Below are 53,779 nucleotides of genomic sequence, written 5' to 3'. Positions count from 1 at the left end.
CGCCGGCCGTTGGCCAGCACGCGGCGGGCCACGCCGTACAGCCACAGGCGCGACCTGCCGCCCTCGGGCACGTCGTCCAGGCGGCGCCAGGCGACGGTGAAGGTCTCGGCGAGGGCGTCGGCGGCGTCGTCGTGCGAGTCCGTACGCCGCCGGACGTAGGCGAGGATGTCGGGATAGTGCGCGGCGTAGATCTCCTCGAAACGCTGCTTGCGATCACGGGGGGCCACGCTGCTGCCTCTCGTCCGGGGCTCCTTCACTCCATACGTGTCCGAACGCGCCCGGCTGTTTCACCCCGTACCGGGGAATTTCCCGCTGCCGGCCGGGCTCCGCCTCGCGCAGGGCGCTGACCAGGAGAAAAGCGCAGGAGTATATTCGGAACGAGGGCATGCTCGCCGGGCGTCCTGACCTGCGCTCCAGCGCGCCCATCCCACCTGGGCGCGCTGGGCACGTCCCCGGCCGCGCGGGCTACCCGCCGTTGAGCAGCGCCACGAGCTGCTCCTCCTCGTAGTCCAGGTGCGACTCCAGCTCCCCGGTGAGCTCGTTCACCTGGCTCAGCAGGGCCTCGGGGGCGATGTCGTCGGCCGCGAGCAGCTCCTGGAGCCGCTCCAGGAGCTGCTGGACGGTCACGTGCTCGGCCCGCAGCCGCTCCAGCGCCGGAGCCAGCTCCGGATGGCGGCCTTCCAGGGCGGGGAACATGAACCCGTCCTCGCGCGAATGGTGCACGTGCAGGCCCTGGCACAGGGTCAGGCAGTTGACCCGCAGCTGCGCGCCCACGCGCGGCCCCGAGGCGGCGACCTCCTTGCGGATCAGGGCCAGCTCCCTGCGGAAGGCGTCGTGGATGGTCTTGAGCGCGTCGCCCATGGGCCCTGCGGGCGGTCCGCCGTCGATCGGGAGGAGCGCGACCACCGGCAGGACGCGGCCGGACCTGGACTCGTACTCGGCCCATCCGGGGTCCTGCTCGACGGCGCGGGCGAACAGGCGATCGCGCTCCTCGCCCTCCAGCACGACCGCCTTCGCCTGCTGCGTGAAGGTGCCGACCTCCACGGTGACCTGGGGGTTGGCGCGCAGGTTGTGATACCAGGCCGGATGCGCGGGCGCGCCGCCGGCCGAGGCGATGACCAGGAGGCGGTCGCCGTCGGGCAGGTAGCCGAGCGGGGTGGTGTGAGGTGCGCCGGTCCTGGCGCCGACGGTGGTCAGCAGGAGCAGCCTGCCGCCCTCGAAGGGGCCTCCGACCTGCCCCTGGTTGGCGCGGAACTCGTCGATGATCTGCTGGTTGAAGTTCATGGGCATGCGTGTTTTCACTCCGGGCGGATTTAAGGTCGATGACATGGGAAACCCGCACGGCATGCCGGAGGAGAAGGCGGGCCGACTAAACCGCCGAAGGCATGGGACGACGCGCGGGCGCTACGTGCTCAGGCACGACCGATTGAGTAGGTCACGGCGTCATCCCCCTTGATTCGGCGCCTCCATGCCGCCGCCGTCCACCCGGCCGGCGTCACGCGACGCGACCGCCATTACACGCGCGTGCCCGGATCTTGTCAAGGCGGGGCCGGCGGGATGTCGAGACGCAGGCGAGAGTCGAACTCGCTCGGACGGCGTTGCAGGCCTCCCTCCGCACCGGGGGTCGAGGAGGAGCTGAACAGGACTTAGCGGTAGCGACGCCTGGTCGATGTCGATGACGGTATGTGGCGGTTGAGTTCCTGACGGACGAGCAGGCGGCGGCGTACGGGTGCTTCGTGGGAGAGCCGGCCCAGGCGGAGCTGGAGCGGTTCTTCCTTCTGTGCACGGGCGATCGCGAGCTGGTCGCGAAGCGGCGGGGCGATCACATGCGGCTGGGGTCGGCCTGCAGTTGTGCACGGTCCGGTTCCTGAGGACCTTCCTGACCACCGATCCGCTGGATGTGCCGGGGCGCCGAGACTCACTCGGCCGCCAACGCGCGCCTGATCGAAGCCCAGGCGAAGATCCCCGTCGTGGCGTGGTGGGGCGGCGGCCTGGTGGCCAGCTGGGGAAGGTGGCGAGCATGGACGCGGTGCCCTGGGAGCGGATCTCATCGGCCCATTCGAGAGCGTTGCACATGAACTCCGCCGGCTGCAGCAGGGTCCAGCGGATCGCACTGGACTCCAGGGCGCTTTCGATGCTGGTGGGCGACCAGCCGCTGAGGACTGTGGCCCGAGTGATGCCGTGGCGTGCGGCGAGGTCGATGATCTCGGGGCCGTTGGTCAGGTCGTGGTCGCCGCCAAAGGTGATCAGGTGGATCGCGTCGACCCCTTCGAAGGCTGCTCCGAGCGTGGCGGCATCGGTGAGGTCGCCCGCCACCACCTCGACACCGGTCGGGAGGTCGGCTTTGGCGGGGGTGCGGGAGAGTGCGCGGACGTGGTGTCCGGCTTCGTGGAGTTGCGCGACGAGGTGCCGCCCGACCTGGCCGGTCGCTCCGGTGACGAGGATGCGCATGTTCGTGGGTCCCTTCGTGCGGGTGTTGTCAGTCGGTGCTGGCGTGCAGGGCGCGAAGCCCGAGGACGAAGCCGAGGACGGCGGTCGTGCCGGCGGCGAGGAATCCGTAGCCGACGTCGGGGGTCGCGATCTGTCCGGCGAAGAGGTCGCGTTCGGCCTCGACGACGTGGGTGAGGGGGTTGAACTGCGCGAGGACGCGGATCCACTGCGGCCCCTCATCGAGGGGGAGCAGCATCCCGGAGAGGATCATCAGCGGGAAGGACCGTCTGGTGCACGGTGCTGAAGACGACGGTCATGTCGCTGCGGCGCCGATCCCGATGATGTGGTCCCAGAGGTTGTTGCGGTTCTGCGGGTCGAGGCCCGTCGTCGGCTCGTCCAGGAACATCAACGCTGGGAGGTGCGCCAGCCCGATCGCCAGGTCGAGGCGCCGTCGCTGGCCACCGCTCATCGCCTGCGTCTTGCGGCGCGCCAACTGTTCCGGACCGAGCGCCGAGAGCAGTTCGGCGGCTCGGGCGCGGGCCGCGGCCCGGTCGAGGCCGTAGATGCGGCCCTGGGTCACGACCTCGTCCAGGGCCCGTTGGGTGTGCCCGGCGCCGTTGCCCTGGCCGACGTAGCCGATGCGCTCGCGCACCAGCGGAGCCTGGGTCCGTACGTCGAAGCCGGCGACGCGCGCGGCGCCGCCCGTGGGTGGGAGCAGCGTCGAGAGCATCCGCATGAGCGTGCTCTTGCCCGCGCCGTTGGGCCGAGAACGGCGACCGTTTGCCCGTGCGCCACGGAGAGGTCGATGCCCGCGTCAGCCAGCGCACGCTCCGCCGCGACATCGACAGCCTCCAGGAGCTCGGGTATCCGATCACCGCCACACGGGGCACCGGCGGCGGCTACCAACTCAGCCCCGGCGCCTCGCTCCCGCCCCTGGTACTCAGCGAGGACGAGGCCGCCGCCATCGTCATGGGGCTTCAAGAGATCACCTCCGGCCCTTTCCCGACGTCAGCCGACGCCGCGCTGAGCGCCATGGCCAAGATCGTCCAGGTGCTTCCCGTGCGGATCCGACGCCGCATCGACAGCCTCCGCGCCGTTGCCGTCCCGGCGCGAAACCCCGAGGCACGCGTCGACATCACCGATGTCGCCTCGTTGACGACCCTCGCCCTGGCCTGCCGCGACACCGAGACGGTGAAGTTCGCTTACCGCACCCGCACCGGTCAGACCGCGGCCAGGACAGTCCACCCGCACCACATCGTCCGCGTCGAGAACCGCCTGTACCTCATCGCCTGGGACCTCGACCGGGCCGACTGGCGCACCTTCCGCGTCGACCGCATCGGTGATGCGAGCCGCACCGGCACGACGTTCGCTCCCCGCCCCCTGCCCGCCGACGATCCCGTCGAGTACGTGCGCGCCCGGATCAGGCCGATGCCCGCCAGGTATCCCGTCCGCGCCACGGTCGGGGCCCCCGCCGAACGGGTGCGGGAGGAGATCGCGCACTACGGGACGGTGGAACCCATCGACGACACCTCGTGCCGGGTGGAGATCGCCACCGACTCCCTGGACTGGGCCACCTTCTGCATTGGAGCGCTCGAGGCCCCCGTCGTGGTCCACGGCCCACCGGGAGCCATCGCCTACATGCGCGCCTGGGGACGACGCCTCACCGCCGGTACCCAAGAGCCCTCGTGACCCGCGCAACGGTATTCAGGGGCGCAGAATCGGGCGGTGCCCGGAGCAGCGGACACGGAGCAGCGGACACGGAGGAAACACGCACCGCCCCAGGCCCCCGGCCCACCCGCGGCCCCTGTGCGTCAACGCCCGGCGCCGGGCTGCACGGCCGGTGAGGGGTAGACGGTGAACACCCGCTGGCCGTCGAGCCACGCACTGAGCCGCCGCGCTTCGGCCGCCAACGCCTCGCGGGCCTGCGGGGAGACATCGTCATCAAGCAGGCGCAGCTCGACCACACCGCCGGGATCCTGCACCCATGCGCCGACGACGCGTCCGTCGACCCAGGCGGTGGTCCCGGCGTTGCCGGCACTGTCGAACAACTGGGGTGCGTGCGCACCGAGGTAGAAGGCGCGTGCCTTCCAGCCCATCACGGTCGGATCGAGCAACGGCAGGAGCGCGACCCACGGCTCGGCGGCGACGACCGGGGCGAGGTCGTCCGCGCGCAGCCACCCGACCGAGCCGTCCTCCAGGGACACCCGCTGCGCGCCGATGTCGTCCAGCGCGGTGCGGACTGCGGACTTGGTGGCGCCGAGCCACCAAGCGAGGTCGTCGACGGTGCCGGGGCCGTAGGACCACAGCCACCGGGACACTAACTCGGCATAGCCCTGCCGCGCCGCAAGCGCCTCGGGCACCTCGTCCCCCCACCACGCCTGTGTCGTCGTCCATGTCGGGCGGCTCGTGTACCAGGCTCCAGCGTTGGCCGCGCGCGACACCGCGCCGTCCAGGCTCAGCTGGGTGAGCACTCGCGGAGCGATCGCGATCCGTCCTCCCCAGGGCTTGTCCGGAGCCTGCTCGATGAAACCGGCGGCCTCGGGCACTTCCTCGCGTACCCGCTTCGACGTCCGCGGCACGCCGTCGGCCAGGCATGCCAGCACCGCCTCTTCCGCAGTCGCGAGCCATGCGGCTCCCTGCCCCTCACCGGCCGGCCCCCAGCGTTGGAGGTCCCTGACCAGTCGTTTGCGATGGGCCGCGGCCACCCGGGCCGAGGCACTTCCCCACACCGCCGGCACAAGATCGCGGGGGAACACGAACAGGGTCTCTCGCATCGACTGCTGTCGAATGAGGGAGCGTGTGTCGTGGAACGCCCGTTCGACGTCGTCGATGTCGAGCGCGTCGACCCGTGCCCAGCAGGACAGGTGCACGCTCGGCGGGTCGGTGGCGTGCAGACACACCACCGCGCGGGCGGCCTCCTCGGGAGAGGCCGCTTTGGCCGTGGGTGCGAGAGCGTGCCGCACGCCCAACCGGGCGCGGCGCTCCTCATCGGTTACCGAGCGCATGGGGCCATCCTGGCGCAGAGGGCCGACAGATCGAGGCGCACGCGGCAACGCATCGACGGTCCAGCCTCATGTCACGGTGCCGCCGCCGAACGCGGTGCTCGCCCGCTTCCGTGGGATGGCACACCCATTCGGCCTCCACGGGCCGGCCCAGGTCGGTGCGAGTGACGCCCCTGGCGATGAGCGCGTCCGTGGGAGCTGTACCCAGCTACCAATGCAAGCCCCCTTCGGCGTAGCGCCCAAGTCCGATCGATCCTCCCCGAGGGCCTACGTGGTCTGCACACCCCCGGCCCAGCGCGACCTGCTCGCCCGGGCCGAGGCCGACCCCCACGGCCTGTCTGGACAACCTCGACCGGCCCGGGCCCGGCGTGTCGGCGCCGGCTCTGGCCTCCCTGCTCCGCCGCAACTTGGCGTGGGCCCGGACGTTCACCGACCTGCACGGCACCGTCAGGATCCAGGTGGGTCCCGCCCTCGGCGGCGTGGTCGCGCCGGAGGGCGGCGCCACCCGCGCGCTCGCGGCCCGGTCCCTGCTCTGGATCGCGGTCAGGTGGCTGCCCACCTGGATCGAGATCGCCGACGGCCACCTCGGCGGGGCCGTCCCGGCGCACGCCACTGCCCCCGGATCCCCTCCGCCACCGCCCTCCATCGACGACCTCCGCGGCCAGTGACAGCCCGCATTCGCCACCGCTAATTGCTGCTCAGTTCCTCCTCGACCCCCGCACCGGCGAACTGCGCCAAGCCCGCCTCGACCCCCCACGATGGCCGCGCGGAACGTGCGCGAGGACGGAGTCGAACCGCCACAGCCGAAGCGTCCGGTTTACAGCCGGGTGGGCTCTCCAGGTGCCCAGCTCGCGCCTTGAGCAATCGTCGGCCCGGCAGGAATCGAACCTGCGACGCCCGGTGTGTGAGACCGGTGCTCTGACCATTCTGAGCTACAGGCCGGATATTGAATTGTCGGTGGCCCCAGCAGGATTCGAACCTGCAACGGACCCGGCTTCGTAGGCCGGCGCTCTCTCCATTGAGCTATGAGGCCGTGCTGCGTACCGCCGACGGGACTCGAACCCGCAGATTTCCAGATTGAAAGTCTGGTGACTTTTCCTTTCGTCTACGGCGGCTCAGTACGTCCGGCGGGATTCGAACCCGCACCGTCCGGTTCCTTAGACCGGTGCCTCTGCCATTGGGCCACGGACGCTCTGACGAGCCGCAGCGGGGACTCGAACCCCGTCCTGCTGGTTGGAAGCCAGCTGCCTTACCAGTTCGGCCTCTGCGGCGTGGACCGACGGGATCTCGAAACCCGAACTCCTGCTTGCAAGGCAGGTGTGATGCCTTTTCACCATCAGCCCAAGAATTGTTTGCCCGCGGAAACGACGGAGGCCGCCCGGGTGCGTCCCTGGCGGCCTCCGGATCCTCCTCCGCGAGGATTACCCCGAAGCCGGCCCGATGAGCGCGCAGCCGTACACACCGGTGCGGCGGAAGAGGTGCCGTTCCTGCTCGAGTGTGGTGGCTGCGTAGCGCATGACCGGCCTTTCCTGACGTTTCGGTGTGCGACGTGAACCACGGTAATCGGGGGCGTCATGGGAATGCCACTGATTTATTTCCGGCCCGGCGCCTCCCCTCCCCCGATTTGACGTTCACAGCACAGGGATGCTTTTACTGGGGCATGCGGATCGGAGAGCTCGCCGCGCTGCTGGGGGTGTCGACCCGGACGGTGCGCCACTACCACCAGCAAGGCGTGCTGCCCGAGCCGCGCCGCCGCGCCAACGGCTACCGCGAATACGGCATGCGCGACGCCCTCGCCCTGGCCCGCGTCCGCCGCCTGGTCGCACTCGGCCTGAGCCTGGAAGAGGCGCGTGACGTCATGGCCGACGACCGCTCCAAGGAGCTGCCGGAGATCCTGGCCGAGATCGACGCCGACCTGGCCAGGCAGGAGGAGGCGCTCCGGGTCAGACGCCGGCGCCTGGCCGAGGTGCTGCGGCAGGCCGAGGCCGGGACACTCGGCCCGGAGGACACCGCCTCACCCGACCTGCTGGCCTTCCTGAAGGCGGTGGACCTGCCCGAGTCGAAGGCGGCTGCGTGGGACCGCGACATGCTGATGCTGATGGACAGCGTGGCGGCGGCGCCCGAGCGGGAACACGCGTTCGCGATGCTGGAGGCGCTCGCCGCCGATCCCGAGGTCACGGCGCGCGGGCACGAGTTCTACCGCAGGCTCGACGAGCTCGCCGACGCCGAGCCCGACGACCCCAGGATCGCGCCCTTGGCCGCGATGCTGGCCGACTACAGCATGAGCCACCTGCTGGGCGATGACGGGTCCGGCGTGCCCGACGGGAGCGTGGAGACGATGGAGCCCTTCCTCGACGGGCTCGCCCCCGCCCAGGCGGAGGTCGTGCGCCAGGCGGTCCGCCGCATCGCCGCCCGCTGACCCGCTCGGCACGCGAGCCGGCGAATCGGGACGCGTGGCCGGTCGTCAGCACGCCGCCTGGCAGGTGGTGCCCGGCGGAGGGAGCCTCAGGGTCGTCAGATAACGGTTGACGTGGGCGGTGACGCAGCCGCTGTTGCCGTAGATGTAGAGCATGTGGCCGTGGCCTTCGTACCGGACGCCCGACGAGCCGGGCACGTGGCGCCCGGACACTCAACATGAGCCTCCGCGAGCTCTCCATGCGTACCGGCCTGACAATAAACGAACAGGACAGCTACATTTCGGCCCCGCCAGTTCAACGCGGCCGAGCAGGCATCGGTGACCGCGTGCACGCTGACCGCGATCTGGCAGTTGGTCACCTTCCCCGCTGTCCCGGTGTACTGGCAGGCCCTGGAGATGCTCGATGAACTGGCCGCCTGGCGACAGGTACCACCGCATGGTGGTGGCCGACTCCGGCTATGGCGATGTGACCGCGCTGCGGCTGGACCTGACCGAGCGCGGGCTGTCAGTACCGCAGCGCGCCTTCCAGCCTGCGCGAGCTGGCCCTGGCCGCCGGACGAAGCAGCCTGCGCCGGGTGAGCTGGCGGCAGGGCACCAAGCAGAGCAAGGGCAACCCAGCCGCCACACTGCGCACCCGCTTCCTGGTCCGTCGGGTACGGCCCGCCAACAGCGACATCCCCCGCAACAGTGATGGGCATCTGCCCGGCTGCTGGCTCCTGGCCGAATGGCCACCCGGAGAGCCCGAGCCCACCGACTACTGGCTGTCCACCCTGCCGGCCGGCATCCGGCTGCGGGACCTGGTCCGCCTGGCCAAGATCCGCTGGCGCATCGAGCACGACTACCGCGAGCTCAAGACCGGCCTGGGCCTGACGCACTTCGAGGGACGTTCCTGGAGCGGGTGGCATCGCCACGTGACCCTCGTCTCAGCCGCCCACCTGTTCCTCACTGAACTGCGGTTGACCAGCCCAAAAAGCTGCTGGCGCGGCCTGACCTTTTACAAGATCTTGCACATGCTCCAGGTGCTGTTAGCCACCTGGAGCGGTCGCTGCCCCACCTGCCATCAACGACCGCCATAACGAACTAACAAAGTACTACTACAGCAGTGATCAGTAACGGACGAACCACCGCCCAACGCCGCCAGGATCACCCGATCGCCACCGCCCCAGGCCGCGACGCATGAGAACCTGCCTAACGACGCGACCAAGCCTCAGGCCAGCGCCACGAGCGGGTTCGGCTCCCCGACAGGGAGATCCGCTCTCACGCCGATAGCCCTGGTCAGAGGCGCCACACATGAACGCAGCCGTCCCTGCCCGCCGTGATGGCAACGACGCGGCCGCCCAGGTCGGTCACGCGGACGGCTGTCACGTCATGGGCGTGCTCGGTGAACGGTCCGTGGAGGAGACGCCGCTCCTGTAGATTCCACACGCACACCAGGCCGTTCTCCGAGCCGGTCACTGCGATCGGACGGCCGTCCGCGACGCCGACGTCCATGCATGTGATGGGGTTCTCGTCTTCGTCCTCCTCGTCGCCGAGTTGCTCTCCCGCATCAATCGATTCTTCCCACGTCCCGGTGCCGGGGTTCCCCAGCATGACTTGGTTGTAGCCGGCCACCACGGCCAGGACGCGGCCACCACGGCCAGGACGCGGCCGTCCACCGTTGCCAGGGCCGCACCCTTGACGGCGATGCCGCTCTCCTCGAACTCCCGGAGGATGGTTTGCTCGTGGACGTCCCAGAGCACCACGTGGCCGTCCCCATCGGCGGAAAGCACGACCGGGCGGCCGTTCAACGCACTGGCCGTGAGGCAGCCGATGCCTTCTCGATGCGCGTCGAAAAGGACGGGCTCGACATCGATGGCGCCGCCAGTGTCCGGGCGCGACGCCTCCCACACGCGCAGGAGGCCGCCTTCTTGGTCGCCGGTGAGGAAGTACGGCCGCTTGCAGTAGACGATCCGGGTCTTGTCCGGGTGCAACCGCAGCCCGACCTGCTCCATCCGCTCGCCGATCGCCACGGCCAGCATGCGGGCCTGGCCTTCGCTGCGGCAATGACCACCACATCGTCGACATGGCGCTCGAACGGCACGAACGGAAACCTCCGCGCCATCCAGATGTCGAAGGCGTAGTGCAGGAACAGGTTGGCCAGCACGGGCGAGACCGCTGATCCTTGCGGGGTTCCGTGATCACGCTCGGCCGCGAGCCGTCGCTCGTCTACAGCGGGGCGGCCAGCCACCGTTGCACATACAAGACGATCCAGGGCTGATCGGTGTTGGCCCGCACCACTTTGACGATGAGCTCCCACGGAACGCTATCGCAGAACTTCTAGATGTCAGATCGATCACCCAGTCGTTCGACCAGCAGCGTTCCCGGCATCCGGCCACCGCATCCAGCGCCGACCGGCCCGGCCGATACCCGTAGGAGTCCGGATGGAACATCGGTTCCACCGCCGCCTTCAGCCGGGCGGCCACTCGTCCACGCGATTCCTCCCAGCAAGGCGGCGTCGGCCCGGGCGGAGCGCGCTGCGGCCGATGCCGCGCCGGAGGAGATCAGGCAGATCCACGCCGCGTTCGACGGCACCTACGGAAGTCCGCGCGTCACCGCCGAACTGCGGGCCCGGGGCCGCAGGCTCAACCACAAGCGGGTGGCTCGGGTGATGCGCCGCTTCGGCATCGTCGGGCTGCACTTGCGTAAGAAGGTGCACACCACGGTGCCCGAGCCGTCGCATCAGAAGGTGCCGGACCTGATCCGGCGGGACTTCACCGCGCCGGTCCCGAACCGGCGCTATGTCGGCGACATCACGTACTTGCCCGTCGGTGAGGGCCGGTTCCTGCATCTGGCGACCGTGCTGGGTCTGGGCTCGCGCCGGTTGGCGGGCTGGCCGATCGCCGATCACATGCGCACCGAGCTGGTGACCGACGCGCTGCGGACCGCCGCTGCGACGCGCGGCAGCCTGGCCGGAGCGATCTTCCATGCCGATCATGGGGCCCAGTACACCTCGGCCGAGTTCGCCAAGGTCTGCGCCGAACTCGGCGTGCGCCAATCCATGGGAGCCGTCGGCTCCAGCGCCGACAACGCCGCCGCGGAGGCATTCAACGCCAGTATCAAACGCGAGACGCTGCAGGGTGCCAAGGGTTGCTCCTCAGCGCGTGAGGCCCGCTTGGCGGTCTTCCGGTGGATCACCCGCTACAACACCCGCAGGAGGCACTCCGCTCTCGGCTACCTCAGCCCGATCGACTACGAACAGCGAACCACCGATAAGGTGCTGCTCGCTGCGTGACAGCCGGTGTCCACACTTCGGGGCGAGCTCCCGACCTCAGCGGTCAGATCGGTGGCCGCCTTGCGGGCCGTGCCGACCATCTTGACCAGGATGAGCACGCCGGGCCGGATCACCTTGGCCGCCATCAGATACTCGCGCGCGCCAGGTTGAACAGCAGCGTCGGCGAGTCGTGCTCCATTCCCCGGTCCAGCAGGAACTGCTCCAGCTCCTTCATCGCCTGGCAGCCCGCCGGGGTGGTCTGCCACTCCAGATACGTGGCGATCAGGCCCAGATGGTCCGAGCGGGTCTGATCGCGCTTGCCGTACAGCCGCAGCGCCGCCGGGATCACCCCGAGCCGCTCGGCCACCCGTGCCGCCGCCGCGGGCGGCGCTGCGGTCACGTCGTCGGGCACGAATCCGAGCCAGGGCAGGGTACACAGCTGGACCAGCATGCCCAGCCGATCTACCGGCCCCGTCCCTTCCCCGGATCGACGAAGGCCACATCCGCCGCCGTCGGCGTGAAATACCTGATCAACTCATCGCTGGTGATCTCCGGGTACGAGCGCAGCTGCTCCAGCTGCTCCTCGGAGAACATCTTCTCGGACAACGCACCACCTTTACCTGCCGTACCGGACGAACCGGAACGAACGTAGCGGCAGTGATCACCAACCCGTCAGATGCGGTCGTTAGTGCAGGTCAGAAGCTACTTCGTTGGAAATTTCTTCATTGCTACGGGGACCCCTCCGACGGCGCGGGCGCTCGTGGACGAGCCGGCCGTCTTCACGCCTTGACCATACTACGTTAAAAGAAGTATTGTCGCTGCACTCATCAAGATCACGTATTGATGGAGGCAGCTCATGATGTTAGGCGGCATTCTCGCGTCCGTCCTGCTGGCCGGCGCGATCACCGGGGCGCCACCACCGCACCGACCCGAGCCCGGCGTACCGTCCGGCGCCGTCACCCTGATCACCGGCGACCGCGTCGTGGTCTCCGGCGGTGGCGTACGCGTGGAGCCCGGGCCGGGTAGGCGGAGCGGATTCACCCGGCAGGTGATCGAGGGCCACCTGCACGTGATCCCGTTCGACGCCCGTCCCCTGATCGCCCAGGGCGTTCTGGACCCGCGGCTGTTCGACATCACGCAGCTGATGGCGTGGCGCTACGGCGACGCCGACCGGCCCGACATCCCCATGATCGTCCAGTCGGCGGAGGTGCCGGGGGCACGGCGGCTCGCCGGGCTCGGCATGTCCACCCTTCAGGTCCCCAAGAAGGACGCCGCCCAGACCTGGAAGGAGGTCACCGGCGGCCCCCGGGCGTTGGCGGCCGGCAAGGGCAAACTCTGGCTGGACGGCCTGCGCCCCTGGACGCTCGACAAGAGCGTCCAGCAAATCGGCGCCACCGAGGCCTGGAAGCAAGGGATGACCGGTCAGGGCGTCACGGTGGCCGTACTGGACTCCGGCTACGACCCCGACCATCCCGAACTCAAGGGCGTGGTCGCCCACGAGCGCAACTTCTCCGACGAGCCCGACATCCGTGACACCGTGGGGCACGGCACGCACGGCGCCTCCACCGTGGCCGGAGCCGGGGAGCAGTACCGGGGAGTCGCCCCCGGCGCCCGGCTCGCCATCGGCAAGGTCGGCGGCCGTAACGGCCCCTCGGACTCCGCGATCCTGGCGGGCATGCGGTGGGCCGCCACCGAGGTCAAGGCCAAGGTCGTCAACCTCAGCGTGGGCGGCCTCGACACCCCGGAGCTCGACCCCGTCGAACAGGCGGTGAATACGCTGTCCGAACAGACCGGCACGCTGTTCGTCGTCGCCGCGGGCAACGACGGCCGCCAGGCCCCGGTGTCCAGCCCCGGCAGCGCCGACGCCGCCCTGACCGTGGGCGCGGTCGACGACGAGGACCAGGTCGCCTCCTTCTCCTCCGAGGGCCCACGCGAGGGCGACCATGCGATCAAGCCTGACATCACGGCCCCGGGCGTGGACATCATGGCCGCCCAGGCGGGCGGCGGGCACGTGGCGTACAGCGGCACCTCGATGGCCGCTCCGCATGTGGCGGGAGCGGCGGCGATCCTGGCCCAGCGGCATCCCGACTGGACCGGCCGGCAGCTCAAGGCCGCCCTCATGGGGAGCGCGGCGGCCACGCCGGGCGCGACACCGTACGAACAGGGCACCGGCCGCGTGGACCTCCTGCGAACCCTGGCCCAGCAGGTCGTGGCCGAGCCCGCCGGCCTGTGGACCGCCTTCCCCTGGGACGGCGCAGGCGAGCGGGTCTCGACCAAGACGATCACGTACGCCAACTCCGGCGACACCCCCGTCACCCTGGAGCTCGTCACGCAGGGCGGTGAGGTGCTGAAGCTGTCCGCGCAGCGCCTCGAGGTGCCCGCCAACGGCACGGCGTCGGTCCCCCTGACGATCGACGCCACCGGAAAGGCCCCTGGCGACTACCCCGGCATCGTCACCGCCACCTCGGCTCAGGGCGAGATCCGCACGCCGGCCGGCGCGTACGTCGAGCCGGAGTCGTACGACGTGACCATCACCGCCATCGGCAGGGAACCCGGTGACTCCTTCGTCTTCGCCCAGCTCTACGACCCGGAGACCGGCGCAGTCCGACCGCCCTTGGTGTTCCAGAACGGCACGGCGAAGGTGCGCCTGCCCGAAGGCCGCTGGAACCTCTACGCCGACATCGCCGCAACCACCTCGCTGACGGTCATGCACACCACCTTGCGGATCGACGGCGGCGACCAGCAGATCACGCTGGACGCCCGCCAGGGCCGGCCGGCCGGCTTCGCCGTCGACGACCCCACGGCCGCGCCCAGGAACCTCACCCACTTCCAAGTGCGGTTCGGCAAGTGGTCGATGGGCTGGCGGGGCGGCTTCGATCCCACCAAGGAGTTCTACGCCGTGCCCGTGCGCGAGGCCGGGCTGAGCTACCAGCTCAGATCCATCTGGGACGCCACGGACGGCACCGTCTACGACCTGGTAGACACACGCGCCGACGGGCTTCCCGCCGACATGGGCCAGCGGACCCGGCGCGAGGAACTGGCGAAGGTGGAGGCGACGTTCCTCGCCGCCGGTGTCGCGGCGCAGGGGCGGCCGCACTTCGCCCCCAGGTTCGGCGCCGAGCGTAGCGGCTTCCAAGCGACGCTCCCGAAGGACGTGACGCTCCCCGGCACCGTGACCTACTACCGCACTCCCGGACTCGCCTGGGAGAGCACGTTCGACACGGGCACGTCCTCGATGTGGGACACGGGGAAGGTCGTCAAACGCGGCCTGACCAAGGAGGTGTGGAACGCCGCCGTCGCCGGCCCCTCGTTCGCCCGGCCGAACGGGACCCGTACAGGCGACATGCTCTCCTTCGACGCCGGCCATCTGTTCGCCGACGGCGCCGCGGGCAGGACCGGAGGGGACCATGCCGCGACCGGCACCGCGACCCTCGCCCGTGACGGGCGGACGATCGCCGAGACCCCGCTCGCCGGCTGCCTGAACGAGTCCTGCGCCCTCACCGCCACGCTGCCCGCACAGCGGGCCGAGTACACGCTCACCACCTCGATGCGCAGGCAGGTTCCGCACACGGCACTGTCGTCGAGCGTGGAGGCGGTCTGGACGTTCGCATCCGAGAGCGCGCCCGAACGGCGGGCACTGCCGCTGATCGCGGTCCGGTACCTCCCATCCGGTCTCGACGCGTTCAGCCGGGCCCGTGCCGGTAGCGTGACCAAGGTGCCGGTCCACGTGGAGCGCAACCCCGGCGCGGCCTCGGCCAAGGTCACCTCGCTCAAGCTGGAGATGTCCTCCGACGACGGCGCCACCTGGCATCCCGTGCCGAGCGTCCGCAGTGGGTCCGGCTGGACCGCGACCGTGCCCAACCCGCGGACGTCCGGATTCGTCTCCCTGAGGGCCACGGCGACGGACGTGTCCGGGACAACGGTCAAGCAGACCGTCATCCGCGCCTACGCCGTCAACTGACAGGCGCAGAAGGGCCCGCTCGCCGGGCCCTTCCCCGTCCCCGGCGAGATCGGGACGGTCACCTCGACGGCTTCGCCTCGAGCCAGGTGACCACCACAAGGATGATCACCGCGGCTACGAAGAATGCCGCGATGGTCACGATGGTGGCGTCCAAGATCGCCATGAACTGGCCGGCCAGGATCACGGTGAGGAGCCGGCCTGTCCTGCCTGGTCCGGTCGAGGCCAGTGCGGTGGAGGTGGTCATGGCGTACGAGCGTGCGCGTCGCTGGAGTGCCGCGCAGGGCGTACTCATCCTGGTAGCGGCACGACCTGGTACCAGAACGGGCGTTGGGCCAGGATGGGAAGGTGTCTTCGATGAGCCCCGGGGTGCAGCGCCGCAGCGAGCTGGCGACGTTTCTGCGCAGCCGGCGCGAGCACCTCACTCCCGACGACGTGGGTCTGCGCCGGGGATACGGCGGCGCACGCCCGGTCTGCGCCGCGAGGAGGTCGCACTGCTGGCCGGGGTGGGAGTGACTTGGTACACGTGGCTGGAGCAGGGCCGGCCGATCAACCCCAGCGTTCAGGTACTCGACGCGATCGCCCGTACGCTCCGCCTTGATCACGCCGAGCGCGAGCACCTGTACCGGCTCGCGGATGTGCCGGGCCTGCCGCGCGCCGAGGAGCATGGCTTGCTGGATCCCCAGGTTCAGCTCATCCTCGACACGCTCAATCCGCCGGCCGCGGCGGTGTACTGCAGCCGCTTCGACCTGCTCGCCTGGAACAGCACGTTCATCGGGCTGTTGCCTGCCTTTGTGGCGGCCGCCCCCGAGTCGCGCAATGCCATCTGGGAGCACTTCACCAGTCCATCATGCTGCAACCCGTACGTGGATCCCATGGCCGAGGTCAGGCCCCTGGTGGCCATGCTGCGTGCCGCCTTCGGCCGTCACCTGGCCGAACCCGCCTGGACGGAGTTCGTCCGCCGACTGTCGGCTCAAAGCCCCGCGTTCGCGCGCCTGTGGAGCACTCATGACGTTGCCCAGCCAGGCGCGCATGTCAAGGTCCTCCGCTACGAGGATGTCGGCGAGATACGGTTGTCTCGGCAACGGCTGGCGCACCTGGCCGCCCGACCGAATCGGCACTGTTTCCTGCCTGCTCACCTTCACACGGGTTCCGCGCCTGGGACCGAGACGGACACGGCACCGACCGGCTCACCTGCCGCGCCCGATTCCTCCTCGACCACTACGTCGGACCCGGCCTGGCCGCGCTGTAGTCCTCGAGCACACCTGACGTGATCAATATGCCTGAAAGACCCCGAATACTTGTGAGGCAAGGAGCCGCTCACACTACTGGCGCCGGCCGGTAGCGTGCATGGTCAGATGTGATAGCGCACGAGCTGATCACGTGCTGTGCCATTCGCGAAAACGCGAGGGTGTGGTGTTCCTGCGCCAGTGCACCGACGCGGAAGGGAGCCGCGACGTGATCGCTTCCAAGGGGCAGGGCGCCGATGCGCGCCACGGTGGTCGAGGGCGCCCACGGGGCTTTGAGTCTCTCGGCTCTCATCGAGGGCAGACCTTAGTTTAGCGCTGGTCGCGCACTTCGAGCGGGGGCTGGAGGCCGCCAGGATTGACCATGCTTCATTGAACGGAGTATTGTTGCCGGGCGTGCCAGAAAGATCCACATCGGCGCTGATCGTGATAGTCACGTCCACGGCCTCCGAGCGGGGCGCAGGGGACGGGCCGCAGCACGTCCAGGCGGGCGACTGTTGCGGCCGTGCTCGGCGCATGCTGGAAGGGTCGCTGGCGGCCGAAGGCCGCACGACCTGCCAGATCGGGCGGTAGCCGGCTCGTACGCGAGCCGCGGAAGATGCAGATCACGCATGCCGGCGGGAGCGCCACCGCGAGCGGTACAGGTGCCTCGGCGGTCGCGTGCGCGCGTGACGCGGAAAAACGGGGAGACCGACCATGAACACCATCGGAAAGATCACCTTGGCCCTGGCCGCGACGGCCCTACTAGGCGGCTGCGGGAGTGTCGGCGAGCCGGCGGGGAAGAGCGCTTCGCCTCCCTCGAAGCCGGCCTCGACGGCGCAGGAGAAGAGACGCCAGTTCGAATCCGTCAAGGCGGACTGCATGAAGCAGAAGGGCTTCACGTACATCGCCTATATGCCGCAGGAGGTTCCCGACACCGACGAGGAGCGCAAGCGCAGAGCCGGCGACTATGAGGCGTTGAAGGCCCAGCGGGCGAAGTACGGTTTCGGGGTCTTCGCGACATACGTCCACCCGAACGCCCCAGACGCCCCAGACAATATGCCCGACATGTCAGGGGCCGACCCCAACGGAGATATCTGGACGAAACTCTCCCCGGCGCAGCGCGGCAGTTACTTCAAGGCCGTGAGCGCCTGCGTCGTCGTCGCGACCGAGCAGGCCCTCGGCAAGAAGGTGACGTCCGACACGGACCTGTTCGAACAGCGCGCCGCCGCCGCGGAGAAGGCGTTTGAGCGCGAGATCGACGGCGACGCCGAACTGGTCGAGCTGGCATCGAGCATGGCCACGTGCCTGACGGACAAAGGGTACAAAGTCTCCGACACCACACCGTCGCAAATGTCGACGCGCGGCTGGGCCGAGTTCCTCGAGCAGGAGGACGAGATCGCCCGCAGGCAGCGCGAGGACGTTCCCGACGTGCCCTCGCCCCCCAAGAAGGGCGAGACCCGGCGGACCTTCGGGGCCAAGCTCACGCCCGCCGAGGCCAAGCCGTACCTGGACAAGGAGATCAAGGCCGCCCTGGACGATCTGGAGTGCGGCAAGGACTTCTATCGCGTCTACACCCCCAAATCGGAGGCCATCGATCAAAGGGTCACCGAGGAATTCGGCAGCTGACGCGGTCACGCTTTTGAGCCCCGACCGAAAGCAGTGGGTCTGTCCCCTGCGTTCCGCAGATGTGTCTGAGAAAAGCAGACGAACACGAGATCTGAGCTGGGAAAACGCATGAACGCACGCTGATGCGTCGTGTCGCGGCTCACCGGAGCCGAAGAAGCGCCGGAGGGGACCAACCGTCGGCTTCGTGGCCGCCCGCTCGGACAGCCTGATCAGGCTCGCGTACGTCCAGCATGCCGCCGAGGACCTCCTGCAGAGCACGTTGCCCAAAGACGGCCGGCCGCTGGCGCAGGATCCGCGGCAACCCGGAAAATGACGGAGACCTCGTCGTGGTCCGTCCAGCTCCCGACCCCCAGGAACGGCGGCAGCCCGCGGGCAGGCAGCGGCGCCGGTGGGTTGGTGACGGGGTCCGGCCAGCCGACGCAGGCCAGCGGCCACCACGATCGCTGCCCCCGCGGCGGGGATCTCCAGCCCGAGTACGGCCCGCATGGTCGTGGACTTGCCGGCGCCGTTCGGCCCCAGGAATCCGGTCACCAGTCCCGGTTTCACCGTGAAGGTCAGGTCGTCCACGGCCGGCGTGCGGCCGTACCGCATGGTCAGGCCCGTCACTTCGATCACGTCTCTCCCCCGTTCGCTTGCCGGGCTCGATCGGCTCGGTCCGATCCGCTGGGCCAGCCTCGCGGCCGGGAGGCCTGGCCTCCATGGGCGTCGGCCCACCGGCCGGGGTGGGAAAAATGTCCCCCTCGGCGGTGGGGCCGGCCCCACCGCCTTCTCCTCGCCGGCAGGGCAGACTGCACCTGTGATGGGGAGAGGACCCGCGATGCGCACCGCCGTTGCAGGCGCGCTGGCGTACGCCAAGAAGGGACTGAACGGCCTGGCGGCGCTGGCGCAGAACGCCGTCACCGGCCTGCTGGCGCTGGCGCTGCTCGGTCTGCTCCTGGCGAGCGCCGCCCTCGTGCCCCTGGCCGGGCTCGGGCTGGCGCCCCTCGGCCACGTGCTCGTGCTCGTCGGCCGCCTGGCCGGTTTCCAGCGCCGCTGGGCGGGCCGGGTGCTCGGCCGGGACAGGGCCATGGCGACCGCGCACGCGACCCGGCGGACCGGTCTGGCGTCGGTGCTGCGCGACCCCGGCACGCGGCGTGAGCTCGCCTGGCTGCCCGTACACGCGGTCACGGGACCCGCCCCCGTGGTGGCGGTGTGGGCGATGCTGGCCGCCCTGGACTATGTGTCCTTCCGGCTGACGCCGGTGGAGTTCAGCAGGCTGAACACGTTCTCCCTCAGCCTGTCCATGGTGGCCATCGCGGTGGTCATCCTCATGCTCATCCCCGTGTTCCGCACTGGCCAGGCCCGCCTGGCCCTGCTGCTGCTGGACGCGGGCCCCGCACCGGACGCCCGGATTCAGGAGCTGACCGCGTCACGGGCCGCGGTGGTCGACGCGCGTGAGGCCGAGCTGCGCCGCATCGAACGCGACCTGCACGACGGCGCGCAGGCCAAGCTGATCGCCATCCGCATGCACCTGGGGCTTGCCCGCGGCTGCCGGGACCCCGGTGAGATGCTGCGGATGATCGACGAGGCGCGGGAGGTCGCCGGTCAGGCGCTGACGGACCTGCGTGACCTGGTCCGCGGCATTCACCCTCCGGTGCTGGCCGACCGCGGGCTGGCCGGCGCCATCGAGGCGTCCGCGCTGCTGTGCCCGATGCCGGTCGAGGTCGACATCGTCCTGCCCGGCCGCCTGCAGCCGCCCGTCGAGTCCGCCGTCTACTTCGCCGCCGCCGAGGCCTTGGCCAACGTGGCCAAGCACAGCGGTGCCTCCTGCGCCTGGGTACGGCTTCGGCACGCCGCCGGTGTGCTGCGTCTGACCGTGGGCGACGACGGGCGCGGCGGAGTCCGCCGGGACAAGGGCACCGGCGTGCGAGGCATCGAGGACCGACTGTCCGCCTTCGACGGCTCGCTCACCGTGAGCAGTCCCCCCGGCGGCCCGACCGAACTGACCATGGAGCTCCCATGCGCGTTGTCATAGCCGAGGATCTCGCACTCTTGAGGGACGGGCTGGTCCGCCTGCTGTCGGCGAACGGCTTCACCGTGGTGGAGGCGGTGGACAACGGCCCCATGCTGCTGAACGCGCTGGTCCGGCACCGCCCGGACGTGTCGGTGATCGACGTACGGCTGCCGCCCGGCTTCACCGACGAAGGGCTGCGCGCCGCGCTGGAGGCGCGCAGCCGGATCCCGGGGCTGCCCGTGCTGATCCTGTCGCAGTACGTGGAGCAGCTGTACGCCAGGGAGCTGCTGTCCGACCGCTCCGGCGGGGTGGGATACCTGCTGAAGGACCGGGTGGGCGACGTCGACAGGTTCGTCGACGCGGTACGCCAGGTCGCCGGGGGCGGCACCGCGATGGACCCCGAGGTGGTCACGCAGCTGCTGACCCGCCGCAGCCGGGACGAGCCGCTGGCGGCGCTGACCCCCCGAGAGCGCGAGGTGCTCGCGCTGATGGCGGAGGGCATGTCCAACCTGGCCATCGCCGCCCGCTTCCAGGTGACCGACAAGGCCATCGCAAAGCACACGAACAACATCTTCGCCAAGCTCGGCCTTCCGCCGTCGGACGACCACAACCGCCGCGTCATGGCGGTCCTGGCCTACCTGCAGGCCACGCCCGCACCCTCGAGATCATCGAAGTAGCGTCCGCGCAGAGCCGGAGTCCCCCGCCCGCAGGCGGGGGACCAGTCAGACCACCGCCCCCGTCCCCTCACGGCTCCGCGCCGGCCGCCTGACCGGGGTGGTGGGCGGCCGGGCGTCGAACCTGGACAGCACCACGGCCGCCGGACCGGCCACGAACGCCGACGACAGCGTGCCCACGACGATCCCGGCCACCAGCGCCATGGCGAAGTCCCGCAGCGAGTCCCCGCCGAACGCCATCAGCGCCACCAGGATGAACAACGCGCCGAGCCCGGTGTTGACGGTACGCGGCAACGTCTGCAGGATCGCCCCGTCCACCGCCCTGGCGAACGGCTCCTTCGGATGGGCCGCCCACAGCTCCCTGACCCTGTCGAACACCACCACCTTGTCGTTGACCGAGTACCCGACGATCGTGAGCATCGCCGCGACGAAGATCCCGTCGACGGGCTTGCCCAGCCACGCGAACAGCCCCACCACCACCGTCACGTCCACCAGCAGCGCCAGCACCGCCGCCGCCCCGAACGTCCACCTGAACCTGACCGCCAGGTAGACCAGCTGCATGGCCACCGCCACGCCGAGCGCGACCAGGGCGTTGCGGCGCAGCTCCGCGCCCAGGCTGGGGCCGATGAACTCCTCGCGCCGCTTGCTCACCTCGCCCCCGTACGGCTCCAGCGCCTGCTCGATCCTGGCCGACTCCTCCAGGCCGAGCCCCGCCGCCCGTACGGTGACGCCGTCGCCGGTGGCCTGCACCACCGCCGACGGGAACCCGGCCCGCGCGACCGCCTGCCCGGCGACGTCGGCCGGGACCGGCCTGGAGGTGGCGAACTCCACGAGCCGCCCGCCGGTGAACTCCACGCCGACGTTCAGCCCGTGCACGGCCAGCCCTGCCACGGCCACCGCCGCGAGGCCGCCCGCGATCGCCAGCCACAGCCTCCTGGCATCCATGAGCGGGGGACGGCGATCCGCCAGCCAGGCCCGTACGGCTCCCCGCGAGCCCAGCCCGGACGCGCGCGGCCCGATCCGGTCGATCACGGCGTTGAGCAGGACGCGGGTGATCAGCATGGCCGACACCAGCGAAGCCAGCACACCGACAGCCAGCGTCACGCCGAAGCCCTTGACCGGCCCCGACGCCAGCCAGAACAGCAGCCCGGCGGCGATGAGGGTGGTGACGTTGGAGTCGGCGATCGCGCTCCAGGCGTTCTTGAAGCCCAGGTCGACCGAGCGCCGCAGGCCGCGCCGCGGCCCGTGCTCCTCCCTGGCCCGCTCGAAGACCAGCACGTTGGCGTCGATGGCCATGCCGATCGCCAGCACGAACCCGGCCAGCCCCGGCAGCGTGAACGTCGCGCCCATCGCCACCAGCGCCGCATACGAGATCAGCCCGTAGCAGGCCAGCGCCACCGCCGCGAGCAGCCCCGACACCCGGTAGACGGCGATGATGAACGCGGCGGTGAGCGCCAGCCCGACGACGGCCGCCTTGGCGCTGGCCTCGATGGCGGCCTCCCCGAGCGTCGGGCCGACCGTGCGCTGCTCGACCAGGCTCAGCGGGACGGGCAGCGCGCCGCCCTTGATCAGCACGGCCAGGTCGCGGGCCTCCTCGTGGGTGAACGAGCCGGTGATGTCGGCACTGGCGCCCGGGATGCCGGTGCGGCAGGCGATCGACGGGTCGAGCGGCGGCGAGGAGATGATCTCCTCATCGAGCACGATGGCGATCCTGCGTTTGGGATCGCCCTGTGGCTCGCACGCCGCCGCGCCGGTGAGCCGCTGCCAGGCGGCGGCGTCGCGGAAGTCGATGCGGACCCACCAGCCGGGGCCGCGCTGGGGGTCGCTCTGCTCGACGGCGTCGCTCACGCCGTCGCCGGTGATGGCGGCGGGGCCGAGCTTGAGGAGGCCGCCGTCCTCGTCTCGCACCGCCGAGGGGTCGCCTGCCTCGGCCGCGCCGGTCACGGGATGGAAGGCCAGCTGAGCGGTCCGGCCGATGACGTCGGCGGCCTGGCGGGGGTCGAGCACGCCGGGCAGCTCGACGATGATCCGCCGCTCGCCGGAGCGGACCAGGGTGGGGTCGACCACGCCGAGCGCGTCCGCCCGCTGGCGGAGCACGTCGAGGGCGCGGTCGGTGGCGGCCGAGTCGGCCTTGACGGTCGGCGAGTCCTTCGCCTCGAAGACGAGCTGGGTGCCGCCGCGCAGGTCCAGGCCCAGTCGCGGCGCGGTGGTCAGGGCAAGGGCTAATGAGATCGCGATGACGGCGAGCGCCGCCACCGCACGCCAGAACGGCGCACGGAACATGGAAGCCTCCACAGGCTCTGAAGTGCGGACAGGGAATCTCAGAACCCTGTGGAGGGCGGCCCGCGCGCCGGCGTCGCCGCCGGTCGCCGGTCGGCCGGGGCGTGCGCGCCCGGGCGCGCGACGACGGCGGTCCAGGCACGCGCCGGGTGCGGCAGGCCGGACGGCAGCACGGCCGGGCCGGCGGGGCCCGCCAGCCCCAGCAGGCCGTGCCGGGCGTGGAGCATGGAGTGGCGGTACGGCTCCTGGCCCACCCCTGGCTGCTCCTGCGCCCGCCAGGCCGACACCACCGGGACGGGCAGGTGTTCCACGGCCCGGGCGTGGGCGGTCGCGGGCATGAACCACGACAGCAGGAGGAGCAACGCGGCAGGCAGCCTGGTCCGCATGCCCCCTCCCTCCCCGATCGCCGTGCCCTCACCGTAGCGCGCCCGGGCCTTCGGGGAGGGCGGAGTTCTACCCGTTGCCCATCAAGCGGCTCTCCCACGCCCAGGAGGCGATCCCGACCCGGTTGCGCACGCCGAGCTTGGCCTGGACGGCGGAGACGTGGCCCTTGACCGTGCTGAGCGAGATGAACAGCTCGGCGGCGATCTCCTGGTTGGTACGGCCCCTGGCGATCGCCCGGACGACCTCGGTCTCCCGCTGCGACAGCGGCTGCGCGGGCACGCGGGCGGACGGCATGCCGGAGGCCGTCACGTGGCGCAGCAGCCGCAGCGTGATCGACGGCGAGATCAGGGCGTCCCCGGCGGCGGCCGCCCGTACGGCCTCCACCAGCAGGGCGGGTCCGGCGTCCTTCAGCACGAATCCGACGGCGCCGCCGCGCAGCGCGCCGTAGACGTACTCGTCGAGGTCGAAGGTGGTGACCACGACCACCCGGAGCGGGGCGGGCACGCCGGGACCGGCCAGGGCCCGGGTGACCTCGATGCCGTCCATGCCGGGCATCTGGACGTCGACCAGGCACACGTCCGGGCGCAGCCGCCGGGCGAGAGCGACCGCCTCGTCGCCGTCCGCGGCCTCGGCGACGACGCTGATGTCGGGCTGGTCCTCCAGAATGACGCGCAGGCTGGCGCGGACCATCGCCTGGTCGTCGGCCAGCAGGACGCTGATCGTCATCGGCGCTCCCGCGCGGGCAGGGGCAGGGTGGCATGCACGGACCAGCCGGATCCCGGACGGGGGCCGGCTTTCAGCGTGCCGCCCAGGGCCTCCAGGCGTTCGCGCATGCCGACCAGGCCGTAACCGCCGCGGCGGTGGTGCCGGGGCGGGACGCGCGGGGCGTCGTCAGTGACCTCGACGGTGACGGCGGCAGCCTCGCGGGCGACGGTGACCCGGACGGAGCGGGCGTCGGGGGCATGGCGGGAGACATTGGTCAGCGACTCCTGGACCACCCGGTAGACGGTGCTGGCCACCTCGGGCGGCCAGCCCTGCTCGTCCTCGCCGTCGGGCAGGCTGAGGCGCACTTCCGGGCCGTCGAAGCGCTCCACCAGGTCGGTGACGGTGTCGCGGTGAACCGTGGGCTGGGCGCCGTCGCGCAGCAGGCCGACGAGGCGGCGTGTGGCGGCCAGCGCGTCCGAGCCGGCGGTCTCGATGCCGGACAGGGAGTCGTTCAGCCGGTCCGGCTGCTTGCGGGCGAGGACCTGGGCGGCCTGGGCCTGGAGCACGATGCCGGTGACGTGGTGGGCGACCACGTCGTGCAGTTCCCTGGCGAGCTGGAGGCGCTCGTGGCGGCGTACGTCCTCGGTCATGGTGCGGCGGCGGGCGGCCAGCAGGCGGGACCTCAGCCCGGCCGCCACGGCCGCGAGCCATCCGGCGAGGTTCAGCATGGTCACGGGCGGGATCTCCATGGACGAGGCGGCGGCGAGCAGGCCGTCGACGGTGACCCGGCTCCCGGCCGTGAGCAGGCTGGCGGCGGCCACCACGAGCCCTCCGGCCGCGACGACGCCCGCCGCCAGGGCCGGGAGCTCCGCGACCGCCGAGCCGACCAGCACGGCCAGGGCGAAGGCCATGGCCGGGCCCGGCTCGGCCGGCAGATCGGCGAACGCGGAGACCAGCACGGCCGCCGACGCCACGGACAGGCCCGCGACCGCCGTCCACAGGCGGCTGCCCCGGCGTGCCACGGCCAGCCCGCACACCACCGCCCCGGCCGCGCATCCGAACTGCCAGTAGCCGCCGCCCCAGGTGCCCGCGATCCGGTCGGCCACGAGGGCCAGCAGCCCGGCGAACGCCACCCCGAGTGCGGCGTCGCCCGCGATGCCGGCGCGCCCGGTCAGTCGATCCCGGACATTCACGCCGACCAGGTTAGGAGGCCGGCACCCGCCGGATGAACCGGCCGAAAGTACGATCTGAGCCCCCGCTTTCGACCCGTGCCGCCCCGTCGCCGGGATCCGCCGCATGAGGGCCCATGCCACGAGAAGACGTCACCCCACCGCCTGCCGACGGCCCTTCCGGGCATCCCCTCGCGCCGCTGGGCCTCGGGATGGTACTGACCGACTACCTGGCCGCGACGGTCCTCGTCCTGCCGATCGCCCGCTTCTTGGAGCCTCGCCGGACGGCTGGTCCACGACGACGGTGCTGCTGTTCTCCGGCGGTGTCCTCGCCGTCCAGTGGGTGTGGTCCACGCTCTGGCTGCGGCGATACCGCCAGGGACCGCCCGAATGGCTCTGGCGCTGGGCCCGCCGCCCCGCCCCTGCGGGTGTCCTGACCGATCGGCAGGACGCTCCCGGAAAAGCGGTTGCTGTGCCGAAGCCGATCTCGAAAGGATCTCGTCCGTGACGACCACCGATGATCAGCGCTCCTCCGCCGTCCCCCGCCCGCTGGCGCTGGTGACCGGCGTCGGCCGCACCGTCGGCATCGGCGCGGGCATCGCCCGCCACCTCGCGTCAGCCGGCTGGAACGTCGCCTTCACGTTCTGGACCCCGTACGACCAGCGCATGACCTGGGGCGTCGAGGCCGGCGCGACCGACGCCATCGCCAGAGACCTCGCTGAGCGCGGCGCCGCCACCGCGGCCGTCGAAGCGGACCTCTCCGACCCCGACAGCCCCGCCGCCGTCTTCGACGAGGTCGAGCGCCGTCTCGGCGGGGTCACGGCCCTGGTGATGTGCCACTGCGAGTCGGTCGCCTCCGGTCTGCTCGACACCACCGTCGAGAGCTTCGACCGGCATTTCGCGGTCAACGCGCGCGCCACCTGGCTGCTGATCCGCGAGTACGGCCGGCGTTTCACCGGCGCCCACGGAACGGGACGCATCATCAGCCTCACCAGCGACCACACCGTCGGCAACCTCCCGTATGGAGCGAGCAAGGGCGCCCTGGACCGCATCACCCTGGCCGCCGCGCACGAGCTCGCCCACCTCGGCGTCACCGCCAACTCCATCAACCCGGGACCGGTGGACACCGGCTGGATGTCCGACGAGGTGCGGGAGCAGCTGCTCGGCCGGGTGCCGCTCGGCCGCCTCGGCACCCCGCAGGACGCCGCGCACCTCGTGGAGTTCCTGTGCTCACCCCGCGGCCAGTGGGTCAACGGCCAGCTGCTGATGAGCAACGGCGGCTTCGGCTAGGATCCCGCGTCGTGCTCGGCGCACAGGCAGCCGACGCCCTTTTCGATCCATTCCCGTCCGGCCCATTCCGGGTGCCGTGCGATCATCAGCGCGGAGATCTCCTCGACGATCGTCTCCTCGCTCATGGCCGAGTCGCGGCGGGCCCACGTCTCGTCGCGCAGCAGCTGCAGGTAGTCGCGTACGTCGGCCAGCAGCTGCGCGTCCCCGACGGCGCCGTGGCCGGGCACCACGACCCGCGGGCGCTCGTCGGCGAGCCGCCGCATGACGGCGAGCCAGCGCGTGCCCGAGACGTCAGTGTCGTGCGGCGGGAACCACGGGAAGATCGCGAACTGCCCGGCCTCCACCAGATCCCCGGTGAACAGGACACCCGCGTCCGGCACCTCGACCACCTGGTCGCCCTTGCTGTGCGCCCGCCCGGTGGCTCGCAACCGCACCACCCGGCCGCCCAGGTCGAGGTCGTGGGCCTGGTCGTAGACGAGGTCGGGCTGCCCCAGCTCGACCCCTTCGAGCCGGCGCGCGACCGGCTCGCCGAGCCCTCGGAACATCTCGACGTAGCCGGGGCCCTTCAGCCGCAGGTCCTCCGCCTGGTCCCGGTTGATCAGGTACGTCGCCTCGCCGGCGAACGTCCGGGCGCCGAACGCGTGCTCAGGATGGAAATGCGTCGTGGTCAAATACAACGTGCGGCCTTTGGCGTAGTCGGCCGCGAACGCCAAGACGGTTTCCGCGTTACGGGGCCCCATTCCCGTTTCGACGACGAGAACGGAATGCCGGCCGCCGATGACGCCGATGTTCGGCACCAGAGGCACGCCCGGATTCGGGATCACCACCATGTCGCGGGCGAGTTCCCGCACATCACTGAGGTCCACGACCGGGTCGGGCATCAGCTGTTCCGCCATCTCGACTCCTGGAAATTCACGACGACTGGGCATGTCGCATTCGACCGCGTGACGTCCGAGGCGTCCAACACCGATTCCGCGCCCTCGATACCGGACCGGTATCGTTGCCGCTGATGGACCTGCGCACGCTGCGTTATTTCGTGGCGGTCGCCGAAGAGCTCCACTTCGGCCGGGCCGCCGCGCGCCTGCACATGACACAACCGCCGTTGAGCAGGGCCATCAAGCAGCTGGAGACCGATCTCGGCTGCGAGCTGCTCCGCCGCTCGCCCACGGGCGTGGCCCTCACCCCGGCCGGAGCCGCGCTCCTTGACGAGGCGCGCACGCTGCTGGCGCGGGCCGAGCAGGCCCGGGCCCGGGTCGTCGCGGCCGCCGGCACGGCCACCCTCACCATCGGCACCCTGGCCGACAGCGCCGAACTGGCCGGAACCCGGCTGGCGGCCGCCTACCGGCACCACCACCCCGGGGTTGACGTCCGCGTCCGTGAGGCCGACTTCACCGACCCGACCGCCGGGCTGCGGGCCGGGCTCGTGGACGTCGCGCTGACCAGGTCGCCGTTCGACGACACCGGCCTCGTCACCCACGTCCTGCGCTCCGATCCGGTGGCGGCGGTGCTGCGGTCCGACGATCCACTGGCCGGGCGCGACAGCCTGCGCCTGCAGGACCTCGCCGACCGGCGATGGTTCCGGTTCCCCGAGGGCGTCGACCCGATATGGCGGGCGTTCTGGGCCGGTCCCAGCGGCCGAGATCACGACGGCCCGGTGGTGCGAACGGCCCACGAGTGCCAGCAGGCCGTCCTGTGGAACGGCAGCGTGGGTCTGATGCCGCACGGCCACCACCCCCTGCCCGAGGGGCTCACCGCCGTCCTCTTGGCCGACATGCCGCCGAGTCACCTCGTCGTGGCCTGGAGGGGCGCCGACCCCGGCCCCCTCATCCGCTCGTTCATCCGAATCGCCGTCTCCGTCCACCGGCCCGCCCGGGGCGCCTCGGCCGAGGCCGCAGCGCTGTAGGACGGACCGCCCGCGGTGCATCCGCCCCTCCCGTTCGGCTGCGGGCGACGGGCTTGCCGCGGGCCGGCAAGGGCTCAGCGGGGCGGGCCGGTGGTGAGCCAGAGGCGGAGCAGGTGGCGGCGGTGCTCCGGCTCAGGGTGATCCTCATAGGCGGTGCGGCTGTGCAGGACGACGTGGTTGTTGAGGAACTGCAGGTCGCCCTCTCGCAGGTCCATGGTCAGCGCGAAGCGCGGGTCGTCGGTCAGTCGGTCGAGGAGGTCCATCAGCTCCCGCTGCGCGGCGGTGAACGGCGGCACGCCGGCGCCCCGCTGCGCCGAGCGGAGGTAGTCGGGGCCGTAAGAGACCGACACGCGGCCGCCGGGGCGTGGGGTGCAGAGCGGCTTGGTGCAGAAGCTGTCGGGGCCGTCGCCGGTGCGCCGGTCGTGCCACCACGGCTGGTAGAGCAGCTCCGCCAGGTCCGGCCGGGTGCGTACGAGCTCGTTGTGGACCGCCACGGAGCTGACGATGGCGCTGAGCCCGCCGGACTTGGCCGGGTGCAGGCAGAGCAGGGCGACGATGTCGGTGGGGTCGCTGTGGTAGCCGAGCCGTCATCGCCTCGGTGGGCACGCCCTGGACCAGCACGAACCCGCGGCGGAACCCGCGAGTTAGTGAGCTGACTCACTATGGACAGACGCCTTACTGAACCGCTATGGTCTCCCTTGTAAGTCAGCTAACTAACTAACTTCTTGGGAGCAAGAACATGATCGTAGTAACGGGCGCCACCGGCAACGTCGGCGGCGAGCTGGTCCGGCTGCTCGCCGCCGCGGGCGAGCAGGTCACCGCGGTGTCCCGGCGGACCGCCCCGCTTCCCGACGGTGTCCGGCACGTATCCGGCGACCTGGCCGAGCCCGCGAGCCTGAAGGCGGCCCTCGACGGGGCCGACGCGCTGTTCCTGCTCGTCGCCGGGGAGGACCCCCGGGCCGTTCTGGAGGCGGCGAAGGCGGGCGGGATCCGGCGCGTCGTCCTGCTCTCCTCGCAGGGCGCCGGGACCCGCCCGGAGGCGTACGCCCACCCGGTCGCCTTCGAGGAGGCGGTGCGCGGGTCCCGGCTGGAGTGGACGATCCTGCGGCCGGGCGGCTTCGACTCCAACGCCCTGGCCTGGGCCGAGCCGATCCGCGTCCACCGGACGGCCGCGGCGCCGTTCGGCGACGTCGGGCTGCCGACCGTCGACCCGGCCGACATCGCCGAGGTCGCGGCCGCGGTGCTGCGGGAGGACGGGCACGCCGGCCGTACCTACGTGCTCACCGGGCCGCGGCCGGTCACCCCGCGCGAACGCGCGGCGGCGATCGGGGCCGCGCTGGGCACGGAGGTGCGGTTCGTGGAGCAGACCAAGGAGGAGGCCCGCGCGCAGATGCTGCGGTTCATGCCGGAGCCGGTCGTCGAGGGCACCCTGGCCATCCTCGGCACGCCGGCCCCCGCCGAGCGGCAGGTCAGCCCCGACGTGGAACGCGTTCTGGGGCGCGCGCCGCGCGCCTTCGCCGACTGGGCCGCCCGCAACGTCGCGGCCTTCCGCTGACCCGGCCCGCTGGAGACCTGACCATGCCCATCCAGAAGGTGCTCGACTCCACCATGTCCTACCGGGAGCTCGGCGTCGGCGCGCCGATCGTCTTCCTGCACGGCAACCCGACCTCATCCCACCTGTGGCGGCACGTCATGCCCGCCGTCGGCACCGGCCGCCGCCTCGCCCCCGACCTGATCGGCATGGGCGAGTCGGGCAAGCCCGCCATCGGTTACACCTTCGCCGACCACGCCCGCTACCTGGACGCCTGGTTCGACGCGCTCGGCCTCGAGGACGTGGTGCTCGTCGGCCACGACTGGGGCGGCGCGCTGGCCTTCGACTGGGCCGCCCGCCACCCGGGACGGGTACGCGGGATCGCCTTCACCGAGGCCGTCGTCAAGCCGATGAGCTGGGAGGAGTTCCCCGAAGGCGGCCGCGACCTGTTCCGCGCGATCAGGACGGAGGGCGTCGGCGAGTTTATGATCCTCGACGACGACGCCTTCCTTCGGCAGACCTTCCCCGCCACCGTCGCCGCGCCGCTCGCCGAGGAGGACCTGGCGGCGTACCTGCGGCCGTACCCGACCAGGGAGAGCCGCCTGCCGTTGCTGCGCTGGCCGCGCTCGATGCCGCTGGGCGGGGAGCCCGCCGACGTCGTGGCCAGGATGGAGGACTTCGGCCGGTGGGCCGCCACCAGTGTGGAGGTGCCCAAGCTGTTGATCGGCTTCCGCCCCGGCCCTGGCACGATGTGGGTGCCCGAGACCATCGCCTGGTGCGCCGCCACCATGGCGTCCCTCGAGATCACGGAGCACGACGCCATCGCCGGCCACCACACCCCGGAGGACCAGCCCTTGGCCATCGCGGCGGCCGTGACGGAGTGGATGGCCAAGCGCCGCTCGAGTTAGCCGGCCAGCTGGAAATGCCAGACGACCATCGACGGCTCCCCCGCGACGGCCGCCCGCGCCGCCTCGGGAACCATGTCGCACAGGACCCACGGCCACACGTCCCACGGCCCCAGGGTCTCGGTGGCCGCGGGCAGGGGCACGCCGTCGGACTCGAGCGGTGGTTCCTCGCAGCGGCGTACCTGCAGGCCCGCCGCCAGCGCGGCGCGGAGGTAGTCGCCGATCGGATGGTGATAGGTGGCGACCCGCGCCGGACGCCCGTCGGGCAGACGCACGGGCGGGACCACGCCGCGCGCCACCCCGCTCGGGTGCACGTCCGAGATGACCACGTGCCCGCCGGGCCGCAGCACCCGGGCGAACTCGGCCAGCACCGGGTCCAGCGCGGGCACATGCGTCAACGCCAAGGAGCACGTCACCAGATCCACTGCCTCGTCGGGCAGCGGCAGCCGGTTGAGATCGCCGAGGTGGAACTCGCCCTGCGGCACGCGCTCCCGGGCCCGGGCCAGCATGTCGGGCGAGCTGTCCACGCCGAGGACCCGGTGTCCGCGGCCGGACAGGTAGGCCGCGAGCCGTCCGGTGCCGCAGGCGGCGTCCAGGGCGTCGCCTGCGGGCAGCGCGTCGACGATGTCCCTGATGAAGGGCTCGTCGATGTCGAAGGCGGAGTTGGGGCCGTCGTACGTCTTCGACCAGATCTCGTAGCCCTCGACCGTGTCCACGCGGGCGACTTCCACGGCGGCGTTCGCCAGCGTGTCGTCGTCGAGGAGCTTGCGGATCTCGCTGAGGCGCGCCTCGACGAACTCGCGGTCGTGCTCGCCCCTGAAGGACCGCAACAGGGCGACGCCTTCCAGGCCGAGGACATAGGCCAGGGGATGCTCGTAGATCACCGCGCCACGCTAGCGACGCGCGTGACGCCGGCGCCAGCGAATTTCGCCCGCCTCGTCAGGCGGGTTGGCCCGTGGGCATGATCGTGACCTGCTGCAGGTTGGCGCGTGGCGGCAACGCGGCGAGGAAGCCGACCGTCTGGGCCACGTCCTGCGGGGTGAGCCACTCCATCGACTGCCTGGCGCCGGCCAGCCACTCCTGCGCACCCGGGTCGGTGACGTGGTCCTGCAGCTCGGTGCCGACGATGCCGGGCTCGATCGCCGACACGCGCACGTTCTTCCCGCCGAGCTCGGCCCGCAGGTGCCGGGACAGGTGAGTGACGTACGCCTTGGTGCCCGAGTAGACGGCGAAGGTGGGGAAGATGTTCTGCGCGGCGATGGAGGAGACGTTGACCAGGTCGGCCACGCCGCGCTCCGCCGCGGCCTCGACCAGCTGCGGGACGAACGCGGCGATCGCGTTCATCACGCCGGTGACGTTCAGGTCGATCTGGCGCCGCCACTGGTCGGTGGCGAGCTCCTCGATCGGCGCGGGCAGCATCACTCCGGCGTTGTTGAGCAACAGATCGGCCACGCCGAGCTCGGACCGCACCCGGTCGGCGGCGGCCTGGAGGGCGGCCGCGTCGGTCACATCGGCGACCAGGGCCAGTGCGGCGCCGCCGTTCTTCTCGATGCGGGCCACCAGGTCGTTCAGCCGGTCGGCGCGTCGTGCCAGGACCGCCACCTTGGCGCCCAGCGAGGCCAGGTGCTCGGCCGTGGCCTCGCCGATGCCGCTGGAGGCACCGGTGATCACAGCGACCCGGCCGGAGAGCGTTGCGTCGGACATCGTGTCCTCGCCTTTCATCAGTGAGATGGCTGAGTGCGGGCGGTTCGCCCGCCGCTTCTTCAGCACATCACCGGGAACGCCGGCCGTCGGGGCCAAAACCGACCCTGCCGAGGCAGGTACCGGCAGGGCCACCCTGGCGGTGCGGGCCCACCCGGGCCCCAGGCACACTGGAGGCATGGCAAGCAGTTCCGCGGTCTCCGATTTCCTGCGCCGGCGGCGCGCCCGCCTGACTCCCGAGGAGGCCGGCCTGCCTGCCGACGGGCGGGTCAGACGGGTTCCCGGGCTGCGGCGCGACGAGGTCGCCCGCCTGGCCGGGGTCAGCGTCGAGTACTACACGCGGCTGGAGCAGGGCCGCGCCGCCAACCCTTCACCCGAGGTCATCGACAACGTGGCCCGCGCCCTGCGTCTCGACGCCACAGAGCGTGAGCACCTGCTGGACCTGCTCGCCCGGCCGGCCCCCGCCCGGCGCGCCCCTGCCCCGCCGCAGCGCGTGCGGCCCGGGCTGCACCTGATGCTCGAGACCCTCCAGCACGTGCCCGCCTTCGTGCTCGGCCGCCGTACCGACGTGCTGGCCGCCAACCGGCTGGCCCGCATGGTGATCATCGACTTCGAGGCCATGCCCGCGCCCCAGCGCAACATGGCCCGCTACTACCTGCTCGACCCGGAGGCCCGCGAGCGGGTGGGCGACTGGGAGCAGGTGGCCGCCGAGACCGTGGCCGTCCTCCGGCTGGAGGCGGGCCGCCATCCGGACGACCGCCGGCTGCGCGACCTGGTGGGCGAGCTGATGGTGCGCTCGCCGGAGTTCCCCGCCTGGTGGAACGACCACCGGGTGCTGCGCCGGACGCACGGCGTCAAGCGCTACCACCACCCTGACGTGGGCGAGCTCGTCTTCGCCTACGAGTCGCTCGAGCCTCCCGGCGACCCGGACCAGACCTTGTGCGTCTACAACGTCGAGCCCGGCTCGCCGACCGCCGAGTCGCTGCGGCTCCTGGCCGACTGGACCGCTCCCCAGCCGGTGCGCCCGCTCACCCGCGGCCGCTGAAGCGGACCGGCATGTGCTTGATGCCGTTGATGAAGTCCGAGCGCATCCGCCTGACCGGCCCGGCGTGCTCGGCCGCCGGGTAGCGGCGCACCAGCTCCCTGATCATGCAGCGGATCTGCATCCTGGCCAGCCCGGCGCCCAGGCAGAAGTGCGGTCCTCCGCCGCCGAACGTCACGTGGTCGTTGGGGTTGCGCCGGAGGTCGAGGGTGTAGGGGTCGGTGAAGACCTCCTCGTCGTAGTTGGCCGAGACGTAGAAGGTGACCACCTTCTCGCCTGCGGCGATCGGCTGCCCGTGCAGCTCGGTGTCCCTGGTCGCGGTACGCCGGAAGTTGTGGATCGACGAGCCCCAGCGCAGGAACTCCTCGGTGGCGCTGCGCCACAGTTCCTCGTCGTCGAGGTTCGCGGCCAGCTCCCGGTAGCCGTCCGGGTGCGTGATCAGGGCGTTCATGGCGTGCGCGATGAGGTTGCGGGTGGTCTCGTTCCCGGCGACGAACAGGATCGCGAAGAACATGCCGATCTCGTCCCTCGTCAGCCGGTCGCCGTCGACCTCGGCCTGCACCAGGGCGGTGAGGATGTCGTCGCGCGGGTGCTTGCGCCGCTCCTCGACCAGTTCGTCGCAGTACGCGACCGCCTCCGCAGCGGCGATCTCGCCGTCCTCGGGCGTGGTGCGGAAGTCGGGGTCCTGGAATCCGACCATGCGGTTCGCCCAGTCGAGGATCTTGGCGTGGTCCTGCTCGGGGACGCCGACCAGGTCGCAGATCATCTGCAGCGGCAGGTACTGGGCGACGTCGTAGACGAACTCGACCTCGCCGCCTTTGTCCACCACGCGGTCGGCGATCTGCTCGGCGCGCTGCTGGATCTTGTCCTTGAGCTGGGCGATCATCCTGGGCGTGAAGCCGGCGCTGACCAGCCGCCGGTAGCGGGTCTGCTTCGGCGGGTCCATGTTGAGGAGGGTCAGGCTGGCCATGGCGATGAACTCGGGCGTCTGGGTCCGGATGAACGCGGTGCCGAGCTCCGTGGACCAGGTGTGCGCGTCCCTGCTGATCGCCTTCACGTCCTGATATCGGGTGACGGCCCAGAATCCGGTGTCGCCCGGCACCTCGTGCCAGTGGACCGGCGCGTGCCTGCGCAGGTAGGCGAACTGTTCGTGCGGGACCTCGCGCTCCCAGGTGTCTTCCAGCAGGTCGATCTGCATCAGCGCCTCCTTCGATGCGGGCTACGGCAGTCCGAGCAGGTCGCGTAGGTTCTCCACCACGGCCCGGGCCTCGATCGCGGGCGGGTCGAGCCGATGCTGCACGGCGCAGCCGATGAGCAGGGCCAGCACGCCGGCGGCGGTCTGGTCGGGCGAGCGGCGCAGCGGCACCCCGGCCTCGCGGGCCCAGTCGGCGAGCCCTTCGGCGAGGCGGGCGCGGACGTCGGCGTACCGCCGGGCCAGGGGCTCGCCGATGGCGGGGTCGCGGGCGCCGTGCAGCCACAGCTCCAGCTCCAGCAGCAGCCACGCCGCGCCGCGAGCGCCGTCCTCGCGGGTCAGCGCGCCGAACATGGCGGCCAGCCGCTCGTCCAGCCCGGTGACCTCCTCGAACCCGGCGAGCAGCTCGGCCGCGGCCTGCTCCTTCCACACCTCGAGCAGGGCCAGCAGCAGCCCTTCCTTGCCGCCGAAGTGGTTGTAGAGCGCGCCCGTGGTGCGGTCCGCGGCGGCGGCCACCGCCTCGGCGGAAACGGCGTGGAACCCCTTGCGGGCGAACAGGTCGGCCGCGGCGTCGATCAGCCGCGCCCGCGTCTCGGCCCGCCGCTGGTCTTGAGTACGCCCCATCCGGGCCTCCGCGCGTCAACTTATATCCGCTTCCCTATATATCTCTTGAACGAGCGCTTGGTCAACGACCTCCCTCCGGGAAACCTCCCGGAAACCCTCTCTTGACAATCGACCGCGTCGGCACGCACAGTGATGAGCACCTGACTACGTAGTCAGGCGCAAGGAGCTGCGATGAGCCACCCCAAACGCAGACAGCCGGCCAGCACCGACGTGGCCAGGCTGGCGGGTGTGTCGCAGAAGACGGTCTCCCGCGTGATGAACGGCGAGCCGTACGTCAGCGACGAGGTCCGCGAGCGGGTGCTGGCGGCGGCGCGCCAGCTCGGATACCGGCGCAACACCGCGGCCCGCGCGCTCAACCTGGGCCGATTCCACCGGATCGGCGTGGTCTCCCTCGGCAGCTCGCTCTACGGCCCCTCCTCCTCGCTCATCGAGTTGGAGCGGCAGGCCAGGCAGATCGGCTACGCGTTCAGCGTCGTCAACACCCTCGAAGGCGAGGAGGGCGGCATCATGAAGGCCGTCGACTCCCTGCTGGAGCAGGGCGTGGACGGGATCGTGCTGTCCGAGCCGATCGACGAGGGCCAGGTGCTCAGGATCGACCCGGACGTCCCGGTGCTCAGCCTGGGCGAGCAGCCCGGGCTCGACGGGCCGCGCGTGGTGATCACAGGCGCCTCCGGCGTGGGCTCCGGCCGCCTGGCCACCGAGCACCTGCTCGGCCTCGGCCATGCGACCGTCTGGCACGTCGCCGGGCCGAGCCGGTGGTTCGCGGCGCGGGAGCGCACGCGGGGCTGGCGAGAGGCGCTGGCCGCCGCGGGCGTCCCCGAGCCGCCGATGCTCGAGGGCGACTGGACGCCCGCGTCCGGATACGCGGCGGGGCGGATCCTTGCGGCCAACCCGGAGGTCACGGCGGTGTTCGTGGCCAACGACGACATGGCGATCGGCGTGTTGCGCGCGCTGGCCGAGGCCGGCCGCGCGGTGCCCGAGCAGGTCAGCGTGGTGGGGATGGACGACATCCCGTCCGCGGCGTACCTGTCACCGCCCCTGACCACCCTCCGCCAGGACTTCGAGGCGATCGCCGCTCACGGGCTGGCGCTGCTCATCGAGCGCATCGAGAGCGGCGGCGCGGGCACGGCGGCGCTCCACGACGACCTGCCCGCGCACCTCGTCGTGCGCCAGTCAACCGCACCCCCCAAGGAGAGCACATGAACCTGTCACGAACCCGGTGGCTCGCCGTCACAGCGGGCGCCGCCCTCGTCCTCGCCGGCTGCGGCGGCGGAGGCGGCACCCCGGCACAGCAGTCCGGCGGCACGCCGTCGAGCGCCGTCAGCCAGGCCGACATCGACAAGGCCATGCAGACGCCCACCGAGCTCACCTTCTGGACATGGGTGCCGGACATCGCCAAGGAGGTGGCGCTGTTCGAGAAGAAGTACCCGGCCATCAAGGTCAAGGTGGTCAACGCCGGGCAGGGCGAGCCGCAGTACACCAAGCTGCGCACCGCGCTGAAGGCCGGCAGTGGCGCCCCGGACGTCGTGCAGATCGAGTTCCAGTACATCCCCACCTTCACGATCACCAACGACCTGCTCGACCTGCGGCCGTACGGCGCCGAGGCGCTGAGGGACAAGTTCGTGGACTGGACGTGGGGCCAGGTGACCGGCAGGAACGGCGAGGTGTGGGCGATCCCGCAGGACACCGGGCCGATGGGCATGCTCTACCGCAAGGACATCTTCGACAAGCACGGCATCGAGCCGCCGAAGACCTGGAACGAGTTCGCCGCGGCGGCCCGCAAGCTGCACGCCGCCGACCCCGACGTCTACATCACCAACCTCGCCGGCAACCAGAACGGCGCCTGGATGGGGCTGCTGTGGCAGGCCGGCGCGAAGCCGTTCCAGATGGCGGCGCCCGACCAGATCAGTGTTAGCGTTAACGACGAGGTGTCCAAGAAGGTCGCCGGCTACTGGGGCGGCCTGGTCAAGGAAGGCGTCGTCTCCACCGACACCGACTTCACCGATCAGTGGTTCCAGGCGCTCAACAAGGGCAAGTACGCCACCTGGCTGACCGCCGCGTGGGGCCCGGTGTTCCTGGCCGGCAGCGCCAAGGACACCAGCGGCAAGTGGCGGGCCGCGCCCCTGCCGCAGTGGGCGGCCGGTGAGAACAAGGCCGGCAACTGGGGCGGCTCCACCAGCGCCGTCATCAAGTCGACCAAGAACCCCATCGCCGCCGCCAAGTTCGCCGAGTTCCTCAACACCGACCCCGAGTCGACCAGGATGATGGCGAGCGAGCAGTTCCTCTTCCCGCCCACCAAGGCGCTGCTGGAGGACAAGGCGTTCATCGAGGAGAAGCCGGAGTTCTACGGCGGGCAAGAGGTCAACAAGCTCTTCGCCGGCATCAGCGACACCGTCTCCAAGGACTTCACCTGGCCGCCGTTCCTCGACCAGACGGTCAACGACTGGGACGAGACCGTGGGCAAGGCCTTGGCCGACAAGACCGACCCGGTGGCCGCGCTCGACCAGTGGCAACAGCGCATCACCTCCTACGCCGAGAGCCAGGGCTTCAAGGTCGCGCAGTAATGAACGCACGCAGGGCCAGGGTCGGCTACCTCTTCGTGGCGCCGTTCCTGATCGTCTTCGTCGCCATGCTGGTGGTGCCGCTCGCGTACGCCGGTTACCTGAGCCTGTTCAGGGAGCAGCTGATCGGCGGCACCACCTTCGTGGGCCTGGACAACTACGTGCGGGCGCTGACCGACGAGCGGCTGCTCGGCGGCGTGCTGCGGGTGGCCGAGTTCTTCCTCATCCAGGTGCCGATCATGCTGCTGCTCGGGCTGTTCTTCGCGCTCGCGCTGGACAGCGGCGTGCTGTGGCTGTCCAGGTTCATCCGGCTGGGCGTCTTCGTCCCGTACGCGGTGCCCAGCGTGATCGCCGCGCTGATGTGGGGCTACCTGTACGGCCCCGAGTTCGGCCCCATCGCCCAGCTCGCCGGGGCGCTCGGCCTGCCCGCGCCCAACCTGCTGGGTGATGACCTCATGCTCGGCTCGCTGGCGAACATCGTCACCTGGGAGTTCACCGGCTACAACATGATCATCCTGTACGCAGCGCTCCGCGCGGTCCCGTCCGAACTGTACGAGGCCGCGGCCGTCGACGGCGCCGGGACCTGGCGGACGGCCTGGAGCGTGAAGATCCCCGCGCTCCGGCCGGCCCTGCTGCTGGCCTTGATCTTCTCGATCATCGGCAGCTTCCAGCTGTTCAACGAGCCGCAGCTCATGCAGCGCCTGGCCCCGAACGTCATCGACAGCGCCTACACGCCCAACCTGTACGCGTACTCGCTGGCCTTCACCAGCCAGGACGTCAACTACGCGGCGGCCGTGTCGTTCCTGCTCGGCCTGGCCATCGTCGTCGTGTCCTACACCGTGCAGCTCGCCGTCAACCGCAGGAGGACGCCATGACCTCGGGCCGGATCAGGCGCCGCTCCCCCGTGCTGACGCTGGCGATGCTCGCCTTCCTCGTCTATTTCCTGCTGCCGCTGTTCTGGCTGGTCGTGGCCTCGACGAAGACCACGGGTGACCTGTTCGGCAGCTTCGGGCTGTGGTTCGCCGACGACTTCTCGCTGCCGGAGAACCTGCGGCGGCTGTTCACCGAGCAGGACGCGGTGTACGGCCGGTGGCTGCTCAACACCGCGATCTACGCGCTCGTCAGCGCGGGCGGCGCGGCGCTGCTGGCCGCCCTGGGCGGCTACGGGTTCGCCAAGTTCCCCTTCCGCGGCAACAAGGCGCTGTTCGGCATGGTGCTGGGCGCGATCATGGTGCCGAGCACGGCGCTGGCCATCCCCACCTACCTGATCTTCGCCCAGGTGGGGCTGGTCAACACGCCGTGGGCGATCATCCTGCCGTCGCTGGTCAACCCGTTCGGCCTCTACCTCATGCGGGTCTACGCCCAGGAGGCGGTGCCCGACAGCCTCCTGGAGGCGGCCCGCATCGACGGCGCGGGCGAGTTCCGGATCTTCCGCCAGGTGGTGCTGCGGCTGCTGGCGCCCGGATTCGTCACGGTGCTGCTGTTCACGCTGGTGGCCACCTGGAACAACTACTTCCTGCCTCTGATCATGCTCAACAATCCGTCGCTGTACCCGGTCACCGTCGGCCTGGCCAACTGGGCCGCCTCGGCGTCGGCGGGCGGAGGGGCGGCCGGTGACGTGCTCCCCCTGGTCGTCACCGGCTCACTGCTGTCGATCATCCCGCTCGTCGCGGCCTTCCTCATGCTGCAGCGCTACTGGCAGAACGGGCTCGCCGCGGGCTCCGTCAAACAATGACTCCGTCAGAAACGAAAGGAAGCTTTGTGTCGCGAGTGCTCTTCGGCGCCGCCTACTACCCCGAATACCATCCCACCGACCTGCTGAAGACCGACCTGGACCTCATGGCCGAGGCGCGCTTCTCGGTGATCAGGGTCGGCGAGTCGGAGTGGTCCACCTGGGAGCCGGACAACGGCCGGTTCAACCTCGACTGGCTCCAGCCGGCCCTGGACGGCGCGCACGAGCGCGGCATCTCCGTCATCCTGGGCACCCCGACGTACGCGGTGCCGCCGTGGCTGGCCCGGCAGTACCCGGAGATCGCCGGCGAGCGCGGCGCCGGCCGGCGCATCCCCTGGGGCGCCCGCCAGGAGATGGACTTCACCCACCCGGCCTACCTGTTCCACGCCGAGCGGATCATCCGCAAGGTCGTCGAGCGCTACGCCGGCCACCCGGCCGTCATCGGTTACCAGGTCGACAACGAGCCCGGCCCCCACCTGCTGCACAACCACGGCGTCTTCCAGCGGTTCGTCGACTGGCTGCGCGGCAAATACGGCGACGTCGAGACGCTCAACCGCGAATGGGGCCTGGTCTACTGGTCGCACCGGCTGTCCACGTGGGCCGACCTGTGGACGCCCGACGGCAACGCCCAGCCGCAGTACACCCAGGCGTGGCGGCGCTTCCAGGCCGACCAGGTCACCGAGTTCATCGCCTGGCAGGCCGGCATCGTCCGCGAGTACGCCAGGCCCGAGCAGTTCGTCACCACCTGCATCGCCTACGAGCGGCCCGGGATCGCCGACGACGAGCTGACGCGGCGGCTCGACGTCACCGCGGGCAACCCCTACTACGCCATGCAGGACGGGCTCGCCCTGCCCGCCCCGCCGGACTCGCCCCAGAACTGGACGACGCACGACACCTGGGCGTTCTACCTCAGCGCCGACCGGATGTTCTCCTCCCGGCAGGAGCCGTTCCTGGTCACCGAGACCAACGCCCAAGCCATCGGCGGGCCGTGGGTCAACCATCCCGCCTACGACGGGCAGTGGCGGCAGGCCGCGTGGGCGCTGGTGTCGCGGGGCGCGTCGATGATCGAGTACTGGCAGTGGCGGACGCTGGTGTTCGGCACTGAGACGTACTGGGGCGGCGTGCTGCCGCACAGCGGGCGGCCGGGGCGGACGTACCGGGAGATCGCCCGCATCGGCGCCGAGCTGGAGAGGGCCGGTGAGCTGGTCGCCGGCCTCACGCCCGACGCCGACGTGGCGATGCTGTACTCCGTGCCGAGCAAGTGGGCGCTGGGCGCGCAGCCGGCGCTGGCCAAGCCCGACGGCGGCCCGGACGAGCGGTCCTACCAGGGCCTGTTCGACCCGTTCTACCGGGCCGCGTTCGACGCGGGCCGCCAGGTGCGGGTGGTGCACGCCGGCCAGGCCGTGGCCGAGGAGCCGGCCGCGCTGGCGGCGCGGCACCCGGTGCTGGTGGCCGCCGGTCTGTACGTGGCCGACGACGCCACGCTGGAGTGGCTGCAGGCGTACGCGGCGGCCGGCGGTCACCTGGTGCTGGGGCCGCGCAGCTGCTACGCCGATCACGAGGCCAGGGCCCGCCGCGAGGTGCAGCCGGCCGGGCTCGCCGGCGCCGCCGGCGCCTGGTACGACGAGTTCAGCAACCTGTCCGCCGACCTGCCCGTGCGGGCGCCGGCCGACTCGCCGCTCGCGCTGCCGCCGGACGCGGCGGGCACCCGGTGGGCGGACGGCCTGCTGGCGGAGGACGCGCAAGTCCTGGCCGGCTACGACCACCCGCACTTCGGCCAGTGGGCGGCCATCACCACCCGGGCGCACGGGCAGGGCCGGATCACCTACGTGGGCACGCTCCCGAACCCGGCTCTGGGCGAGGCCCTGTTCCGCTGGCTCGTGCCGGACGCGGGCCCGTGGGCCTCGACGCCGGCCGGCGTCACCTCGAGCGGCGCCACGGCGACGGACGGGCGGCGGCTGCGCTTCCTGCACAACTGGACGTGGGACCCGGCGACCGTGCGGGTCCCCGTGGCCGTGCGCGACGTGCTCGACGGCGCCGACCACGAGGCGGGCGCGGAGCTGCGGCTCGGCCCGTGGGACGTGCGGGTGCTGCTGGAGACGTAGCGGGACGTCGCCTCGATGATCTGACGCCTCAGCGGGCGAGGACGCGATCCACTCGGGCGACGAGCGCGTTGCCGCGGTGGGGCTGCCAGGCGGCACGCAGGCGGCGCACCTCGTCGCGTACCCGTCCCGACGAGATCAGCCGCACGTCCTCGCCGAGGCCCAGCACGGTGGCGGCGGCCTGCTCGATGTCGCCGGCGCGCAGGTAGGCGTGCGCCGCCCGCAGCCCGATCAGCGTCCGGGTGCGGCGCTCGACGGGCCGGCGGCCGTTCATGGAGGCGGCGAAGTGCCGGGCGGCGGTGGCGTGGTCGCCCAGCCGGGTGAGGGTCAGCCCGATCTGGTGCTCCAGTGATTCGCGCCGGTAGTTGCCGGTCCACTCCGACTCGGGCGGGGAGTCCGCGCGTTCCAGCTGGGTCTCGGTGCGGTGCAGCAGGCTCAAGGCCTCCCAGCGGGTGCCGGCTCCCGCGTGGGCCTCGGCCCGCATGCCCGTGATCCACGCCTGCGTACGCGGCGGCCCGTGCCCGCCCAGCGCGGACGCCGCGGCCTCGGCCAGCGCCAGGGCCTCGCCGTCGTGGCCCAGCTCGGCGGCCTGGACCGCCATGCTGCGCAGGGCCGTCGCGCGTAACACCAGGTCACCTGCCTCGTCGGCCAGCCGCACGGTGCTGATGTAGTACCGCTGGGCCAGCGCGTTGGCCCCGGCGTCCATGGCCATGTAGGCGGCCAGGTAGCTCAGCTCGGCCGCGGCGCTGAACAGGTCCGGACGGCGGCGGCCGGTCGTGCCGTGCAGGAGCGGCGTGACCTCGCGGGCCAGGTAGGCGGCGACCGCGGCGCGCGCGTGGCCGCCGCCGTACTGATCGTCCAGGTCCGCGAAGCTGGAGGTGGCGGCGCGTACGCGGGCGACGTCCGCGGCGCCCGCCCGGGCGCCCGCCACGGGGGCGCGGGGCGTGTCTCCCCGCGCCGCCAGGCCGGACAGGGCGGCCAGCGTGAAGGTGCCCGCGGTCAGCACAGTGCGGCGGTCGAGCATGTCGTCCTCCCCCAGCGTGGCCAGCCGGGCCACCGGGTCGCCGCGCCAGGGGTCGTCGGCGGGCGGCGCGCCGCCCGGATCCGGCCATCCGAGGTGCGCCGGGACGAGGTCCGGCCGGTCGAGCCGGCGGCGGAACGCCTCGACCGCGGCCAGGATCCCCTCCGGCCGCGGCACGGTGCCGGTCAGCCAGTGCCCGACGGCCGAGCGGTCGTAGTGCATGCGCTGCCCGTTCTCTGCGGCGACCGCGTTGACGTGCTGCGCGGTGGCGGCCTGCGTCCAGCCCGCCTGCTCTATCAGCGTGGCCAGCGCGCGGTTCGCGACGGGGTGGGTGCGGCGTGGCGGCATCGCATCTTCACATCGCTTCACATCGCGGTGCTCTCGACGATGCGCCCAACGCAGAGCACCGTCAATAGTGCGGACCGTGACCCGTGGACGGGCTCGAAGGAGGACGAATCATGCACATCCCGGCCACGCGTGAAGCATCATGAGCGGCCACCCCTACCTGGACGCCCGCCATGCCGCCGTGGCGGACGCCGAGCTGCTGGCCGCGCTGGCGGGTCGCCCGCTGATCTCCGTCGACCGGTTCAGCACCGCGCTGCGCACCGGCTACACGGGCCCGGCCCCCATCGAGGCGCTGCGCCCCGCCCTGGCCATCGGCTGTCACTCGGCGTGGGACCCCGCGCTGGCGGGCATGGTCGTCGCCGCCGAGGACCGTACCCGCGTGCGCTCGGTGGCCGAGCGGCACGGCTGGCTGCGCCGGGTGCGGCACGACGCCGCCCGGCACCTGGTCAAGCTGGACCGGCCGCCGGTCGTCTTCACCCGCGTCGCCGACGCCCGGCTGCACGAGCTGGCCGGGCCCGGCGCGACGGTCGCGGCGATCGACGGCGGCGTGCGGGCCACCATCGAGGCCCGGCACCTCTTCGACGACCTGCTGCGTGCGGCCGGCGTGCCCGCCGTGGCGCGGATCCGCTGCGTGCACGTCGAACGGCTGCCGGAGCTCACCGAACTGCGCCGGGCGGTCGGCACCGAGCAGGTCGTGGTGCAGTCGGGCGAGGGCGGCACGGTGATCGTGTCCGGTGAGGGCGACATGGGGCGCGCGGCGCGGCTGCTGGGGCCGTACCGGGTGGCCGCGTACGTGGACGGCTGGCCGTCCGCCGTCACCGGCCTCAGCGTCCCGGACGCCGGGGGCGGCGTGCGCGTGTACGTCGACCGCCCGTCGCACGCCACGACCGGCTTCGCCGAGCCGGCGATCGGGCCGCTGAGCGGCTCCGGAACCGACTGGTCACGGCCATGGCCGGCGCCCGCGGCGGCACTGCTCATCGAGTGCGCCGAGCGCGTCGCGGTGTGGGCGTGGCGCAGGTACGGGATCGCCGGGCTCTTCAGCCTGGACGCGATCCTGACCGCGAGCGAACGCGTCTACCTCTCCGCGATCACGTGGCGGCATCACGAGAGCACCGAGGTCTCGGCGGTCAACCAGCAGGCGGTCGGCCTGCCCCCGTTCGTGCTGGCGCATCTGGCGGTGATGCTGGGGCACCCGGTGACGTGGCTGGGGGACGCCCAGGAGTTCAACCAGCTCACGCTGCTGCGGGTCACCCAGCGGGGCGGGCCGTTCTCCGTCACGATCCGCCTGGCCAAGGGGCCTCCGATCCGTGTCGCGGCCGGTCAGGGCTCCGGCGTCTACCGGCTCGACGACGCCGGTCGTCTGCGCTGGGTGCGCCGCGGGGCGCATCCCCTCGACGTCGACACCGACCAAGGGGAGATCCTGCTGGCCGATCTGCCGGGGCCGGAGGTCGTCTGCCATCCGGGCGCCGACATCGCCACCTTCGAGGGCGTGACCGGCGGCGGTATGCAGCCGTTCCACGGTCCCGGCAGTGTGTCGCCCTTCACACGGCGCGTCCTCGCCGCCGTACACGACCTCTTCCTGCCTCATGAGCCACGATGACTCTGATCAGGGTTCTGGAGAGAAGGAGCAAGGCCGTGCCGCGTACCTGGCTGACCGACCGGTTCGGGATCGACGTGCCGCTGGTGGGCGCGCCCATGGCGGGGGTGAGTGACGGGCGGCTTGCCGCGGCCGTCTCCGCGGCGGGCGCGCTCGGCATGTTCGGCGTGCCGCCCGCTGTCCCGCCCTCGTGGATCATCGAGCAGGCCGCCGTCGCCGCAGGGAGCGGACGCCCGTACGGGATCGGGCTGATGGCCTGGGCCCTGCCGGACACCCCCGGCCACCTGGACGCGGTGCTCGCCGCCAAGCCGAGCCTGGTCTCGGTCAGCTTCGGCGACTACGCCCGCTACGTCGAGCCGCTGCGGCAGGCGGGGATCGCGGTCGCGACCCAGGCGGGCACCACCGACGAGGCGCGCGCGGCCGAACAGGCCGGCGTGGACGTGATCGTCGCCCGCGGCGGCGAGGGCGGCGGCCACGGCCGCGACGACGTGGCCACGCTCCCGCTGCTGCAGGGCGTGCTGGACGCGGTCGCCGTCCCGGTGCTCGCGGCCGGCGGCATCGCCACCGCCCGCGGTCTGGCCGCCGTGCTCGCCGCGGGCGCCGAGGGCGCCTGGGTGGGCACGGCGTTCCTGGCCTGTGCCGAGACGACCACCTCACAGGCGGCCAGGCAGCGCGTCATCGACGCCGACGAGACCGGCACCGCCTACGGCCGCGTCTTCGACGTCGCCCAGCGGCTCGCCTGGCCGCCCGAGTACGGCGGCCGCGCCCTCCGCAACGCCTTCTTCGACCGCTGGCACGGCCGGGAGACGGCGCTGGCCGCGGACGAGGCGGCCGGCGCCGAGCTGGAGGCCGCCCGCCGCGAGGGCGACTTCGACACCGCCTACGTCTACGCCGGCCAGGCCGTGGGCCTGGTGCGCGGCCAGCGCATGGCCGCGGACGTGGTACGGGGGTTCGCCGCCGCCGACGAGCTGCTGGGCCGCTTCGACAAGGCGTAGGCGCAGCCCACGTAGCGGCACAGGGGGGACGGCCGGAATATGGCAGAAAGACACCGCGGAGCGGCCGCTCAACCCGTACAACGGCAATCACTCAGAGCTATTTTGCACTTGGTCGCGCGGACCCGAGCGCCGGACCTTGAGCGATGAGGTGGCCAAGGCTCCACGCCTGCCCGATCTGGTGCATTTCTCTGACACACCTCGGCCGTGATCGTCATGACTGCATGGTGCGGGTGGCTCTCGATGCGGGGCGACACATTCGACCTGCGCCGAATCAACCCTGCAGAGTCAGTCGTCCAGCAGGGTCTGGGCGCGCGGGGTCCGTACGTAGAGCATGGCCCTGCCGACGCGGTGCTTGGTGACCAGGCCCGCGGACAGCAGCAGGGTGAGCTGCTCGGACACGCTCGCGGGGGCCAGGCCGGTGCGGCGGGACAGGTCGGTGGTGGAGGCGGGGGTGTCCAGCTCAGTCAGCAGCAGCGCGCGGGAGCGGCCGATGACGGCGGCCAGCGCATCGGGGGCGGGCGCGGTGCCGCGTTCCCACAGGGTGGCGATGGCGCGCACCGGGTAGGTGATGATCGGCTGGCCGGGAGAGTCGGTGCGGTGGAACAGGCCTGGCCAGACGAAAACGGAGGCGATCAGCAACAGGCCCTCGCCGTTCAGCACGCGGGACAGCTCCTGGGGCCGCTGTTCGAGGAGGAGGTGCGATATTCCCAGCGGATGGCCGGGTTGCCCAGCCGTGCGTGCCGAGGGCGAGTTGGCTGAGCGCGTGGCGGCGTGGGTCGAAGCCGTCCGGGTGGCCTCCTGTACGCGGCGGGGGACACTGGACAGCGCGGCGTCCGGCATGATCACAATGCTCTCCATGGACGTCCGGGATCCCCTCACCGGGCAGGCCGAGCGGCCGCTCGCCCCCATCCCGCCCGACCGGCTCGCCGCCGTCGCGGCCGAGTTGCGTGCCAAGGCGCCCGCCTGGGCCGATGCCGATCGCGGCGCGGTGCTGTCCCGGTTCGGGGCCGCGCTCGCCACCGACGAGGAGCTGCTGGCCGCGCTGGTGGCCGACACCGGCCGGGTCGCCGAGTCGGTGCTGGAACGCCAGATCACCGCCGGGCTCATCGAGCGCTGGGCGCGGCAGGCGCCGGCGTCGCTCGCGCCGCCGGCCGAGTTCCCCGCCTCGCTGCCGGGCGTCGTCGTGGCCGGGGACGCGGTGCCGTACGAGCTGGTCGGGGCCATCACCCCGTGGAACTTCCCGCTGCTGCTCGGGCTCATCGACGCCGTGCCCGCGCTGGCCGCCGGATGCGCGGTGCTGGTCAAGCCGAGCGAGGTGACGCCCCGCTTCATCGAGCCGCTCATGCGGCTGGTCCCCGCCGAGCTGCCGCTGCGGGTCGTCGAGGGCGACGGCGCGACGGGCGCGGCGCTGGTGGACCTGGTGGACGCCGTGGTCTTCACCGGCAGCGTGCCGACCGGGCGGCTGGTCGCGCAGGCCGCCGCACGCGCGTTCGTGCCCGCGTACCTGGAGCTCGGCGGCAAGGACCCGGCGATCGTGCTGGCCGGCGCGGACCTCGACCGGGCATCGTCGGCGATCCTGTGGGGCGGCACCGCCAACGCCGGGCAGTCCTGCCAGTCCATCGAGCGCGTGTACGTCGCGCGCGAGGTCCACGACGAGTTCCTGGCGCTGCTGACCGGCAAGGCCGCCCAGGTCGGACTGACCTGCGAGGGCGGCCCGATCGGGCCCGTCATCGCGCCCGACCAGCCGGACGTGATCGCCGCGCACCTGGCCGACGCCGTGGCCAAGGGCGCCGTCGTGCACACCGGCGGCGCGATCGAGCGGCACGGCGGCGGCCACTGGTGCCGCCCCACCGTGCTCTCCCAGGTGGACCACTCGATGCTCGTGATGACGGAGGAGACGTTCGGGCCGCTGCTGCCCGTCATGGCCGTGGACGGGCCGGACGAGGCGGTCGCGCTGGCCAACGACTCCATCTACGGGCTGTCGGCCGCGGTCTTCGCCGCGACCGAGGAGGAGGCGCGAGCCGTGGCGGCCCGGTTGCACGCCGGCGCGGTCAGCGTCAACGACGCCGCGCTGACCGCGCTCGTCCACGAGGGTGAGAAACACTCCTTCCGCCTGTCCGGGCTCGGCGGCTCCCGCATGGGCGCCGCGTCCATCGCCCGGTTCCTGCGCCGCCGGGCCTTCCTGATCAACCGATCCGACGCCGCCGACCCCTGGTGGCACGCGACGAAGGAGTAGCGGATGGGACTGCGCGCGGAGATGCCGCTGCTGGCCCGGCACGAGGGCCGCTGGGAGGGCGAGTACCGCCACCTCGACCGCGACGGGACCCTGCTCGACCGGCACCGCGTCGAGATGACCTGCCGCATCGTCGACGACGCCGCCTACCACCAGACCAACCGCTACACCTGGGACGACGGGCGCACGGAGGTGCACGAGTTCCCCGGCACCTATCTCGGCGGCGGCCGGTGCGGCTTCGACACCGACCGGCTCAAGGGAGAGTTCTGGGAGCTGGACGACAGCACGATCTACCTCACCTGGCAGTACAAGGGGCTGCCGCTGCGGCTCTACGAGATGATCGTGCTCAGCGCCGACGGCACGTCGCGCAGCCGGGTCTGGCAGTGGCTGGAGGACGGCGTGTGTGTGCGGCGCACGCTGATCGACGAGCGGAGGGCCGGCTGACGTGACCGCTTTCACCGCCCTGGCGCTGCAGGTGCGCACCACGGCCGTCAACGCGGCCGCCGACCCGCGCGCCGAGATCGCGACCGCCGTCGGGCGCATCGGCGCGCAACTGGCCGGGTCCAAGGCGTGGCTCGGGCCCGACCTGCGGCTCGTGGTGCTGCCCGAGTACGTGCTGACCGGGTTCCCGATGCGCGAGAGTTTCACCGAATGGCGCGAACGGGCCGCGCTCGACCCCGACGGGCCCGAGTACGCGTCGCTGGCCGAGCTCGCCGCCCGGCACGAGGTCTTCCTGTGCGTGAACGCCTACGAGCGCGACGAGCACTTCCCCGACCTGTACTTCCAGGCGTCGGTGATCCTCTCCCCCGGCGGGGAGGCGGTGCTGCGGTATCGCCGGCTGCACTCGATGTTCACGCCCACCCCTTACGACGTGTGGGACCGCTACCTGGAGCTCTACGGCCTCGACGGCGTGCTGCCGGTGGCCCGCACCGAGATCGGCAACCTCGCCGTGCTGGCCTCCGAGGAGATCCTGATGCCCGAGTTGGCCCGCGCGCTGGCACTGCGCGGCGCCGAGGTCTTCTGCAACCCCTCCTCCGAGGCGTCGTCGCCGGAGCTGACGCCGAAGGCGATCGCCCGCCGCGCCCGGGCGGTGGAGAACCTGGCGTACGTGGTCTCGGCCAACACCGGCGGCCTGGCCGGCATCGCCATCCCCGGCGACTCCACCAACGGCGGCTCGGAGCTCATCGACCATGAGGGCCGGGTGCTGGCCAGAGCCGGCGCGGGCGAGTCGCTGGTGGCCGCGGCGGAGCTGGACGTGGCCGCACTGCGCCGGGCGCGGCGCCGGCCCGGCATGGCCAACCTGCTGAGCCGCGTCAAGACCGGGCTGTGGGCCGAGGAGTACGCCCGCCACGACGGCGAGCGCCCCGGCGGCCTGGCAGACGGCGCCCGGGACCGGGCGTGGTTCCGCGCCCGCCAGGCGGAGATCATCAAGCGTCTGTACGAGTAGCGCTGCGGTGCCAGGACAGCAGCTTCCGCTCGACGCCCAGGAAGGCGCCGTTGAGCGCGATGCCGAGCAGCCCGAGCAGCACGATCCCGGCCCACATGGCGGGGATGTCGAACTGGCTCTGCGCCTCCAGCATGCGGTGGCCGATGCCCTCGCTGCTGCCGACCAGCTCCGAGATCACCATCATGATCAGCGCCAGTGACACGCTCAGCCGCAGCCCGGCGAAGATCTTCGGGGACGCGGCGGGCAGCACGATCCTGGTCAGCCGCTGCCAGGCGCCGAGCCGGTAGACCGTGCCGGTCTCGATGTACTGGCGGTCCACGTGGCGGGCGCCGTCCATGGAGTTGATCAGGACGGGCCAGATGACGCCGTACACGATCGAGGCCACCTGCATCGGCGTGCCGATCTTGAACAGCACCAGGAACACCGGCAGCAGCGTCGACGGCGGCACCGAGCGGCCGAAGTGCAGCAGCGGCTCGGCCAGCGCCGACAGCCGGCGCGAGCGGCCCAGCGCCACGCCGATCACGACGCCGGCCGCACACGCCAGCGCCCAGCCCGCGAACAATCTGGCCAGGCTCGGCAGCAGGTCGGCGACCGCCTCGTCGGTCAGGAACGCCTGCGACGGCGGGCCCGAGAACCACATCTCGTGCAGCCTGACCACGATCCGCGACGGCGGCGGGAAGTACGCGGCCTGCGCCGACCGCGTGATCAGCTCCCAGGCGGCGACGGCCACCGGCAGCAGCCAGTACCACACCAGCCGCCGCCCGAAGGAGCGCACTCGCCCCGTCCTCACGACTACGTTCATGCCGCGTCCCCCGTACGCGCGTGGTGCCAGCGGAACACCCGCCGCTCGGCGGCAGTGAACAGCACGTTGGCCGCCAGCCCGATCAGCCCGGCCCACACGGTGGCCGCCAGCATGCGATCCACCCGGTTCGCGCTGCCCGCCAGCGACAGGAACGCCCCGATCCCGCCCCCGCCGGGCGCGAGCAGCTCCACGCTCACCGCCACGATCAGGGTGACGGCGATCGCGATGCGCACCCCGGTGGCGATGAAGGGCGCCGCGCTCGGCAGGCTCACCCGCAGCACCACCGCCAGCGGGCCGAAGCCGAAGCTCCGCAGCGTCTCCTTCGCCAGCGGGTCGACGTCGCTCAAACCGTACATCGTGTTGATCAGCAACGGCCACGAGCACGTGTAGACGATCAGCGCGGTCTTGGCGTCATGGCTGACCGGGAACAGGAACATGGCCAGCGGGATCAGCGCCACCGACGGGATCGGCCGCAGGAACTCCACCAGCGGCCGCGCCGACCGCTCCATGACCGGCACCGTCCCGAACACCAGCCCCGCCGGCACGGCCACCGCGATCGCGATCGCCAGCCCGCTCACGCAGGCCGCCAGCGTGGCCGCCACGTCGGCCCTGAACTGCGCCTCCAAAGGCAGCCGCGCCGCCGCGGCCAGCACGTCCGAGACGCGCGGCAGCACGTCGGGGATCAGCCCCGCCCGCCCCGCCAGCTCGGCGAGGACGAGGAACCCGGCGATGCCGCCGGCCCCCAGGAGCACCCGCTCCAGGCGCCGCCCGATCATCCGCTCATCGGCGCGAACAGCTGCGCCGCGTCCACCTTCGCCTTGATGTAGCCATAGCCGTGCAGCAGGTCGGCCAGCTTCTGCACGCCGGCCTTGTCAGCCTGCAGGGAGAACCTGCCGAGCGTCATGGCCGCGGCCGCCTCCGCCGGGATCTGCGTGTACGTCGGCACGACCTCGTCGATCGCCTTGCGGTCGGTGCTGGCGATCTGCTGGGCCTTCGACAGCGCGCGGTGCAGGGCGGCGGCCGTCTTCGGGTTCTTGGCCAGCCAGTCCTCGCTCACGCCCCACCCGTCGATCGGCACGCCGGCCGTCACGCCGTCGGTGGTGTCGATGATCTGCGTCGCGCCGCTCTTCTTGGCCGCGGTCAGGAACGGCTCGACCAGCCAGGCGGCGTCGACCTGCCCCGAGGACAGCGCACTGAGCTGGTCGGCGAACGGCACCGGGACGTACTTGACGTCCTCAGGCTTGAGCCCGGCCTCCTGCACGTGGGCGTTGGTCAGGGTCTGCCCGAGCGCCTTGAGCACGTTGACGGCGATCGTCTTGCCCTTCAGGTCGGCGGCCGTCTTGATCGGCGAGCCCTTGGCCACCACGACGCCGGCCACGTTGGGCGCGGCCTCCTGGCTGTGCTGGAAGATCTTCAGCTTGGCCGCGCCCGAGTCGTTGATCGTCATCAGTGCCACGTAGCTGGTCATGAAGGCGTCCATGCTGCCGTTGAGAATCTTCGGCATCACCGCCTGCGGGGCCTGGATGATCTCCGTCTTGACGGTCAGGCCCTCCTCCTTGAAGAAGCCCCGCTTCTCCGCGATGAACAGCGAAGCCGATGACGGAACGGGCACCACACCGATGAGGAGCTGCGTCTTCTCCAGCCCGCCCGCCGAGGCGGTGGCCCCTGTGGCGCCGGAACCGCCTCCTCCTCCGCACGCGGCGAGCGTCGCCGCGATCGCCATCCCCGCCACGATTCTGGCCAGCTTCATGCGAGTGCCTTTCTGAGTGTGCTCAAGGGTGGAGGCCCGAGCCCGGCTCGACCATATCGGCGGCGTGGGCGTACGGGGCGGGGTGTTTTCCGCGGATCATCGGGCAGGGCCGGCAGCCACCATGGAGGCCACGTCGACCTTGGTCTTCAGGTAGCCGAACTCGTACATGAGGTCCGCGACCCGCTGGATCCGCGTGGCGTTGAGCGAGGTGGGGAAGGTCCCCATCGCCATGGTCATCGCGGCCTCTTTCGGGGTCTGGGTGAAGCCGGCGACCGTCTCGGCCAGCAGGGCGCGGTCGGTCGCGGCCAGTGCCTGCGCCTTGGCCAGCGCGCGCTGGAAGGCGGCCGCGGTCTTGGGGTGTTTGCGCGCCCAGTCCTCCGTCGCGGCCCAGCCGTCGATCGGCAGCTTGTCGGTGGGCCCGGTGTTGGTGTCCAGCAGCAGCTTGGCGCCGGCCTGCTGGGCGCTGGACAGGAACGGCTCCACCATCCACGCCGCGTCCACCTGCTTGCTCTTCAGCGCGGCCAGCTGGTTCTGGAAGTCGATGGCGACGAACTTCACCTGCTCCGGGGTGACCTCATAGGGCTTGAGGTGGGCGCTGACGGACATCGTGCCGAGGTTGTTCAGGGAGTTGACGGCGATCGTCTTGTTCTTGAGATCCTGCGGCGACTGCAGCGGGGAGTCCTTCGGCACCACGACGCCGGCGATGCCGGGCGAGGCCTGAAGGGCGTCGTAGAGAATTCTGAGCCGGGCGGTGCCGCTGCCCTGAACGTTGATGAGCGAGACGTAGCTGCCTTTGAAGACGTCGATGCTGCCGTTGAGGATCCGCGGCATGACGGCCTGCGGCGCCTGGATGATCTCCATTTGGACGGTCAGGCCTTCTTCCTTGAAGAAGCCCTTGTTGTTGGCGATGTACACCCCCGCGGAGGAGGGCGTGGGGCTGACGCCGATGAGCAACGAGGTCTTCTCCAGCCCGCCCGACGAGCCGGAGTCGGTGGGTGACCCGGCGTCCACGCTGCTGCAGGCGGCGGTCACGACGATCGTGGCGAACGCCGCGAGCCACACGCGCATGGCATGCCCGCTTTCCATGTCGGGTGATCGTACAGGAGGGGATGTGCTTATTGCCATGAATTGATGCTGATCGGCGGCTCAACTGATCATCACCATTTGGAGCCCCATGTCCTGATTTATGGCAGTTTTCCATTAAGTGATGCGCATTAGCCGTCAATCGGCATTTCCGAAAAGTCAGATGTTTTGTAAGGACGTCTCCTCTGGCTCATCAAGCCCAGGTATGCTCAAATTGCTCATCGTTCACGAGAGCGTGCGTCACATGCCTGCTGTCCCAGCATGTTTTCGGTGAGAGGGAGCCAGCAAGGTGAATCAGGCGACTGCGGACATTCACCGACTCCGTCCACCCTCGCCCACCCAGCGTGCATATGGCCGGACGAAGCGCTCGCGTCGCCGCCGATTCCGGCTGAGCGACCTACGGGTGCGCTCGCGGCTGATCGCGCTGATCCTCATCCCCACGGTGGTGGGGGTCATGGTCGGCGGGCAGCAGGTGGTCTCCTCCTGGAGCGCGGCCGGCCAGTACCAGCGCGTGCTGGACAAGGCCGAGCTCAGCGCGTCGATCACGGAGGCCACCCACGAGCTCGCGCTGGAGCGGGACCTCGCGATGTACTACGTGGCCGCCGGGCGTACGCCGCAGCGTGAGGGGCCGATGCGCGCGCAGTTCGCCCGCGTGGACGCCGCCGTGGCCGAGGTCCGCGCCAAGGCCGTGTCCATCACTGCCGACCACGGCGAGAGCGCCGTCAGCCTCATCCGGCAGGTCCTCATCCGGCTGCCGGAGATCGCCGCCACCCGGACCACGGTCCAGCGGACACAGCTGCTCGCCCT

Annotated in this window: 54 protein-coding genes, 7 tRNA genes and 7 pseudogenes (1 of these 68 cut by a window edge); 32 read left to right on the top strand and 36 right to left on the bottom strand. The window is 71.4% G+C overall.

The genetic code is table 11. The annotated features are described in order from the left end of the window. Positions 1-227, bottom strand: the beginning of a protein-coding gene (locus ID574_RS56450) for an RNA polymerase sigma factor (protein ID WP_188197345.1). The gene continues 334 nt to the left of window position 1, outside the view; the window shows 227 of its 561 coding nt (coding positions 1-227); it begins with the start codon at positions 225-227; its stop codon lies beyond the left edge, outside the window. A 238-nt stretch (positions 228-465) separates the two neighbouring features. Then, the gene (locus ID574_RS56445; protein WP_188197344.1) at positions 466-1,290 is read right to left on the bottom strand and encodes a nitroreductase/quinone reductase family protein; all 825 of its coding nucleotides are present in this window, start codon (positions 1,288-1,290) and stop codon (positions 466-468) included. 395 nt (positions 1,291-1,685) lie between these two features. Here ID574_RS56445 and ID574_RS56440 point away from each other — a divergent pair. Then, positions 1,686-1,906 (top strand): annotated as a pseudogene (locus tag ID574_RS56440) (DUF4158 domain-containing protein); the annotation flags it as partial. Positions 1,907-2,163: 257 nt separating this feature from the next. Here ID574_RS56440 and ID574_RS63300 read toward each other — a convergent pair. The 3 genes and pseudogenes from ID574_RS63300 to ID574_RS56425 form a co-directional block, all read right to left on the bottom strand. Continuing rightward, positions 2,164-2,451 (bottom strand): annotated as a pseudogene (locus ID574_RS63300) (SDR family oxidoreductase); the annotation flags it as partial. Between the two features lie 28 nt (positions 2,452-2,479). After that, positions 2,480-2,701, bottom strand: coding sequence for an ABC transporter permease (locus ID574_RS56430; RefSeq protein WP_188197342.1), 222 nt, complete (start codon positions 2,699-2,701; stop codon positions 2,480-2,482). Between the two features lie 42 nt (positions 2,702-2,743). Then, positions 2,744-3,160 carry an ATP-binding cassette domain-containing protein gene (locus tag ID574_RS56425; protein ID WP_262496184.1) on the bottom strand — a complete coding sequence of 139 codons (417 nt, stop codon included), beginning with the start codon at positions 3,158-3,160 and terminating at the stop codon, positions 2,744-2,746. A gap of 56 nt (positions 3,161-3,216) precedes the next feature. Between ID574_RS56425 and ID574_RS56420 the strand changes: the two genes are divergently transcribed. Beyond that, positions 3,217-4,119: a helix-turn-helix transcriptional regulator gene (locus ID574_RS56420; protein ID WP_188197340.1), complete on the top strand. Its 903-nt coding sequence runs from the start codon at positions 3,217-3,219 to the stop codon at positions 4,117-4,119. Between the two features lie 122 nt (positions 4,120-4,241). Here ID574_RS56420 and ID574_RS56415 read toward each other — a convergent pair whose 3' ends face one another. Next, on the bottom strand, positions 4,242-5,435 hold the full coding sequence (locus tag ID574_RS56415) for a winged helix DNA-binding domain-containing protein (protein ID WP_188197339.1): 1,194 nt from the start codon (positions 5,433-5,435) through the stop codon (positions 4,242-4,244). 365 nt (positions 5,436-5,800) lie between these two features. Between ID574_RS56415 and ID574_RS56410 the strand changes: the two genes are divergently transcribed. Then, positions 5,801-6,100 carry a hypothetical protein gene (locus ID574_RS56410; RefSeq protein WP_188197338.1) on the top strand — a complete coding sequence of 100 codons (300 nt, stop codon included), beginning with the start codon at positions 5,801-5,803 and terminating at the stop codon, positions 6,098-6,100. Positions 6,101-6,206: 106 nt separating this feature from the next. Here the strand turns inward: ID574_RS56410 and ID574_RS56405 are convergent. The 7 genes from ID574_RS56405 to ID574_RS56375 all read right to left on the bottom strand — a co-directional run bounded on the left by ID574_RS56405 (position 6,207) and on the right by ID574_RS56375 (position 6,775). After that, positions 6,207-6,287: transfer RNA gene (locus ID574_RS56405), tRNA-Tyr, on the bottom strand. Between the two features lie 12 nt (positions 6,288-6,299). Next, positions 6,300-6,374, bottom strand: a tRNA-Val gene (locus ID574_RS56400). 16 nt (positions 6,375-6,390) lie between these two features. Beyond that, positions 6,391-6,465, bottom strand: a tRNA-Arg gene (locus ID574_RS56395). An 8-nt stretch (positions 6,466-6,473) separates the two neighbouring features. After that, positions 6,474-6,547: transfer RNA gene (locus ID574_RS56390), tRNA-Glu, on the bottom strand. Between the two features lie 4 nt (positions 6,548-6,551). Beyond that, a tRNA-Leu gene (locus tag ID574_RS56385) sits at positions 6,552-6,624 on the bottom strand. 7 nt (positions 6,625-6,631) lie between these two features. Next, positions 6,632-6,703, bottom strand: a tRNA-Gly gene (locus ID574_RS56380). 1 nt (position 6,704) lies between these two features. Continuing rightward, positions 6,705-6,775 (bottom strand) — tRNA-Ala (locus ID574_RS56375). Positions 6,776-7,092: 317 nt separating this feature from the next. Between ID574_RS56375 and ID574_RS56370 the strand changes: the two genes are divergently transcribed. Next, complete coding sequence (locus ID574_RS56370; protein WP_188197337.1) at positions 7,093-7,851, top strand: MerR family transcriptional regulator; 759 nt, start codon at positions 7,093-7,095, stop codon at positions 7,849-7,851. 45 nt (positions 7,852-7,896) lie between these two features. Here ID574_RS56370 and ID574_RS56365 read toward each other — a convergent pair whose 3' ends face one another. Beyond that, positions 7,897-8,061, bottom strand: a complete 165-nt coding sequence (locus ID574_RS56365) for an alpha/beta hydrolase (protein ID WP_188197336.1) — start codon at positions 8,059-8,061, stop codon at positions 7,897-7,899. Positions 8,062-8,135: 74 nt separating this feature from the next. After that, positions 8,136-8,231: pseudogene (locus ID574_RS63295) on the bottom strand (transposase); the annotation flags it as partial. On the opposite strand from ID574_RS63295, the pseudogene ID574_RS62605 reads away from it, so the two are divergent. Then, positions 8,230-8,822: pseudogene (locus tag ID574_RS62605) on the top strand (IS701 family transposase); the annotation flags it as partial. The pseudogenes ID574_RS63295 and ID574_RS62605 sit on opposite strands and share 2 nt — an antisense overlap. Positions 8,823-9,123: 301 nt before the next feature. Here the strand turns inward: ID574_RS62605 and ID574_RS56355 are convergent. Next, a complete protein-coding gene (locus ID574_RS56355; RefSeq protein ID WP_188197335.1) occupies positions 9,124-9,459 on the bottom strand; it encodes a hypothetical protein in 336 nt (111 codons plus the stop codon). A gap of 110 nt (positions 9,460-9,569) precedes the next feature. Here ID574_RS56355 and ID574_RS56350 point away from each other — a divergent pair, with 110 nt between their 5' ends. Continuing rightward, positions 9,570-9,968, top strand: a complete 399-nt coding sequence (locus ID574_RS56350; protein ID WP_188197334.1) for a hypothetical protein — start codon at positions 9,570-9,572, stop codon at positions 9,966-9,968. Positions 9,969-10,327: 359 nt separating this feature from the next. Next, positions 10,328-11,119 (top strand): annotated as a pseudogene (locus ID574_RS56345) (IS3 family transposase); the annotation flags it as partial. A gap of 124 nt (positions 11,120-11,243) precedes the next feature. On the opposite strand, the gene ID574_RS56340 reads toward ID574_RS56345, so the two are convergent. Then, positions 11,244-11,549 (bottom strand): DUF4158 domain-containing protein, encoded by a 306-nt coding sequence (locus tag ID574_RS56340; RefSeq protein WP_188197333.1) that lies wholly within the window; start codon positions 11,547-11,549, stop codon positions 11,244-11,246. Between the two features lie 11 nt (positions 11,550-11,560). Further along, on the bottom strand, positions 11,561-11,704 hold the full coding sequence (locus tag ID574_RS56335; RefSeq protein WP_188197332.1) for a DUF4158 domain-containing protein: 144 nt from the start codon (positions 11,702-11,704) through the stop codon (positions 11,561-11,563). A 250-nt stretch (positions 11,705-11,954) separates the two neighbouring features. On the opposite strand from ID574_RS56335, the gene ID574_RS56330 reads away from it, so the two are divergent. Further along, complete coding sequence (locus ID574_RS56330) at positions 11,955-15,059, top strand: S8 family serine peptidase (protein WP_188197331.1); 3,105 nt, start codon at positions 11,955-11,957, stop codon at positions 15,057-15,059. A gap of 58 nt (positions 15,060-15,117) precedes the next feature. Here the strand turns inward: ID574_RS56330 and ID574_RS56325 are convergent, their stop codons facing one another. Then, positions 15,118-15,303 (bottom strand): hypothetical protein, encoded by a 186-nt coding sequence (locus ID574_RS56325; protein WP_188197330.1) that lies wholly within the window; start codon positions 15,301-15,303, stop codon positions 15,118-15,120. A gap of 110 nt (positions 15,304-15,413) precedes the next feature. Here ID574_RS56325 and ID574_RS61260 point away from each other — a divergent pair, with 110 nt between their 5' ends. The 5 genes from ID574_RS61260 to ID574_RS62180 all read left to right on the top strand — a co-directional run bounded on the left by ID574_RS61260 (position 15,414) and on the right by ID574_RS62180 (position 18,224). Continuing rightward, positions 15,414-15,572: a hypothetical protein gene (locus ID574_RS61260; protein ID WP_223168122.1), complete on the top strand. Its 159-nt coding sequence runs from the start codon at positions 15,414-15,416 to the stop codon at positions 15,570-15,572. Next, positions 15,569-16,330: a helix-turn-helix transcriptional regulator gene (locus tag ID574_RS56320; RefSeq protein ID WP_262496183.1), complete on the top strand. Its 762-nt coding sequence runs from the start codon at positions 15,569-15,571 to the stop codon at positions 16,328-16,330. Before ID574_RS61260 ends, ID574_RS56320 begins: the two co-directional genes overlap by 4 nt. A 369-nt stretch (positions 16,331-16,699) precedes the next feature. Further along, complete coding sequence (locus ID574_RS56315; RefSeq protein ID WP_188197329.1) at positions 16,700-16,876, top strand: hypothetical protein; 177 nt, start codon at positions 16,700-16,702, stop codon at positions 16,874-16,876. Between the two features lie 123 nt (positions 16,877-16,999). Next, on the top strand, positions 17,000-17,911 hold the full coding sequence (locus ID574_RS56310) for a hypothetical protein (protein WP_188197328.1): 912 nt from the start codon (positions 17,000-17,002) through the stop codon (positions 17,909-17,911). Positions 17,912-18,095: 184 nt separating this feature from the next. After that, complete coding sequence (locus ID574_RS62180) at positions 18,096-18,224, top strand: hypothetical protein (protein ID WP_262496185.1); 129 nt, start codon at positions 18,096-18,098, stop codon at positions 18,222-18,224. 185 nt (positions 18,225-18,409) lie between these two features. On the opposite strand, the pseudogene ID574_RS63290 reads toward ID574_RS62180, so the two are convergent. After that, positions 18,410-18,502: pseudogene (locus ID574_RS63290) on the bottom strand (ABC transporter ATP-binding protein); the annotation flags it as partial. Positions 18,503-18,728: 226 nt separating this feature from the next. On the opposite strand from ID574_RS63290, the gene ID574_RS56295 reads away from it, so the two are divergent. Both ID574_RS56295 and ID574_RS56290 read left to right on the top strand, forming a co-directional pair. After that, entirely contained in the window at positions 18,729-19,925 is a 1,197-nt protein-coding gene (locus ID574_RS56295) for a sensor histidine kinase (protein WP_188197327.1), read from the top strand. Beyond that, a complete protein-coding gene (locus ID574_RS56290) occupies positions 19,910-20,581 on the top strand; it encodes a response regulator (RefSeq protein ID WP_188197326.1) in 672 nt (223 codons plus the stop codon). Before ID574_RS56295 ends, ID574_RS56290 begins: the two co-directional genes overlap by 16 nt. Before the next feature lie 45 nt (positions 20,582-20,626). On the opposite strand, the gene secD is transcribed toward ID574_RS56290, so the two are convergent. The 4 genes from secD to ID574_RS56270 form a co-directional block, all read right to left on the bottom strand. Continuing rightward, a complete protein-coding gene (gene secD, locus ID574_RS56285; protein WP_188197325.1) occupies positions 20,627-22,861 on the bottom strand; it encodes a protein translocase subunit SecD in 2,235 nt (744 codons plus the stop codon). 38 nt (positions 22,862-22,899) lie between these two features. Further along, positions 22,900-23,244 (bottom strand): hypothetical protein, encoded by a 345-nt coding sequence (locus ID574_RS56280; RefSeq protein ID WP_188197324.1) that lies wholly within the window; start codon positions 23,242-23,244, stop codon positions 22,900-22,902. Between the two features lie 67 nt (positions 23,245-23,311). Further along, complete coding sequence (locus tag ID574_RS56275) at positions 23,312-23,968, bottom strand: response regulator (protein ID WP_188197323.1); 657 nt, start codon at positions 23,966-23,968, stop codon at positions 23,312-23,314. Then, on the bottom strand, positions 23,965-25,140 hold the full coding sequence (locus tag ID574_RS56270) for a sensor histidine kinase (RefSeq protein WP_223168119.1): 1,176 nt from the start codon (positions 25,138-25,140) through the stop codon (positions 23,965-23,967). The genes ID574_RS56275 and ID574_RS56270 overlap by 4 nt, the downstream gene beginning before the upstream one ends. A 103-nt stretch (positions 25,141-25,243) precedes the next feature. On the opposite strand from ID574_RS56270, the gene ID574_RS63285 reads away from it, so the two are divergent. Both ID574_RS63285 and ID574_RS56260 read left to right on the top strand, forming a co-directional pair. Next, positions 25,244-25,624 carry a DUF418 domain-containing protein gene (locus ID574_RS63285; protein ID WP_223168118.1) on the top strand — a complete coding sequence of 127 codons (381 nt, stop codon included), beginning with the start codon at positions 25,244-25,246 and terminating at the stop codon, positions 25,622-25,624. Next, a complete protein-coding gene (locus ID574_RS56260) occupies positions 25,621-26,406 on the top strand; it encodes an SDR family oxidoreductase (protein ID WP_223168117.1) in 786 nt (261 codons plus the stop codon). Before ID574_RS63285 ends, ID574_RS56260 begins: the two co-directional genes overlap by 4 nt. Here ID574_RS56260 and ID574_RS56255 read toward each other — a convergent pair. Beyond that, entirely contained in the window at positions 26,403-27,302 is a 900-nt protein-coding gene (locus ID574_RS56255; RefSeq protein ID WP_188197321.1) for an MBL fold metallo-hydrolase, read from the bottom strand. The two genes, ID574_RS56260 and ID574_RS56255, sit on opposite strands and share 4 nt — an antisense overlap. A 113-nt stretch (positions 27,303-27,415) precedes the next feature. Here ID574_RS56255 and ID574_RS56250 point away from each other — a divergent pair, with 113 nt between their 5' ends. Next, the gene (locus ID574_RS56250; protein ID WP_188197320.1) at positions 27,416-28,309 is read left to right on the top strand and encodes a LysR family transcriptional regulator; all 894 of its coding nucleotides are present in this window, start codon (positions 27,416-27,418) and stop codon (positions 28,307-28,309) included. A 74-nt stretch (positions 28,310-28,383) separates the two neighbouring features. Here ID574_RS56250 and ID574_RS56245 read toward each other — a convergent pair. Then, positions 28,384-28,878: pseudogene (locus tag ID574_RS56245) on the bottom strand (TauD/TfdA family dioxygenase); the annotation flags it as partial. A gap of 170 nt (positions 28,879-29,048) precedes the next feature. Between ID574_RS56245 and ID574_RS56240 the strand changes: the two are divergent. Further along, positions 29,049-29,864 carry an NAD(P)H-binding protein gene (locus tag ID574_RS56240; protein WP_188197319.1) on the top strand — a complete coding sequence of 272 codons (816 nt, stop codon included), beginning with the start codon at positions 29,049-29,051 and terminating at the stop codon, positions 29,862-29,864. A gap of 23 nt (positions 29,865-29,887) precedes the next feature. After that, a complete protein-coding gene (locus ID574_RS56235) occupies positions 29,888-30,748 on the top strand; it encodes a haloalkane dehalogenase (protein ID WP_188197318.1) in 861 nt (286 codons plus the stop codon). On the opposite strand, the gene ID574_RS56230 is transcribed toward ID574_RS56235, so the two are convergent. Together ID574_RS56230 and ID574_RS56225 are read right to left on the bottom strand one after the other, a co-directional pair. Then, positions 30,745-31,629 (bottom strand): class I SAM-dependent methyltransferase, encoded by an 885-nt coding sequence (locus tag ID574_RS56230; protein ID WP_188197317.1) that lies wholly within the window; start codon positions 31,627-31,629, stop codon positions 30,745-30,747. The two genes, ID574_RS56235 and ID574_RS56230, sit on opposite strands and share 4 nt — an antisense overlap. A gap of 55 nt (positions 31,630-31,684) precedes the next feature. Continuing rightward, positions 31,685-32,449 (bottom strand): SDR family oxidoreductase, encoded by a 765-nt coding sequence (locus ID574_RS56225; RefSeq protein ID WP_188197316.1) that lies wholly within the window; start codon positions 32,447-32,449, stop codon positions 31,685-31,687. A gap of 175 nt (positions 32,450-32,624) precedes the next feature. On the opposite strand from ID574_RS56225, the gene ID574_RS56220 reads away from it, so the two are divergent. Further along, a complete protein-coding gene (locus ID574_RS56220; protein ID WP_188197315.1) occupies positions 32,625-33,491 on the top strand; it encodes a helix-turn-helix domain-containing protein in 867 nt (288 codons plus the stop codon). Here ID574_RS56220 and ID574_RS56215 read toward each other — a convergent pair. Then, the gene (locus ID574_RS56215) at positions 33,475-34,686 is read right to left on the bottom strand and encodes a cytochrome P450 (protein ID WP_188197314.1); all 1,212 of its coding nucleotides are present in this window, start codon (positions 34,684-34,686) and stop codon (positions 33,475-33,477) included. The genes ID574_RS56220 and ID574_RS56215 overlap by 17 nt on opposite strands. 21 nt (positions 34,687-34,707) lie before the next feature. Then, positions 34,708-35,304 carry a TetR/AcrR family transcriptional regulator gene (locus ID574_RS56210; protein ID WP_188197313.1) on the bottom strand — a complete coding sequence of 199 codons (597 nt, stop codon included), beginning with the start codon at positions 35,302-35,304 and terminating at the stop codon, positions 34,708-34,710. Positions 35,305-35,475: 171 nt separating this feature from the next. Here ID574_RS56210 and ID574_RS56205 point away from each other — a divergent pair, with 171 nt between their 5' ends. The 5 genes from ID574_RS56205 to ID574_RS56185 are packed head-to-tail and all read left to right on the top strand — an operon-like array spanning position 35,476 to position 41,702. After that, the gene (locus ID574_RS56205; protein WP_188197312.1) at positions 35,476-36,507 is read left to right on the top strand and encodes a LacI family DNA-binding transcriptional regulator; all 1,032 of its coding nucleotides are present in this window, start codon (positions 35,476-35,478) and stop codon (positions 36,505-36,507) included. Then, positions 36,504-37,868, top strand: a complete 1,365-nt coding sequence (locus ID574_RS56200) for an ABC transporter substrate-binding protein (RefSeq protein WP_188197311.1) — start codon at positions 36,504-36,506, stop codon at positions 37,866-37,868. Before ID574_RS56205 ends, ID574_RS56200 begins: the two co-directional genes overlap by 4 nt. After that, on the top strand, positions 37,868-38,740 hold the full coding sequence (locus tag ID574_RS56195; RefSeq protein WP_188197310.1) for a carbohydrate ABC transporter permease: 873 nt from the start codon (positions 37,868-37,870) through the stop codon (positions 38,738-38,740). Before ID574_RS56200 ends, ID574_RS56195 begins: the two co-directional genes overlap by 1 nt. Further along, positions 38,737-39,600 (top strand): carbohydrate ABC transporter permease, encoded by an 864-nt coding sequence (locus ID574_RS56190; RefSeq protein ID WP_223168116.1) that lies wholly within the window; start codon positions 38,737-38,739, stop codon positions 39,598-39,600. Before ID574_RS56195 ends, ID574_RS56190 begins: the two co-directional genes overlap by 4 nt. Positions 39,601-39,626: 26 nt before the next feature. Then, complete coding sequence (locus ID574_RS56185; RefSeq protein WP_223168115.1) at positions 39,627-41,702, top strand: beta-galactosidase; 2,076 nt, start codon at positions 39,627-39,629, stop codon at positions 41,700-41,702. A gap of 28 nt (positions 41,703-41,730) precedes the next feature. Here the strand turns inward: ID574_RS56185 and ID574_RS56180 are convergent, their stop codons facing one another. Beyond that, positions 41,731-43,068 carry an NsdA family TPR-like regulatory protein gene (locus ID574_RS56180; protein WP_223168114.1) on the bottom strand — a complete coding sequence of 446 codons (1,338 nt, stop codon included), beginning with the start codon at positions 43,066-43,068 and terminating at the stop codon, positions 41,731-41,733. A 139-nt stretch (positions 43,069-43,207) separates the two neighbouring features. Here ID574_RS56180 and ID574_RS56175 point away from each other — a divergent pair, with 139 nt between their 5' ends. Both ID574_RS56175 and ID574_RS56170 read left to right on the top strand, forming a co-directional pair. Continuing rightward, positions 43,208-44,665, top strand: a complete 1,458-nt coding sequence (locus tag ID574_RS56175) for a hypothetical protein (RefSeq protein ID WP_188197308.1) — start codon at positions 43,208-43,210, stop codon at positions 44,663-44,665. Positions 44,666-44,700: 35 nt separating this feature from the next. After that, a complete protein-coding gene (locus tag ID574_RS56170) occupies positions 44,701-45,657 on the top strand; it encodes an NAD(P)H-dependent flavin oxidoreductase (protein ID WP_188197353.1) in 957 nt (318 codons plus the stop codon). A 285-nt stretch (positions 45,658-45,942) separates the two neighbouring features. Here ID574_RS56170 and ID574_RS56165 read toward each other — a convergent pair whose 3' ends face one another. Beyond that, positions 45,943-46,515 (bottom strand): ArsR/SmtB family transcription factor, encoded by a 573-nt coding sequence (locus ID574_RS56165; RefSeq protein ID WP_188197307.1) that lies wholly within the window; start codon positions 46,513-46,515, stop codon positions 45,943-45,945. Between ID574_RS56165 and ID574_RS56160 the strand changes: the two genes are divergently transcribed. From ID574_RS56160 to ID574_RS56150, 3 genes are read left to right on the top strand one after another with little or no spacing between them, the layout of a single operon-like run. Next, entirely contained in the window at positions 46,514-47,893 is a 1,380-nt protein-coding gene (locus ID574_RS56160) for an aldehyde dehydrogenase family protein (RefSeq protein ID WP_223168113.1), read from the top strand. The two genes, ID574_RS56165 and ID574_RS56160, sit on opposite strands and share 2 nt — an antisense overlap. Positions 47,894-47,896: 3 nt before the next feature. After that, entirely contained in the window at positions 47,897-48,334 is a 438-nt protein-coding gene (locus tag ID574_RS56155) for a hypothetical protein (protein WP_223168112.1), read from the top strand. 1 nt (position 48,335) lies between these two features. Next, positions 48,336-49,337 (top strand): nitrilase-related carbon-nitrogen hydrolase, encoded by a 1,002-nt coding sequence (locus ID574_RS56150; protein ID WP_188197306.1) that lies wholly within the window; start codon positions 48,336-48,338, stop codon positions 49,335-49,337. On the opposite strand, the gene ID574_RS56145 is transcribed toward ID574_RS56150, so the two are convergent. The 4 genes from ID574_RS56145 to ID574_RS56130 form a co-directional block, all read right to left on the bottom strand. Next, positions 49,318-50,139, bottom strand: a complete 822-nt coding sequence (locus ID574_RS56145) for an ABC transporter permease (protein ID WP_188197305.1) — start codon at positions 50,137-50,139, stop codon at positions 49,318-49,320. The genes ID574_RS56150 and ID574_RS56145 overlap by 20 nt on opposite strands. After that, positions 50,136-50,915, bottom strand: a complete 780-nt coding sequence (locus tag ID574_RS56140) for an ABC transporter permease (RefSeq protein ID WP_188197304.1) — start codon at positions 50,913-50,915, stop codon at positions 50,136-50,138. Before ID574_RS56140 ends, ID574_RS56145 begins: the two co-directional genes overlap by 4 nt. Then, a complete protein-coding gene (locus ID574_RS56135; protein WP_188197303.1) occupies positions 50,912-51,889 on the bottom strand; it encodes an ABC transporter substrate-binding protein in 978 nt (325 codons plus the stop codon). Before ID574_RS56135 ends, ID574_RS56140 begins: the two co-directional genes overlap by 4 nt. A 96-nt stretch (positions 51,890-51,985) precedes the next feature. Next, the gene (locus tag ID574_RS56130) at positions 51,986-52,975 is read right to left on the bottom strand and encodes an ABC transporter substrate-binding protein (protein WP_188197302.1); all 990 of its coding nucleotides are present in this window, start codon (positions 52,973-52,975) and stop codon (positions 51,986-51,988) included. 400 nt (positions 52,976-53,375) lie between these two features. Between ID574_RS56130 and ID574_RS56125 the strand changes: the two genes are divergently transcribed. Continuing rightward, a partial coding sequence (locus tag ID574_RS56125) for a nitrate- and nitrite sensing domain-containing protein (protein WP_188197301.1) occupies positions 53,376-53,779 on the top strand: 404 nt, incomplete at its 3' end.

The organism is Nonomuraea sp. SYSU D8015, from assembly GCF_008065375.1.
Lineage (GTDB): Bacteria > Actinomycetota > Actinomycetes > Streptosporangiales > Streptosporangiaceae > Nonomuraea.
The sequence above is the reverse complement of the archived record's forward strand: the minus strand, read 5'-3'. Positions and strand labels throughout refer to the sequence as shown.

Bases quoted from the DNA above. Each gene is read 5' to 3' on its own strand.
- ID574_RS56165 (WP_188197307.1), bottom strand. From the start codon at position 46,515: ATGGAGAGCATTGTGATCATGCCGGACGCCGCGCTGTCCAGTGTCCCC.
- ID574_RS56445 (WP_188197344.1), bottom strand. From the start codon at position 1,290: ATGCCCATGAACTTCAACCAGCAGATCATCGACGAGTTCCGCGCCAAC.
- ID574_RS56190 (WP_223168116.1), top strand. From the start codon at position 38,737: ATGACCTCGGGCCGGATCAGGCGCCGCTCCCCCGTGCTGACGCTGGCG.
- ID574_RS56340 (WP_188197333.1), bottom strand. From the start codon at position 11,549: ATGCTGGTCCAGCTGTGTACCCTGCCCTGGCTCGGATTCGTGCCCGAC.
- ID574_RS56155 (WP_223168112.1), top strand. From the start codon at position 47,897: ATGGGACTGCGCGCGGAGATGCCGCTGCTGGCCCGGCACGAGGGCCGC.
- ID574_RS56425 (WP_262496184.1), bottom strand. From the start codon at position 3,160: ATGCTCTCGACGCTGCTCCCACCCACGGGCGGCGCCGCGCGCGTCGCC.
- ID574_RS56290 (WP_188197326.1), top strand. From the start codon at position 19,910: ATGCGCGTTGTCATAGCCGAGGATCTCGCACTCTTGAGGGACGGGCTG.
- ID574_RS56210 (WP_188197313.1), bottom strand. From the start codon at position 35,304: ATGGGGCGTACTCAAGACCAGCGGCGGGCCGAGACGCGGGCGCGGCTG.
- ID574_RS56140 (WP_188197304.1), bottom strand. From the start codon at position 50,915: ATGATCGGGCGGCGCCTGGAGCGGGTGCTCCTGGGGGCCGGCGGCATC.
- ID574_RS56145 (WP_188197305.1), bottom strand. From the start codon at position 50,139: ATGAACGTAGTCGTGAGGACGGGGCGAGTGCGCTCCTTCGGGCGGCGG.
- ID574_RS61260 (WP_223168122.1), top strand. From the start codon at position 15,414: ATGAGCCCCGGGGTGCAGCGCCGCAGCGAGCTGGCGACGTTTCTGCGC.
- ID574_RS56175 (WP_188197308.1), top strand. From the start codon at position 43,208: ATGAGCGGCCACCCCTACCTGGACGCCCGCCATGCCGCCGTGGCGGAC.
- ID574_RS56250 (WP_188197320.1), top strand. From the start codon at position 27,416: ATGGACCTGCGCACGCTGCGTTATTTCGTGGCGGTCGCCGAAGAGCTC.
- ID574_RS56235 (WP_188197318.1), top strand. From the start codon at position 29,888: ATGCCCATCCAGAAGGTGCTCGACTCCACCATGTCCTACCGGGAGCTC.
- ID574_RS56195 (WP_188197310.1), top strand. From the start codon at position 37,868: ATGAACGCACGCAGGGCCAGGGTCGGCTACCTCTTCGTGGCGCCGTTC.
- ID574_RS56255 (WP_188197321.1), bottom strand. From the start codon at position 27,302: ATGGCGGAACAGCTGATGCCCGACCCGGTCGTGGACCTCAGTGATGTG.
- ID574_RS56205 (WP_188197312.1), top strand. From the start codon at position 35,476: ATGAGCCACCCCAAACGCAGACAGCCGGCCAGCACCGACGTGGCCAGG.
- ID574_RS56240 (WP_188197319.1), top strand. From the start codon at position 29,049: ATGATCGTAGTAACGGGCGCCACCGGCAACGTCGGCGGCGAGCTGGTC.
- ID574_RS56225 (WP_188197316.1), bottom strand. From the start codon at position 32,449: ATGTCCGACGCAACGCTCTCCGGCCGGGTCGCTGTGATCACCGGTGCC.
- ID574_RS56180 (WP_223168114.1), bottom strand. From the start codon at position 43,068: ATGCCGCCACGCCGCACCCACCCCGTCGCGAACCGCGCGCTGGCCACG.
- ID574_RS56325 (WP_188197330.1), bottom strand. From the start codon at position 15,303: ATGACCACCTCCACCGCACTGGCCTCGACCGGACCAGGCAGGACAGGC.
- ID574_RS56220 (WP_188197315.1), top strand. From the start codon at position 32,625: ATGGCAAGCAGTTCCGCGGTCTCCGATTTCCTGCGCCGGCGGCGCGCC.
- ID574_RS56275 (WP_188197323.1), bottom strand. From the start codon at position 23,968: ATGACGATCAGCGTCCTGCTGGCCGACGACCAGGCGATGGTCCGCGCC.
- ID574_RS56330 (WP_188197331.1), top strand. From the start codon at position 11,955: ATGATGTTAGGCGGCATTCTCGCGTCCGTCCTGCTGGCCGGCGCGATC.
- ID574_RS56200 (WP_188197311.1), top strand. From the start codon at position 36,504: ATGAACCTGTCACGAACCCGGTGGCTCGCCGTCACAGCGGGCGCCGCC.
- ID574_RS56130 (WP_188197302.1), bottom strand. From the start codon at position 52,975: ATGGAAAGCGGGCATGCCATGCGCGTGTGGCTCGCGGCGTTCGCCACG.
- ID574_RS56295 (WP_188197327.1), top strand. From the start codon at position 18,729: ATGCGCACCGCCGTTGCAGGCGCGCTGGCGTACGCCAAGAAGGGACTG.
- ID574_RS63285 (WP_223168118.1), top strand. From the start codon at position 25,244: ATGAGGGCCCATGCCACGAGAAGACGTCACCCCACCGCCTGCCGACGG.
- ID574_RS56160 (WP_223168113.1), top strand. From the start codon at position 46,514: ATGGACGTCCGGGATCCCCTCACCGGGCAGGCCGAGCGGCCGCTCGCC.
- ID574_RS56370 (WP_188197337.1), top strand. From the start codon at position 7,093: ATGCGGATCGGAGAGCTCGCCGCGCTGCTGGGGGTGTCGACCCGGACG.
- ID574_RS56430 (WP_188197342.1), bottom strand. From the start codon at position 2,701: ATGATCCTCTCCGGGATGCTGCTCCCCCTCGATGAGGGGCCGCAGTGG.
- ID574_RS56415 (WP_188197339.1), bottom strand. From the start codon at position 5,435: ATGCGCTCGGTAACCGATGAGGAGCGCCGCGCCCGGTTGGGCGTGCGG.
- ID574_RS56310 (WP_188197328.1), top strand. From the start codon at position 17,000: ATGAACACCATCGGAAAGATCACCTTGGCCCTGGCCGCGACGGCCCTA.
- secD (WP_188197325.1), bottom strand. From the start codon at position 22,861: ATGTTCCGTGCGCCGTTCTGGCGTGCGGTGGCGGCGCTCGCCGTCATC.
- ID574_RS56135 (WP_188197303.1), bottom strand. From the start codon at position 51,889: ATGAAGCTGGCCAGAATCGTGGCGGGGATGGCGATCGCGGCGACGCTC.
- ID574_RS56280 (WP_188197324.1), bottom strand. From the start codon at position 23,244: ATGCGGACCAGGCTGCCTGCCGCGTTGCTCCTCCTGCTGTCGTGGTTC.
- ID574_RS56215 (WP_188197314.1), bottom strand. From the start codon at position 34,686: ATGCAGATCGACCTGCTGGAAGACACCTGGGAGCGCGAGGTCCCGCAC.